Source organism: Candidatus Polarisedimenticolia bacterium (genome assembly GCA_036004685.1).
Classification (GTDB): Bacteria; Acidobacteriota; Polarisedimenticolia; order Gp22-AA2; family AA152; genus DASYRE01.
Genome location: DASYRE010000016.1, coordinates 1 through 57,155, shown reverse-complemented (window position 1 = coordinate 57,155; position 57,155 = coordinate 1). Strand labels below are relative to the sequence as shown.

General features: G+C 68.0%; 51 protein-coding genes and 1 pseudogene (1 of these 52 running past the window's edge). 23 read left to right on the top strand and 29 right to left on the bottom strand.

Annotated elements, in window-relative coordinates; genetic code table 11:
* Together VGR67_03820 and VGR67_03815 are read right to left on the bottom strand one after the other, a co-directional pair.
* Positions 1–1,073: the 5' portion of a CRTAC1 family protein gene (locus VGR67_03820; GenBank protein ID HEV8335524.1), read on the bottom strand. 655 nt of this gene lie to the left of the window's left edge; 1,073 of the gene's 1,728 nt are visible here — the first part of the coding sequence; its start codon is at positions 1,071–1,073; the stop codon falls past the left edge of the window.
* Complete coding sequence (locus VGR67_03815; protein ID HEV8335523.1) at positions 1,070–2,290, bottom strand: tetratricopeptide repeat protein; 1,221 nt, start codon at positions 2,288–2,290, stop codon at positions 1,070–1,072. Before VGR67_03815 ends, VGR67_03820 begins: the two co-directional genes overlap by 4 nt.
* Positions 2,291–2,357: 67 nt before the next feature.
* Here VGR67_03815 and VGR67_03810 point away from each other — a divergent pair, with 67 nt between their 5' ends.
* The 5 genes from VGR67_03810 (at position 2,358) to smc (ending at position 9,121) form a co-directional block, all read left to right on the top strand.
* The gene (locus VGR67_03810; GenBank protein ID HEV8335522.1) at positions 2,358–3,050 is read left to right on the top strand and encodes an outer membrane lipoprotein carrier protein LolA; all 693 of its coding nucleotides are present in this window, start codon (positions 2,358–2,360) and stop codon (positions 3,048–3,050) included.
* A 61-nt stretch (positions 3,051–3,111) separates the two neighbouring features.
* On the top strand, positions 3,112–3,603 hold the full coding sequence (locus VGR67_03805; GenBank protein ID HEV8335521.1) for a YajQ family cyclic di-GMP-binding protein: 492 nt from the start codon (positions 3,112–3,114) through the stop codon (positions 3,601–3,603).
* A gap of 13 nt (positions 3,604–3,616) precedes the next feature.
* A complete protein-coding gene (locus VGR67_03800; GenBank protein HEV8335520.1) occupies positions 3,617–4,276 on the top strand; it encodes a carboxypeptidase-like regulatory domain-containing protein in 660 nt (219 codons plus the stop codon).
* A 31-nt stretch (positions 4,277–4,307) separates the two neighbouring features.
* On the top strand, positions 4,308–5,315 hold the full coding sequence (locus VGR67_03795) for a polyprenyl synthetase family protein (protein ID HEV8335519.1): 1,008 nt from the start codon (positions 4,308–4,310) through the stop codon (positions 5,313–5,315).
* Between the two features lie 257 nt (positions 5,316–5,572).
* Complete coding sequence (gene smc / locus VGR67_03790; protein HEV8335518.1) at positions 5,573–9,121, top strand: chromosome segregation protein SMC; 3,549 nt, start codon at positions 5,573–5,575, stop codon at positions 9,119–9,121.
* 92 nt (positions 9,122–9,213) lie between these two features.
* Here the strand turns inward: smc and VGR67_03785 are convergent, their stop codons facing one another.
* The 4 genes from VGR67_03785 to pyrF form a co-directional block, all read right to left on the bottom strand.
* On the bottom strand, positions 9,214–10,350 hold the full coding sequence (locus VGR67_03785) for a patatin-like phospholipase family protein (protein ID HEV8335517.1): 1,137 nt from the start codon (positions 10,348–10,350) through the stop codon (positions 9,214–9,216).
* A complete protein-coding gene (locus tag VGR67_03780; GenBank protein HEV8335516.1) occupies positions 10,347–11,204 on the bottom strand; it encodes a hypothetical protein in 858 nt (285 codons plus the stop codon). The genes VGR67_03785 and VGR67_03780 overlap by 4 nt, the downstream gene beginning before the upstream one ends.
* Positions 11,205–11,963, bottom strand: coding sequence for an MBL fold metallo-hydrolase (locus VGR67_03775; GenBank protein HEV8335515.1), 759 nt, complete (start codon positions 11,961–11,963; stop codon positions 11,205–11,207).
* A gap of 101 nt (positions 11,964–12,064) precedes the next feature.
* Positions 12,065–12,781, bottom strand: coding sequence for an orotidine-5'-phosphate decarboxylase (gene pyrF, locus VGR67_03770; protein HEV8335514.1), 717 nt, complete (start codon positions 12,779–12,781; stop codon positions 12,065–12,067).
* Positions 12,782–12,893: 112 nt separating this feature from the next.
* Between pyrF and VGR67_03765 the strand changes: the two genes are divergently transcribed.
* A complete protein-coding gene (locus tag VGR67_03765; protein ID HEV8335513.1) occupies positions 12,894–13,349 on the top strand; it encodes a thioredoxin family protein in 456 nt (151 codons plus the stop codon).
* 95 nt (positions 13,350–13,444) lie between these two features.
* On the opposite strand, the pseudogene VGR67_03760 reads toward VGR67_03765, so the two are convergent.
* The 3 genes and pseudogenes from VGR67_03760 to VGR67_03750 all read right to left on the bottom strand — a co-directional run bounded on the left by VGR67_03760 (position 13,445) and on the right by VGR67_03750 (position 15,680).
* A pseudogene (locus VGR67_03760) lies at positions 13,445–13,777 on the bottom strand (septal ring lytic transglycosylase RlpA family protein).
* Positions 13,778–13,875: 98 nt separating this feature from the next.
* On the bottom strand, positions 13,876–14,823 hold the full coding sequence (locus VGR67_03755) for a dihydroorotate dehydrogenase (protein ID HEV8335512.1): 948 nt from the start codon (positions 14,821–14,823) through the stop codon (positions 13,876–13,878).
* Entirely contained in the window at positions 14,820–15,680 is an 861-nt protein-coding gene (locus VGR67_03750) for a dihydroorotate dehydrogenase electron transfer subunit (GenBank protein ID HEV8335511.1), read from the bottom strand. Before VGR67_03750 ends, VGR67_03755 begins: the two co-directional genes overlap by 4 nt.
* Before the next feature lie 54 nt (positions 15,681–15,734).
* On the opposite strand from VGR67_03750, the gene VGR67_03745 reads away from it, so the two are divergent.
* The 9 genes from VGR67_03745 (at position 15,735) to VGR67_03705 (ending at position 27,302) form a co-directional block, all read left to right on the top strand.
* Entirely contained in the window at positions 15,735–17,405 is a 1,671-nt protein-coding gene (locus VGR67_03745; protein ID HEV8335510.1) for an alkaline phosphatase family protein, read from the top strand.
* Positions 17,406–17,562: 157 nt separating this feature from the next.
* Entirely contained in the window at positions 17,563–18,147 is a 585-nt protein-coding gene (pyrR, locus tag VGR67_03740; protein ID HEV8335509.1) for a bifunctional pyr operon transcriptional regulator/uracil phosphoribosyltransferase PyrR, read from the top strand.
* Positions 18,148–19,104, top strand: a complete 957-nt coding sequence (locus VGR67_03735) for an aspartate carbamoyltransferase catalytic subunit (protein ID HEV8335508.1) — start codon at positions 18,148–18,150, stop codon at positions 19,102–19,104.
* Positions 19,105–19,147: 43 nt separating this feature from the next.
* The gene (locus VGR67_03730; protein ID HEV8335507.1) at positions 19,148–20,374 is read left to right on the top strand and encodes a dihydroorotase; all 1,227 of its coding nucleotides are present in this window, start codon (positions 19,148–19,150) and stop codon (positions 20,372–20,374) included.
* A complete protein-coding gene (locus VGR67_03725; GenBank protein ID HEV8335506.1) occupies positions 20,361–22,115 on the top strand; it encodes a sulfatase in 1,755 nt (584 codons plus the stop codon). Before VGR67_03730 ends, VGR67_03725 begins: the two co-directional genes overlap by 14 nt.
* On the top strand, positions 22,112–23,980 hold the full coding sequence (locus VGR67_03720) for a glycosyltransferase family 39 protein (protein ID HEV8335505.1): 1,869 nt from the start codon (positions 22,112–22,114) through the stop codon (positions 23,978–23,980). Before VGR67_03725 ends, VGR67_03720 begins: the two co-directional genes overlap by 4 nt.
* Positions 23,922–25,559 (top strand): tetratricopeptide repeat protein, encoded by a 1,638-nt coding sequence (locus VGR67_03715; GenBank protein ID HEV8335504.1) that lies wholly within the window; start codon positions 23,922–23,924, stop codon positions 25,557–25,559. The genes VGR67_03720 and VGR67_03715 overlap by 59 nt, the downstream gene beginning before the upstream one ends.
* Positions 25,560–25,625: 66 nt before the next feature.
* Positions 25,626–26,309 carry an MgtC/SapB family protein gene (locus tag VGR67_03710; GenBank protein HEV8335503.1) on the top strand — a complete coding sequence of 228 codons (684 nt, stop codon included), beginning with the start codon at positions 25,626–25,628 and terminating at the stop codon, positions 26,307–26,309.
* Positions 26,310–26,399: 90 nt separating this feature from the next.
* On the top strand, positions 26,400–27,302 hold the full coding sequence (locus VGR67_03705) for a phosphoribosylaminoimidazolesuccinocarboxamide synthase (protein ID HEV8335502.1): 903 nt from the start codon (positions 26,400–26,402) through the stop codon (positions 27,300–27,302).
* A 6-nt stretch (positions 27,303–27,308) separates the two neighbouring features.
* Here VGR67_03705 and nagZ read toward each other — a convergent pair whose 3' ends face one another.
* Positions 27,309–28,403 (bottom strand): beta-N-acetylhexosaminidase, encoded by a 1,095-nt coding sequence (nagZ, locus tag VGR67_03700; GenBank protein ID HEV8335501.1) that lies wholly within the window; start codon positions 28,401–28,403, stop codon positions 27,309–27,311.
* 332 nt (positions 28,404–28,735) lie between these two features.
* Here nagZ and VGR67_03695 point away from each other — a divergent pair, with 332 nt between their 5' ends.
* The 3 genes from VGR67_03695 to guaB all read left to right on the top strand — a co-directional run bounded on the left by VGR67_03695 (position 28,736) and on the right by guaB (position 33,923).
* On the top strand, positions 28,736–29,635 hold the full coding sequence (locus tag VGR67_03695; protein ID HEV8335500.1) for a M23 family metallopeptidase: 900 nt from the start codon (positions 28,736–28,738) through the stop codon (positions 29,633–29,635).
* A gap of 118 nt (positions 29,636–29,753) precedes the next feature.
* Entirely contained in the window at positions 29,754–32,438 is a 2,685-nt protein-coding gene (gene secA, locus VGR67_03690) for a preprotein translocase subunit SecA (protein ID HEV8335499.1), read from the top strand.
* Between the two features lie 15 nt (positions 32,439–32,453).
* Complete coding sequence (guaB, locus tag VGR67_03685) at positions 32,454–33,923, top strand: IMP dehydrogenase (protein HEV8335498.1); 1,470 nt, start codon at positions 32,454–32,456, stop codon at positions 33,921–33,923.
* 36 nt (positions 33,924–33,959) lie between these two features.
* Here the strand turns inward: guaB and tsaE are convergent, their stop codons facing one another.
* Together tsaE and VGR67_03675 are read right to left on the bottom strand one after the other, a co-directional pair.
* On the bottom strand, positions 33,960–34,412 hold the full coding sequence (gene tsaE, locus VGR67_03680) for a tRNA (adenosine(37)-N6)-threonylcarbamoyltransferase complex ATPase subunit type 1 TsaE (GenBank protein ID HEV8335497.1): 453 nt from the start codon (positions 34,410–34,412) through the stop codon (positions 33,960–33,962).
* Positions 34,409–35,977, bottom strand: coding sequence for an NAD(P)H-hydrate dehydratase (locus VGR67_03675; protein HEV8335496.1), 1,569 nt, complete (start codon positions 35,975–35,977; stop codon positions 34,409–34,411). Before VGR67_03675 ends, tsaE begins: the two co-directional genes overlap by 4 nt.
* A gap of 133 nt (positions 35,978–36,110) precedes the next feature.
* Between VGR67_03675 and aroC the strand changes: the two genes are divergently transcribed.
* A complete protein-coding gene (aroC, locus tag VGR67_03670; protein HEV8335495.1) occupies positions 36,111–37,277 on the top strand; it encodes a chorismate synthase in 1,167 nt (388 codons plus the stop codon).
* Here aroC and VGR67_03665 read toward each other — a convergent pair.
* On the bottom strand, positions 37,264–38,271 hold the full coding sequence (locus tag VGR67_03665; protein ID HEV8335494.1) for a P1 family peptidase: 1,008 nt from the start codon (positions 38,269–38,271) through the stop codon (positions 37,264–37,266). The two genes, aroC and VGR67_03665, sit on opposite strands and share 14 nt — an antisense overlap.
* Before the next feature lie 160 nt (positions 38,272–38,431).
* Between VGR67_03665 and VGR67_03660 the strand changes: the two genes are divergently transcribed.
* Positions 38,432–39,451 (top strand): dihydrodipicolinate reductase, encoded by a 1,020-nt coding sequence (locus tag VGR67_03660; protein HEV8335493.1) that lies wholly within the window; start codon positions 38,432–38,434, stop codon positions 39,449–39,451.
* A 26-nt stretch (positions 39,452–39,477) separates the two neighbouring features.
* Here the strand turns inward: VGR67_03660 and VGR67_03655 are convergent, their stop codons facing one another.
* The 13 genes from VGR67_03655 to VGR67_03595 form a co-directional block, all read right to left on the bottom strand.
* The gene (locus tag VGR67_03655; protein ID HEV8335492.1) at positions 39,478–40,809 is read right to left on the bottom strand and encodes an ATP-binding protein; all 1,332 of its coding nucleotides are present in this window, start codon (positions 40,807–40,809) and stop codon (positions 39,478–39,480) included.
* Positions 40,806–41,156 (bottom strand): DUF192 domain-containing protein, encoded by a 351-nt coding sequence (locus tag VGR67_03650; GenBank protein ID HEV8335491.1) that lies wholly within the window; start codon positions 41,154–41,156, stop codon positions 40,806–40,808. The genes VGR67_03655 and VGR67_03650 overlap by 4 nt, the downstream gene beginning before the upstream one ends.
* 23 nt (positions 41,157–41,179) lie before the next feature.
* Positions 41,180–42,118, bottom strand: a complete 939-nt coding sequence (locus VGR67_03645; GenBank protein ID HEV8335490.1) for a type II secretion system F family protein — start codon at positions 42,116–42,118, stop codon at positions 41,180–41,182.
* Between the two features lie 7 nt (positions 42,119–42,125).
* On the bottom strand, positions 42,126–43,097 hold the full coding sequence (locus VGR67_03640; protein HEV8335489.1) for a type II secretion system F family protein: 972 nt from the start codon (positions 43,095–43,097) through the stop codon (positions 42,126–42,128).
* 3 nt (positions 43,098–43,100) lie between these two features.
* Positions 43,101–44,429, bottom strand: a complete 1,329-nt coding sequence (locus tag VGR67_03635; GenBank protein HEV8335488.1) for a CpaF family protein — start codon at positions 44,427–44,429, stop codon at positions 43,101–43,103.
* Between the two features lie 19 nt (positions 44,430–44,448).
* Positions 44,449–45,693: an AAA family ATPase gene (locus VGR67_03630; GenBank protein ID HEV8335487.1), complete on the bottom strand. Its 1,245-nt coding sequence runs from the start codon at positions 45,691–45,693 to the stop codon at positions 44,449–44,451.
* A complete protein-coding gene (locus VGR67_03625) occupies positions 45,690–46,826 on the bottom strand; it encodes a pilus assembly protein TadG-related protein (GenBank protein ID HEV8335486.1) in 1,137 nt (378 codons plus the stop codon). The genes VGR67_03630 and VGR67_03625 overlap by 4 nt, the downstream gene beginning before the upstream one ends.
* A gap of 3 nt (positions 46,827–46,829) precedes the next feature.
* Complete coding sequence (locus VGR67_03620; protein HEV8335485.1) at positions 46,830–48,671, bottom strand: type II and III secretion system protein family protein; 1,842 nt, start codon at positions 48,669–48,671, stop codon at positions 46,830–46,832.
* Position 48,672: 1 nt separating this feature from the next.
* On the bottom strand, positions 48,673–49,506 hold the full coding sequence (gene cpaB / locus VGR67_03615; protein ID HEV8335484.1) for a Flp pilus assembly protein CpaB: 834 nt from the start codon (positions 49,504–49,506) through the stop codon (positions 48,673–48,675).
* Between the two features lie 55 nt (positions 49,507–49,561).
* Complete coding sequence (locus VGR67_03610; protein ID HEV8335483.1) at positions 49,562–50,014, bottom strand: TadE family protein; 453 nt, start codon at positions 50,012–50,014, stop codon at positions 49,562–49,564.
* Complete coding sequence (locus VGR67_03605; GenBank protein ID HEV8335482.1) at positions 50,011–50,532, bottom strand: A24 family peptidase; 522 nt, start codon at positions 50,530–50,532, stop codon at positions 50,011–50,013. Before VGR67_03605 ends, VGR67_03610 begins: the two co-directional genes overlap by 4 nt.
* A gap of 32 nt (positions 50,533–50,564) precedes the next feature.
* On the bottom strand, positions 50,565–50,777 hold the full coding sequence (locus tag VGR67_03600) for a Flp family type IVb pilin (GenBank protein HEV8335481.1): 213 nt from the start codon (positions 50,775–50,777) through the stop codon (positions 50,565–50,567).
* Between the two features lie 115 nt (positions 50,778–50,892).
* The gene (locus VGR67_03595) at positions 50,893–51,060 is read right to left on the bottom strand and encodes a Flp family type IVb pilin (protein HEV8335480.1); all 168 of its coding nucleotides are present in this window, start codon (positions 51,058–51,060) and stop codon (positions 50,893–50,895) included.
* A 516-nt stretch (positions 51,061–51,576) separates the two neighbouring features.
* Here VGR67_03595 and VGR67_03590 point away from each other — a divergent pair.
* Complete coding sequence (locus VGR67_03590; GenBank protein ID HEV8335479.1) at positions 51,577–52,626, top strand: GAF domain-containing protein; 1,050 nt, start codon at positions 51,577–51,579, stop codon at positions 52,624–52,626.
* 10 nt (positions 52,627–52,636) lie between these two features.
* On the opposite strand, the gene VGR67_03585 is transcribed toward VGR67_03590, so the two are convergent.
* The 3 genes from VGR67_03585 to tmk all read right to left on the bottom strand — a co-directional run bounded on the left by VGR67_03585 (position 52,637) and on the right by tmk (position 55,720).
* Positions 52,637–53,746, bottom strand: coding sequence for a sigma 54-interacting transcriptional regulator (locus tag VGR67_03585; protein HEV8335478.1), 1,110 nt, complete (start codon positions 53,744–53,746; stop codon positions 52,637–52,639).
* A gap of 220 nt (positions 53,747–53,966) precedes the next feature.
* The gene (locus tag VGR67_03580) at positions 53,967–55,073 is read right to left on the bottom strand and encodes a hypothetical protein (GenBank protein ID HEV8335477.1); all 1,107 of its coding nucleotides are present in this window, start codon (positions 55,071–55,073) and stop codon (positions 53,967–53,969) included.
* Positions 55,070–55,720 carry a dTMP kinase gene (gene tmk / locus VGR67_03575; protein ID HEV8335476.1) on the bottom strand — a complete coding sequence of 217 codons (651 nt, stop codon included), beginning with the start codon at positions 55,718–55,720 and terminating at the stop codon, positions 55,070–55,072. Before tmk ends, VGR67_03580 begins: the two co-directional genes overlap by 4 nt.
* 120 nt (positions 55,721–55,840) lie before the next feature.
* Here tmk and VGR67_03570 point away from each other — a divergent pair, with 120 nt between their 5' ends.
* Both VGR67_03570 and VGR67_03565 read left to right on the top strand, forming a co-directional pair.
* A complete protein-coding gene (locus VGR67_03570) occupies positions 55,841–56,131 on the top strand; it encodes a hypothetical protein (GenBank protein ID HEV8335475.1) in 291 nt (96 codons plus the stop codon).
* Entirely contained in the window at positions 56,107–57,015 is a 909-nt protein-coding gene (locus tag VGR67_03565; GenBank protein ID HEV8335474.1) for a 3-hydroxyacyl-CoA dehydrogenase family protein, read from the top strand. The genes VGR67_03570 and VGR67_03565 overlap by 25 nt, the downstream gene beginning before the upstream one ends.
* Positions 57,016–57,155: the final 140 nt, after the last annotated feature.

Here is a 57,155-nt window from a genome sequence, read left to right as displayed (position 1 = left end):
CTCTCGTCGAAGGTGCCGTCGCCGTTGTTCCGATAGAGGGCCGAGGCCTGGAAGGAAAGGTTGGCGACGAACAGGTCCGGCCGGCCGTCGCCGTCGAAATCGCCGTAATCGACGCCCATGCCGGCCTGGGTCTTGCCCTCTTCGCTCAGCGCCACTCCCGCGAGCAATCCCACTTCGTGGAAGCGTCCGCGGCCGTCGTTGCGGTAGAGAAAATTGGCCATGCCGTCGTTGGCGACGTAGAGATCCTGGTCGCCGTCGGCATCGTAGTCGAACGCCACCACTCCGAGGCCCCGGCCTTCGGGATCGGCCACGCCGGCGCTCTGGGACACGTCGGTGAAGCGGCCGCCGTCGTTGCGATAGAGGACGTCCGCCCGGCCCGGGTAGCTCTCGGGCCCGCAATAGGCGCGAAACCCGGGCTTCAGCTCTCCGCAGTACTTGTTGTCCGCGAGGCGGTAGGTCATGTAGTTGACCACGTAGAGATCGAGGTCGCCGTCGTTGTCGATGTCCACGAACGTGGCTCCGGTGGAAAAGGAGGGATCGCCCGTTCCGGTCGACTCGGTGACGTTCTCGAACGTGCCGTCGCCGCGATTCCGGTACAGGACGTTCGGCCCGAAGTTGGTCACGTAGAGATCGGGACGGCCGTCGGAGTCGAAATCGCCGACCGCGCAGCCGAGACCGTATCCCGGCGCGCCGGTCCCCGAAGCGGCCGTGACGTCCTCGAACGTCCCATCGCCGCGGTTCCGATAGAGACGGTTCCGGGAGACCCCGCCGCCGGAAGGGGGCGGAAGCTCCGAGCCGCTCACGAAATAGATGTCGGGACGGCGATCGGAGTCGAAATCGAGGACGCAGACGCCGGACCCGATCGTCTCGGGAAGGTACTTCTCTCCGGTGGCCCCCGTCGTGTGGCGGAACGAGATGCCGGAGCGCTCGGTGACGTCCTCGAACAGCGCCGCCCCGGCGGCCGCGCGCGGCCCGGCCGGGGCGGAGGTGGCGGGGGGCTCGCGCCGGCAGCCCGCCAGCGCCAGGGCCAGGACGGCGGTCCCTAGCCAGCGCGGCGGACGGCCCCGGATCAAGGCGTCGGCCCGGCAAGGGGCGGCACGCCCGCGCCCTTCTCAAGATCCGCGGCCAGGGCCGCTTCCTCTTCGGCCTCGGGGCGGTTGAGCACGCCATAGGTTTTCGCCAGGGAGCGATGAACGGCGGGATCGCCCGGATCGAGGCGGGCCGCCTCCAACAAGTCGGCGAGGGAGGCCTCCGCCTTGCCGAGCTCGAGCAGCACCTCGCCGCGGGCGCGACGCACCGCCGGCCGGTACGGCTCCAGCTTGACGGCTCGATCGAGGTACTCCTCGGCGACCGCGGGGATTCCCGCCTTGAGCGCCGTCTCCCCCGCCTCGAGAAGGAGGTCCACGTTCTCGGGATCGTGCGACAGCGCGTCCTGATAGCTTTTCAGGGCCTGGGACGGATTGCCGCGATCGAGAGCCTGAATCGCCGCCACGCGATGGTAGCTGGCTTCCAGGCGCCGGCGGGAAACTTCGCGCTCGCGGCGCTCCAGGCGGGCGACCTCGCGCGAGGTCTCCTCGGCGAGGGCCGGCTGCCCGGCTTCGGAGTAGGCCTTGGCCAGCTCCTGACGGGACGGCAGATCGGCGGGATCGAGGGCGACGGCGCGCTTCAGAACCTCCACGGCGCCCGACGGGTCGCCGCGCTTGCGCTGGACCGCCCCGAGAATTCGCAGCGGCTCGGCGGCGTCGGGAGCGAGCTGCGACCAGCGCCGCGCGTCGGCGGCCGCGCCGTTCAGGTCGCCCGTACGGAGCCGGATCCGGCTGCGGAGGGCGCGGGCCTCGGCGTGATCGGGTGAGCGCGCCAGAATCCAGTCGAGCTGCTCCCTGGCCGGGCCGTAGCGGGCCTCGAGAAACGCGATGCGGGCCAGGCGCATCGACGCGGGGAGGTCGTCCGGCCGGGAGGCGAGAACTCTTCGAAAGGCCTTCTCGGCCCGGGCGTAGCGCCCGCTGCGCAGTGCCGCCTCGCCGAGCAGAAACGCGATGTCCGGATCCTTAGGGTCGGAATACCGCGACAAGAGCTCCATCGCGCCGCGCGGATCGCCGCGTCGCAGCAGGTTTTCGGCCTGCGCCCGGACCGATGGTCCGCCGGGCGCCGCCGTCGAAGAGGGGGAGGGCGGGGAGCCCGCGCCCCTGCCGCACGCCGCGAGCCACGGCAGGAGGAGAAGGAAGACGGCGAGAGCCGGACGCCGGAAGAAGCCTGGATGGCAAGGCACCATGCGGCGATTATAGAGCACTCGCGGGGCGGCGCTCCAACCGGTCCCGGAAAGGGGGCGAGCCTCCATCGGGTGCTAGAATAATGGGATGACGGGTCGTGCTACCGGCCGAATTGGAGTCCTGCTGCTCGCCGCGACGGCGGCGGCCGGACTCCGCGCCGACGAGGCGGGGGCTCTGAGGGTGCTGGCGCGCATGCAGTCGTTTTATCGCGACACGCCCGGGATCACGGCGCAGTTCGTGCAGACGCTCGACGCCAAGGCCTTGGGCCGGCCTCAGCAGGAATCGGGAACCGTCTGGCTCAAGCCTCCCGGAAGGATGCGCTGGGAATACCGCAAGCCGGCCGGCAAGATCGCCGTTCTGGACGGCCGCCACGCCTATCTGTACCTGCCGGAGGACCGGCAGGTCGTGGTCGGGAAAATGGGCGATCTCGAGGCGGGGGCGGTGACGACGCGGCTCCTCCTCGGGAACAGCCCGATCGCCGCCGACTTCCGGATCGAGGGAGAGCCTTCGCCGGTCCGTCCCGGCGCATGGCTCCTCAAGCTCTCCCCGAAGGCCGCCGACTTTCCGTACGACTCGGTGGCGCTCGAAGTCGAGGAGGCGACGGGAGTGATCCGCTCGATCAAGCTCGTGGACCCTCTCGGCAACCGGATGGAGTACCGCTTCGAGAACGTCCAGCCGGTCCGGAACCTGTCCGATCGCCTCTTCACCTACAAGATTCCGCGCGGCGTCGACATCCAGACGATGGGCGACGAGGCCATCCCCGGTTTCCCGTCGCCTTGATCTGTCCGAGAGGCCGGTGCTACAATCCGCGCCTCGATTTCACCCGGAGAATCAATCGGATATGGCGCAGGAGAGCTCCTTCGACATCGTATGCAAGATCGACTTGCAGGAGGTGGACAACGCCATCCAGCAGGTCATGAAGGAAATCCGCACGCGTTACGATTTCAAGGGAAGCAAGAGCGACGTCCGCCGGGAGAGCCACGAGATCCTGCTTCTCGCGGACGACGAGTACAAGCGGAAGAGCATCATGGACATGCTCAGCCAGCGCTTGGCGGCGCGCAAAGTCTCCTTGAAGGGGCTGACCTTCTCCAAGCCCGAGGAGGCGGCCGGCGGCGCCTTGCGGCAGAAGATCGCGCTCCAGCAGGGGATCCCGACCGAGCAGGCGAAGGAAATCGTCAAGATCATCAAGAACACGGGCCGCAAGGTGCAGGCGGCCATCCAGGGCGATCTGGTCCGGGTCCGCGGCAAGAGCAAGGACGACCTTCAGGGAATCATGCAGGTCTTGCGTGGCAGCTCGCTGGCGATCGACATGCAGTTCGAGAACTATCGCTAGACAAGGAGGCAGGATGGGCTTCCAGGCGGCCGTCAAGGCGTTCCGGATCGCGGCCGTCCTGTGCGCCGCGTGCCTTCTCGCCGGACGGGCGGAGGCCGTGGAGGCTCCCGCCGAAGTGGTGATTCGCGGCGAGGTCAAGGACCAGGCGGGCGCGCCGCTCGCCGGCTACCCCGTCCGGCTGATCAAAACGAAGACGACGCTCAGCCTGCTCCACTTCAGCACCGGCTCCAAGCAGATCGAGGAGGCCCGGGCCCAGACCGACGCGTCGGGCCGCTTCGAGCTGAGAGTCCTTCCGGATCGCAAATCGGACTACTTCTACCTTCGCTTCTATGATCCCAAGACATTCGACCCAGTCCGTTACGCCGTCCCGGGAGACGTCGACATCACCCGGCCGATCAAGACGAAGACCGAGCTCGTCGTCGACAAGGTGGTGCCCGATCACCCCGACTGGAGGCAGGTGGAGGAGCTCCTCCACGAGTTCGGAGCGCAGTCGAACCGCGGCCGGATCCTGCGCTCGCTGGGACTGCCGGAGCGCCGGGAGACGTTCTCGGATTTGCCGGGACGCGAGAACTGGTGGTATTACGCCAAGGGAATCTGCTACCAGTTTCTCTCCGACGAGCTCCTGAAGGTGCGTCGTTACGATCCCGTTCTCCCCCCGGGGCGCGCGAGCTGAGAGCGGAGAACCGCTTCATGAGGGAGCACCGGTGACCGACTTGGCACGGCCCGCCGCGGGCGCGCTCGTCCTTTCCGACATCCTGGGGCTCGTCGGGGAGAAGCTCAAGGCGGTGGAGGAAGAGGTCGGCCGCAACCTCCGCTCCGACATCGGCGTCATCGACGAGCTCGGCTCGTACCTGGCGAATGGCGGGGGCAAGCGCATCCGCCCGCTTCTTCTGCTCCTCTCGGCGCAGGCGGCCGGCTATCGCGGCGAGCGCGACGTCCTTCTCGCCTCCGTCTTCGAGTTCATCCACACCGCCACGCTGGTCCACGACGACGTGATCGACGGAGCCTCGCTCCGCCGCGGCCGGTCCTCGCTGAACGCCACGTGGGGAAACAGCCTCACCGTCCTGCTCGGCGACTATCTCTACATTAAATCGATGTCGATGGCCCTCACCGCCGACGATCTGCGGATCATCAAGATCCTCGCCGACATCACCCTGCGCATGATCGAGGGGGAGCTGATTCAGTCACGCCGGGTGGGCGACCTGCACGTCACCGCCGAGGAGCAGCTCGAAATCGTGCGCCGGAAAACCGCCTACCTTTTTTCGGGATGCGGCCACGTGGCCGGCGTGCTGGCGGGCGCGGGCCCGGAGCGTGAGGAAGCGCTGCGCAACTACGGCATGAACCTCGGGATGTCGTTTCAGATCGTCGACGACATGCTCGACTTCACCGCCGACGAGAAGACGCTCGGCAAGCCGGTCGCGTCCGATCTGCGGGAGGGGAAGCTCACCCTGCCGCTCATCTACCTTCTCGAGCGGGGGGACGCCGCGCACCTCTCCAAGGTCCGGGCGGTCCTGGAGGACCGCGATTTCTCGCGCGTCGGCAGCGCCGAGATCGTCGCGCTGGTGCGCGAAAACGGAACCCTCGAAAGGACCCGTGAGATCGCGCGGCTCTATGGGGAGCGGGCCCGCCGGGAGCTGACCGGCTTCCCCGACTCCCTGGCCCGCCGCGCCTTGGAATGCTTGCCCGACTTAATCCTGTCCCGCGATCGCTGAAGCGATCCTTCACCTCCGAATTAAGAAGCTCGCGCCAACCCAGGGAATTCGCTCGGAACGGCCCTGGGCGGAGCGGCAGGGCCTTCCCGAAGCGCCCCCGGCGCGGGGCAGGCTTCCCCACCACGAATAGGGAAGCGGACCGATTCCCCCACCAGATCCTGCGCTTCGATCTTTACACCCCTTGCTCTTTCCGTTAGAATCCGCCCCGACCACGAGCGGATGCCCCGCTCCGAAGCCGCCATCTCCCCGGGGAGCCGATGTTCACTCTCGACCGAATGGAAGTGCATGGATTCAAATCGTTTTATGGCCGGACTCAGTTCGAGTTCCGGCACGGCATCACGGCGGTCGTGGGGCCGAATGGATGCGGGAAAAGCAACATCGGCGACGCGATTTCCTGGGTTCTCGGGGATCAGAGCCCGAAGTCGCTGCGGGCGGAGCGGATGGCCGACGTGATCTTCAACGGGAGCGAAGCCCGCAAGCCGCTGGGGATGGCGGAAGTGACGCTGCGCTTCCTGGGACCGAATGGCGGTCCCGAGAAACCCGAGGAGTTTCTCGTCTCGCGGCGTCTGTATCGCAGCGGGGAGAGCGAGTACCTCCTCAACGGCTCGCGCTGCCGCCTCAAGGACATCCAGGAGACCCTCTCCCGCTCGAACGTGGGCTCGCGCCTCTATTCGGTGATCGAGCAGGGGAAGGTGGATCTGATCCTCGCCTCGAAGCCGAAGGACCGGCGGGGCCTCTTCGAAGAGGCGGCGGGGATCCTCGGGTACAAGGCCAAGCGGCGGGTGGCCTTGGGAAAGCTCGAGGCCACCCAGGCGAATCTGCTGCGGATCCACGACATTCTCTCCGAGGTCCAGAAGCAGGCGGGCTCGCTGCGCCGGCAGGTAGCCCGCGCCCGCCGCTACCAGCGCCTGCAGGACGCGATCCGATCGCGCCGCGGCGTGCTGCTGCGCACGCGACTGAACGATCTGGATCTCGAGGAAGGCCGCGGGGCGGCCGCGCGCCGGGAGCTTGCCGATCGCGAGGCGGAGGCCTCGGCCCGCCTGTCGCGCTCGGAATCTCAAGTCGAATCTCTGCGCCGCCGCTTCGAGGAAACCGAGCTCGAAGCGCGCGCCGGCCGGGATCGGCTGAACGATCTCGATCGGGAGATGGATCGAAACCGCCTCCTGCTGCAGCAGGCGGGCGAGCAGCGGGAGGAGGCGCGGCGGGCGATTGCGCGCTGGGCGGGCGAGGTCGAAGGCATCCGCGGGAAGCTGGCGGACCGGGCGGCGCGGCTGCGGGAGCGCCGCGCGGCGATCGAAGAGAGCCGGAACGCCGCACGGGCGCTGGAAGCCGAGCTCAACGGTAAGGAGGAGGAGCAGCGCCGGCGGGTGGATAGCCTCGGGAACGCCGAGCGCGCGTCGGAGGAATGCCGCGCCGCGCTTCTGACGGCGCTCGACCGCCTGGCCGAGGCGCGCGGTCTTGCCGACCGGCTCGAGCAGGCGGTGCGCAGCCACACGGAGCGATCGCGGACCCTGCTGCAGGAAATCGAATCGGCCCGCGAGGATCTCGAGAAGCGCCGGGTGGAGCTGGACGAAGCCGCGGTTCTCGGGGCGGCCCTCGGCTCGGAAGCGGAGAGGCTGCGGGGCGCGCGGGAAGGGGCCGAGGAGGCGCTCGCCCAGGAGGACAAGTCGCTGGCGGGGATCGCCGCCCGCCGCGAGGATCTCGCGGCAACCACGGCCCAGATCGAGGAGCGGCGCCGCGCCTTGGAGGAAGACCCCGGCGGCTCGGCGGGAAGCGGGCGAGGGATCGCCGCCGTCCTGACCGGGGCGCGGGAAGGGAGGCTGCGGATTCAGGGCCGCGTGTCCGACGCTCTGGACGTGGACCCCGCCTGGACGGCGGCGGCAGAAGCGGCGCTCAAGGAAGTCCTGCGGGCGGTGGTGGTGGAGGCGCCCGCGGAAGCGCTGCGCGCGGTCGAGTTCCTGCGCGAGGGGAGCGGCGGGCGGTGCGCCTTCCTGCCGATCGGGGAAGGTTCCCGGGAGCCGGCGGATCTGCCCGCGGAGCTGGCCTCCCATCCGCGCTGCGCCGGACGCCTGCTGGAGAAAATCCGCTCGGGGGGCCTGGAGCGATCGTTGCGGGCTCTCCTGCAGAAGACGGTGCTCGTCTCCGATCTGGAGTCCGCGCTCGATCTCGCCACGCGGCATCCGGAATGGACTTTCGTCACCCGCGAAGGGGATCTTCTCCAGGCCGGAGGGCTCATCCAGGGCGGAGCGCCCGAGTCGGAGCAGGAGGGCATCCTCCTGCGGCGCCGCTCTCGGGAGGAGCAGGGCCGGCTGATGGAGGCGGCGAGAAAGGAGCGCGATCGGCTGGAATCCGAGCAGGAGGAGCGCGCCGCCGCCCGCAAGGCGATCCTGGATCGCATCGCGGCGCTGGAGGAGAAGATCCGCGACAAGGAGCGGGAGAAGATGGAGGCGGCGCTCCGACTGGATCAGCGGCAGGAAGAGGCGGCGCGAGTGCGGAGGACCCTCGATCTGGCCGCGGCGGAGAGACAGCGCCTGGAGACTGAAACCGGGGACCTCCTCTCCGAGCGGCAGCGGGTCACGGCCACCTTGTCGGAAGCGGAGGGCCAGCGCGCCGATCTCGAGACGCAAATCGCCGAGGCGGCGCGCCGGGTCGTTGAGGCGCGCGCGGCGACGGCGGCCGGCGGCGATCTGCTGGCCTCCTTCCGCTCCCGGGTCGCGGTGGAGCGGGAGAAGATCCGCGCCGGTGACGAGGAGATCGCTGCCGCGGAGCGGGAGGTCGCGGAGGAAGAGGAGCGCATGCGCCGGGCCGAGGGGGAGGGACAGGCGGCTTCGGAGCAGGTGGGGAATCTCGAATCGGCCGCCGCCGGCCTGGAGGAGAGCTTGCGCGGCGGTCAGGCCGCGCGCACGGAGGCGGCGGCGCGGCTGGAAGGCCGCGAGAAGGATCTCGCCGCCGTCCGGAGCGGGCTTCTCGAGGCGGAGCAGACGGAGAAGATCGATCGGTCCCTGGTGGGCGAGGTGAAGACGAAGATTTCCGAGGCGGACGTCGCCGCGGCCCGGATCGCGGTCGAGCTCAAGCACCTGGAGTCGAGCTGCCTGGAGGAGCTGGCCATGACCCTGGGAGGCGTCCGCGGCCTCCCCCTTCCGGAGCAGGAGATCTCCTCGGCGCAGCTCGAGCAGGAGGTGGCGGAGCTCAAGGCCCGCCTCGAGACCCTCGGCGCGGTGAACCTCGCGGCGCTCGAGCAGTTCCGCGAGATGGAGGAACGTCACGCGTTCCTCGCGAAGCAGAAGAAAGACCTGGAGGATTCCATCGAATCGCTCCACGACACGATCCGCAAGATCAACCGGACTTCGCGCGAAAAATTCCTGGAGGCCTTCGAGAGGATCCAGGAAGGCTTCAATCAAACCTTCCACACGCTCTTCGGGGGAGGCAAGGCGGAGCTGAGGCTCATGGAAGACGAGGACGTGCTCGAGTGCGGGATCGAGATCACCGCCTCGCCCCCCGGCAAGCGGCTGCAGAGCATCACTCTGCTGTCGGGCGGGGAGAAGGCAATGACGGCCGTCGCCTTGCTGTTCGCCCTGTTCCGCTATCGCCCCTCGCCCTTCTGCGTGCTGGACGAAGTGGATGCTCCTCTGGACGAGGCGAACGTGGGGCGCTTCACGCGAATGCTCCGCGACTTGACCCCGGAGACGCAGTTCATCGTCATCACGCACAACCGGCGCTCGATGGAGGCCGCCGATCTGCTCTACGGGATCACGATGGAAGAGCCCGGAATCTCGAAGGTCGTGTCGATGAGGTTGGAGAACTAGCCTCGCCGCGCCAAAATCCTGTCCGCCCAGCGTCTCGCCGGCCTCGAGGTTGACCTAGTTTCGTAGGCACCTCGCGGCGCCGCTCGGACGCTTCAGCCGCGATCGGCGAGCGACGCGTCGAGGCGGGTCGCGGCGGTCTCGGGGGCGGGCGCGAAGATCTCCCGCATCTCCTCCCCCCGCTCCCGCAGGAAGGATCGCGTCGATCGGTAGCCGTAGTCCAGGACCTGGATGCGCGAGGCGTAGCTGAGGATGTGCTGCGCGAAGAGGACGGTGTCGGACCCGGTCGGCTCGATGAGGACGATCTTGGCCCAGGGATGGGAGACGCGGAGCCGCGCGATCACCATCTCGAGCTTTTCATGGCTGTTGATGCGCGAGGCCTGGTCCCAGACGTACGAGATGCCCTTTTCCGCGATGCGCGCGCAGCCTCCCGCGAAGGAGGGGATGCAGACGCGGGCCTGATCGTTCTGGATCGGTACGATCGGGTTCAGGACCAGGATCCGGTCCGCACCCTTGTTGATGGCCACGTCGACGTGGGCGAGCTGCGCCGTGCCTCCGTCGACGTAATCGGCTCCGTCGATCGACACCGGCTCGAAATAGAAGGGGAGCGCCGAAGAGGCGGCGATCGCTTTCGGGATGGGGACGTCGCGGGAGCCTTCGTCGCCGAACACGGTCCGCATGGCGCGATCCAGGTTGATCGCCGGAATGTAGAGCTCCTTGCTTAGCTCCCGGAAGGAGGCGCAGAGTCCCATCTGGCGGAGGAGCCCGTCGAGGTACCGGATGTAGTCCCGCATCGAGAAGATGCCCGACGGGAGATTCTCCTGGATCAGTCCAAGCAGGCTCTGGAGGGAGAACGGCGTCCGGTGCCTCCGGTAATAGCGATAGACGGCCGGCAGCATGAGCAGCGTCCGCCGCAGGCTGCGCCGGAAGTTGAACCAGTCGAACCGGAAGATGTCCTCGTGCCGGAAATTCAGCGGGTGCTTCTGGCTCGTGGCGATCACGTCCATGATGAAGCCGGGGCTGACGCGGTTCGCCAGGAGCGTCGCGACGACGGCGCCGGCGCTCGTTCCGATGTAGATATCGAAGTCGATCGAGGCGAACGATCCTTCGAAGAAATCGTCGAAGGCCCTCAAGCATCCGAACTCGTACATCGCGCCCGTGATGCCCCCCCCGACGAGGACCAGCGCCCGCTTGCCGCGCTCCGGGGCGGCGGGCGGCAAGACCGGTGTCATGGCTTCCCTCCCGGCGGCCCCACCTCCACGATCGTGACCCCCTGCTCTTCCTTGAAGCCCTTCATCGCCGACCCGGCGAGCCTTCCCTTTGCCCCGACCACGATCCGCGTCGTCCGGCCCGAGACGATCGGGACGTCGCGCCGCTCGGCGCTGGCGACCGGCCTCCAGTCGGGGCCGATCTTGGCCGCCACGCCGATCACGAGGAAGTGGGTCCCCTCGGGAACCGCCAGCTCGAGCGCCTCCGGAAGCACCAGGGCGAGCATCTCGAACCCTTTCACTTTTTCGGCGCGGCTCCCCGGCAGGAAGCGCAGCATCTCGTGGCGCCGGAGCTCATGGACGGGCGAGCGGTCCTGCCAGTGATCCGGCACGTGCTCCGGCGTCGCGCAAGCGACGAACCAAGCAAGATCCTCCACCTCGGCCTTCTCTTCCATGCCCATCCGTTGCACCGCCCAACGGGGAATCTTCTTCACCATCCGGAAGGAAGGCGCTCCCTTTCCGCCCGGATCATCGAGAGGGACGAAGCTCAGCGCAAGCGTCCCGCGCGGCGGCTCCGGCCGCGCCGGAAGGGGTGCCTGAGGACGGGCGCCGGCGACCGCCTGCCGCTCCCGCATGGCCGCCAGGATGGTCTCGGAGAGGCCGGCGCGGCGCAGCTCCTCGAGCATGTCCCGCTCCAGATCGAAGTCGACCGCGGAAGCGGCGATGACGCCCAGGATCTCGGGCTCGGAGCGGCCGGAAGCCGCCATCCGCACCACATCTTCGTTGGTGAGCGGCGGATCGCCCGCCGGCGGCGCGGCCGAAACGGCCGTCCCGGCGAGCAGGAGGAGTAGCGCGGCGAGGGTGCGGGGCCTTTTCAATCAGATCTCGAGAACGAGGCCGTCGTAGGCCAGTTTCACCGAAGCCGGCAGCGTCCGCTCGGTCTCGGCGTGCTCCAGGTCATGACCCATGTGGATCAGGTAGGCGCGGCGAGGCCGGAGAAGATCGAGCATCGCGAGAGTCTCGGGCAGGGAGAAGTGCGTCGGGTGAGGGGTAGGGCGCAAGGCGTCGAGGACGAGCACGTCCAGGGAGCCCAGGGCCGCCATCGACGGCTCCGGGATCCGATTGCAGTCGGTGCAATACGCGAACCCCCCGATGCGATAGCCCAGCACCTGCATCGCGCCGTGCGCCAGCGGCACCGGCTCGATCCGCGCTCCGAAGAGATCGAACGGGCGCTCCACCGGCAGCAGGTCGAGACGCGGCTTCCCGCCGCCTTCCTGCGTCTCGGTGAAGACGTACCAGAACGTGCGGCGGATCTCCTCGAGCGTTCCGGGGCTCCCGTAGACCGGCAGGTGGGCGCGCTGCCGGAAGTTGTAGATGCGCAGATCGTCCAGGCCCATCACGTGATCGGCGTGGCTGTGCGTGTACAGGACGGCGTCCAGACGGTCGATCTGGTGATGCAGGGCCTGTTGGCGGAAATCGCTCGATGAGTCGATCAGGACCTTGCGGCCGTCCCACTCGAGAAGGATCGAAGGCCGCAGCCGCCGGTTGCGGGGATCTTCCGAGGTGCAGACGCGGCAGCGACATCCGATCACCGGCACCCCCGTGGAGGTTCCGGTTCCGAGAAAGGTGATCTTCATGGCCTGGACCCCGGCGGGCTCCGGGGTCAGCGGCGCGCCCCCGGTGGCGCGGCCATTCTATCAGAATCGTCCTCGGCCCCCGCGTCCCCCGGGGCCGGGAATCATCGCAGCCGGAGGGTCTGCTGGATCGCGCGGGTCGCGGCGGCGGGGTCCTCGGCGCCGGTGATGGGGCGCCCGACAACGAGGTAGTCGGCCCCCGCCTCGGCCGCCTCCCGCGGCGTCAGCGTGCGAGCCTGATCGTTCGCGGCGGCGCCCGCCGGTCGGATTCCCGGCACGACGAGAAGCCAGTCCTCCCCGAAGCGCCGGCGCAGCGCGTCCAGCTCGCTTCCCGCGGTCACCACGCCGTCGAGCCCGGCTCGCCGGGCGATTTCCGCGAGCAGGAGAACCTGCTCGACGGGGGAGCGCCCGATGCCCAGCGCTGCCAGGTCGGCGGCCTCGAGACTGGTCAAGACGGTGACTCCGAGCAAGGCCGGACGGCGGATGCCGTGGAGGCCGCAGTAGGCGCCGAGCTCGTCGACCGCGCGCCGGATCATCGTCTCGCCTCCCGAGAGATGGAGATCGATCATCGCGGCGCCCAGACGGGCGGCCTCGCAGGCGGCCCGGGCGACGGTGTGGGGAATGTCGTGGAATTTCAGATCGAGGAAGATCTCGACTCCGAGTCCCTTGATCTCCTTCACGACGGCGGGCCCCGCGGCGGTGAAGAGCTCCAGGCCGACTTTGAAGAGCGCCACCTGCCCCCGCAGGATGCGCACCAGCTCCAGGGCGCGATCCCGTGACGGCGTGTCCAGCGCGACGATGATCTCCGCTTTTCCCTTCATGGCGTCAGGATTCTCTCCGAAAGCGCGATTCGGTTCAAGAAGACGCCGGCTGCGGCTCCTTGACGGAGCCCGTTCCGGCCCCGATAATCGCAGGCATCGACGAGGAGCCGGGGTGAGGAAACGCGCCGGGTGGATTCCGATTCTGTTGGCGGGCGCCGCGGCCGTGGCGGCCGGGACGGGGGCGTACCGCCTGCTCGCCCGGGGAGGAGGCGGCGCGGACGTCGCGCCGGGGGCCGATGTCCGGGTGATTTCCAAAGGGGAGCCGGTCAACCTGCGCGATTACCTCGTCCCGGGGAAGTACACTCTCTTCGATTACTATGCCGACTGGTGTCCGCCCTGCCGGGAGCTCTCGCCGCAGCTCGTCGAGCTGGCGCGCCGGCGCCCCGATCTCGCCGTCCGGAAAATCGACATCGTCGACTGGAGTCACCCGGTCGCGGCGCAGCAAGGAGTCCAGGATCTTCCCTTTCTGAGGCTCTTCGGGCCCGACGGGGCGATGATCCGGGAGGGCGAGGCGACGTACGGCGATCTCCAGCGCCTGTTCGGCTTCGGATCGGCGCCGGCCCCGTGAATCGAGCGGGCGACCCGGCTCGCTCGATCGCCCGGGCCGCGGATTCGTTCCCTTCCAAGTCCTGGCCGTGAGTCGCCGCCGGAGCCCAGCCCAAGTCACGGCCGAACCGCCTTCCCGACGACCTCGATCCGAACGCGAATCACCCCGGGACCATTGGCGCCGAGGGCCCGCGCCGCGGTGTAGGAGAGATCCAGGATCCTGCCCTTCAAAAAGGGGCCGCGATCGTTGATCCGGACCACGGTGCTGAACCCGTTTTGGAGATTGGTGACGCGCACCAGGGTGTTGAAGGGAAGCGTCCGGTGCGCCGCGGTCATCTCGAGCATGTTGTAGCGCTCGCCGTTGGCGGTCGTCTTGCCGTGAAACGTGGGGCCGTACCAGGAGGCTTCTCCCACCTGGCGGAAAACGGTGAGCTGCGCGGGCGAGACCGGCGGGCGGCCGCAGGCGCTCCATAGGAGCAGGATCGGAGCGGCCGCCAGCGGAACGAAGCGGCGGCCCGCGGCTCTCACCCTTCACCTCCGGAGGATGATCAAGTCGAGAATTCCGCCCTGGGGGATCGGCTCTCGAGCGCCCCCACCAGGTCGTTGACGTCGGGGATGCCCCGCACGGCGAGGAACTCGCCGATCCCGTCCAGGATCTTGATCGAGGCGGCGGGATCGAGGAAGTTCGCGGTGCCCACCTGGATCGCCCCCGCCCCGACCAGCAGGAACTCCAGGGCGTCGCGGGCCGTCAGGATCCCTCCCATGCCGATCACCGGCACGTTCATGGCGCTGCAGACCCGGTGCACCAGGTAGAGCGCCTGGGGCTTGATCGCGGGCCCCGAGACCCCGCCCACGCCGTTGGCGAGGACGAGCCGGCGGCGATCCAGATCGACGGCGATCCCGAGGAAGGTGTTCACGAGCGACAAGATGTCCGCCCCGCTGTCCACGGCGACGCGCGCGATGGCGACGATGTCGGTCACGTTGGGAGTCAGCTTGACGATCAGGGGAAGGGGGCATACCTTCCGGACCGCCGCCACGGCGCGGCGGGTGCCGTCGGGATCGCACCCGAAGACGCGGCCGCCGCGCTCGGTGTTCGGGCAGGAGATGTTCAGCTCCACCGCCGCCATCCCCGGCGCGGCGGAGACGATGCGGGCCACCTCGGCGTATTCCTCCACCGTTTCCCCGAAGATGTTGGCGATCACCGCCGTGTCGAAGGCGCGGAGGGGCGGGAGCTTGTGCGTCACGAACTCCTCCACCCCGACGTTCGCCAAACCGATGGCGTTGAGCATTCCGGCGGGAGTCTCGCAGGTGCGCGGCGGCGGGTTGCCCAGGCGCGGCGCGAGCGACAGCCCCTTGACGCAGATTCCCCCGAGCCTTCCGAGATCCAGGTAGGGAAGGAACTCGGTCCCGTAGCCGAACGTCCCCGAGGCGGTGATCACCGGGTTCTTCAGCCGGAGAGGACCGAGCTGCACCGCGAGGGAGGGGAGAGAGCTCATTCCCAGATCACCTCCGTCGCCATGAAGGTGGGCCCCTCCACGCAGATCCGGGCGTAAGCCTGGCCCTCCGCGCGACGCACCGGGACGACGCATCCGAGACAGACGCCGAAGCCGCATCCCATCGCCGATTCCAGCGACAGCTGGCAGGGAACGGCGGCGGCATTGGCGAGGCGGCTCACCGCCCGGAGCATCGGGTCGGGGCCGCACGCGTAGATCATGCCCGCGCCGGCGAGCCTCTCCTCGAGGAGCGCGGTCACCCGGCCGCGGGTTCCGTGCGAGCCGTCTTCCGTCGCGGTGAGCACCTCGACGCCGTGGCGGGAAAAGGCGTCCCGGGTCACGAGATCCGGCGCGCTCCGGGCGCCGAACAGAAGGATCGGTTTCCACCCTCCCGCAAGCAGGGCCGGGACCAGAAAGGGGAAGAGGGCGATCCCGACGCCTCCCGCGACCATCAAGGCGCGATCCGATCCGCCCGGCGAGGGGATCTCGAACGGCCGGCCCAGAGGCCCGAGGAGGTGGAGGCTTTGGCCTGGAGCCAACGACGCGAGGAGGGAAGTCCCCTTCCCGACCACCTTGTGAAGGATCCGGATTCTACCGGGAAGGCTCTCTTCGGGGGGCAGGGCTTCGTGGAGGCTCATCGGACGGGCGAGCAGCGGATCGAGACGATCCGGCAAGCGCACCATCACGAATTGGCCGGGCCGGGCCGCCGCGGCGATCGAAGGGGAAGCCAGGGTCAGGAGGAAGTGATCGGCGCCAAGGGGACGATTCTCAAGGACCGGCGCGATCGGATCGAGGAGCGAGCTCGTGGGAGGAATGTTGGCTTCCCGGAGAAGGCTGCCGTGCGCGATTTCGCGGCGCATCCTACCAGATGCCTCTCGAAATGTAAATCGCGCCCTATGCTACCATGCCGCGGCATGGCGTTCCTCCGGTTAATCCCGCCTGCGCTGCTCGCCGGAATCTACGCCGCCCTCTTCCTCGCGCTGCTGGCCCTGCTGCTGAATCCGGGTCTGCCGTCGCGTCCTCGGGTCTTCGCCGGCTTCGTCCCGATGATCCTCGTGCTGGCGCTTGAGGCCGGGATCGGCCTCCCGGTGGCCTATCGGTTCCTGCGCCTGTTCGCGCGGCGTCCGCTCCGGCTCCGGGGGCTTCCCTTCAAAGTGCTCTACGGCTTCGTCGCGGCCGATCTGGCGATCGTGGCCGGCATTTACTGGTTCAACGGCAGCCTGCTCTCGGCGATGGTTCCTCCGCAGGCGCTGTTCCGGGTGAGAGCGGCGGCCGCCCTTGTTTCGCTGGTCGCCGTCTGGCTGGCGATCGCTGCCGCGTTCCCCGGAATCCGGCGGCTCCGCGCGGCGCGCGCCTGCTGTCACTTCTGTCTGGTGGCCCTCCCCGTCGGCGTGTTGCTTCTCCGGCCGGCCGCCATGGGGGCCTGGGTTCCGTCGACCGCTGAAGCGTTCCGGGCCCCGGAAGGGACGCCGCGAATCCTGATCGTGGGAATCGGCGGGGCGACGCTCGACCAGGTGCTTCCCCTGGTCGCCCAGGGAAAGCTCCCCTGGTTCTCCCGCCTTCTGCGGCAGGGGGCACACGGCAGGCTCTCCCCCTTCAAGCCCTGCGTCGTGCCCGCCGTCTGGCAAAGCCTGTGGACCGGAAAGCTCCCGGAAAAGCACGGAATCCTGGGGGTCGATCGATACCGGCTGCCGGGGGGAGGAGGCGAAATCCGCCTGGCCCCGCGAGGGTTCGGATTCCACCGCCTGTCGCGCGCCTTCGGGATGCGGCGCGCGCCGCAAGGCTCCGGCGAATCGAGGGCCCTGTCGCTGGCGCAGATCATGCGAGGCGCCGGCCGATCGATCGACGAGGCGGGCGGCGCCGGCGCGGCGCCGCCGGCGGGAAGATTGCCCGACATCCGCCTCGATCGGTTCCTCGATCCGGAGATGGCCGCACCGCCGGGGACGGGCGTCCTGGCGCGACAATTGCGCCGCGCGCTGCGCCAGGACCAGGACGTCGCCGCCGCCGGCCTGGCGCTCTGGCAGGGCCGCCCGTCCCAGTCGGTCATCGTGGTCCTGCCGGGCCTGGATCGCGTCTCCCACTTATTCCTGCGCTACAGCATGCCCTCCGGATTCGGCAACGTCCCGGCCGAAGAGGTGGAGCGCTACGGCGCCGTCCTCGAGCGCTACTATCGATTCCTGGATGACTGGCTCGGGCTTTTTCTGGGGGAGGAGCTGGCGAGCGAGCCGAAGCCGGGACAGGCGGTCGTCCTGGTAATCTCGCCCCACGGGATCGAGCCGCCGACCCTGCCGCGCCGGCTGAGCGGGTGGCTGGAGGGAAGCCGCCTCGAGCGCGGGGTCCACGCCCGCGGCCCCGACGGGTTGATCCTCGCCGTGGGGCCGGGCATCCGGCACGGGCTCCCCTTGGGGAAGGCGTCGGTCCTGGACCTCGTCCCGACCCTCCTGTACCTCCAGAGGCTTCCGATCGCCATGGACATGGACGGCCACGTCCTGACGCGTCTCTTCGAGCGCGCCTTCACGGCCGACAACCCGATTCTTCTGATCCCCTCCTACGAGGGCGGCGCGGGCGCCGGATTTGATCCTTGACAGATCCCGCGCCGATGCTAGAATAGCGGACGATTCACCTTCAAACTGATCCCGAGAGGTCAGAAAGGGAAGCGAACATGAGCCTGGACCCGAAGACCCCCTAGCCGCGGCTGGAGGGTTTTTTTTTGCCCGCGCGCGGCGCGGCGGAAAGAGCGACATGCCCTCCTCCGAGGACGCCCTGATCATGGATGCGCCGAAGATCGACCGTACCCTGAGCCGCATAGCCCACGAGATCCTGGAGAAGAACCGGGACCTCGAGGACCTGGTGCTCGTGGGAATCCGGACGAGAGGGGTGCATCTCTCCGAAAGGCTCGCCCGGAAGATTCAGGAAATCGAGAAGGCCGACGTGCCGGTGGGGATCCTCGACATCACCCTCTACCGGGACGACGCCACCACGATCGGACCGCACGCGCTGCTGAAGGCGACTCTGATCCATTTCCCGATCGACGGCAAGAAGATCATCCTGGTCGACGACGTCCTGTTCACCGGACGGACGATTCGCGCGGCGCTCGACGGCATCATGGACTTCGGCCGCCCCCGGTCGATCCAGCTGGCCGTTCTGATCGACCGGGGCCATCGCGAGCTTCCGATCCGCGCCGACTACGTCGGCAAGAACCTGCCGACCTCGCTCGACGAGCGCGTCAACGTGAGCCTCGTCGAGGAAGACGGCGAGGACGCGGTGCACGTGATCCGTCCGGCGGGGGCCGCCCGGGAATCCGAAGGGAAGAAGGAGAGGGTCTAGATGACGCCGGAGGCGGGATTCCAGATGCGCCATAAGCACCTCCTGGGGATTGAGCCTCTGGACGCGGACGAGATCCGGCTCATCCTGGACACCGCCGAGTCGTTCCTGGAAGTCTCGCGCCGCCCGATCAAGAAGGTCCCGACCCTGCGGGGCCGCACCATCGTCAATCTCTTCATGGAGCCGTCGACGCGCACCCGCTCGTCCTTCGAGATCGCGGAGAAGCGGCTCTCCGCCGATTCGCTGAACTTCTCCGCCGCCGGGAGCAGCGTCGCGAAAGGGGAGAGCCTGATCGACACGGCGAGGAATCTGGAGGCGATGGCTCCGGATATGATCGTCATCCGTCACTCCGCCGCCGGCGCTCCGCATCTCCTGGCGAAGGTGTGCCATTCCTCCATCGTGAACGCCGGCGACGGCGCCCACGAGCATCCGACCCAGGCGCTCCTGGACGCCTTCACGATGCGGCAGAAGAAAGGGAAGATCGCGGGCCTCCGGATCGCCATCATCGGGGACATCCTGAACAGCCGGGTGGTGCGCTCGAACGTCTTCCTGCTGAAGAAGCTGGGAGCCAGCGTGGTGATCTCGGGCCCCCCCACGCTCCTGCCGCCCGGCATGGAGCGCCTGGGCGTGGAGGTCGAGGCGCGGATGGAGCGCGCCCTGGAGGGATGCGACGTGGTGATGATGCTGCGGGTGCAGCGGGAGAGGATGGCGCGCGGTGCCTTTCCCTCCCTGCGGGAGTATTTCAATCTCTACGGTCTCACCCAGGAGCGCGTGCGCCAGGCGAAGCCGGACGTGATCATCATGCATCCGGGGCCCATCAATCGCGGGGTGGAGATCGCCCACGAGGTGGCCGACGGACGCTACTCTGTGATCCTGGACCAGGTCACGAACGGCGTGGCGGTCCGAATGGCGGTCCTGTATCTCCTGTCGGGAGGGGCGGTTGGCGAGCTGGCTGCTTAAGGGGGGGCGCGTCGTCGATCCGGCCTCGGAGACGGACCGCGTGATGGACGTGCTGGTCCGCGACGGCAAGATCGCGCGCGTGGCGGAGACCCTCGCGGCGGACAACGTCACGGTCCTCGATCTCAAGGGAAAGATCGTGGCGCCCGGGTTCATCGACATGCACGTGCACCTGCGCGAGCCCGGCCGGGAGGACGAGGAGACGATGGAGACCGGGAGCGCGGCGGCGGCCGCCGGGGGCTTCACGTCGATCGCCGTCATGCCGAACACCGATCCGTGGAACGACTCGCAGAGCGTCACGGAGTACATCGTGTCGCAGGCGCGCAGCCGGGCGGTGGTCAACGTCTTTCCCATCGGGTGCATCAGCAAGCAGGGAAAGGGGGAGGAGCTGGCGGAGATCGGCGACATGGTGAAAAGCGGCGTCGTCGCCGTTTCCGACGACGGCCACCCCGTCTCCTCCGGGCACCTCATGCGGATGGCGCTGGAGTACACGAAGATTTTCGACCTTGCGGTGATCGACCACTGCGAGGAGCGGAGCCTGTCGGCGGGCGGCGTCATGCACGAGGGGTTCACCTCGACGGTGCTGGGGCTGCGGGGGATCCCGGCGGCCGCGGAGGAGATCATGGTGGCCCGGGACGTGGTTCTGGCGGAGGCGACCGGAGGACGGATCCACATCGCGCACCTCTCCTGCCGGGGAAGCCTCGAGCTGGTGCGCCGCGCCCGCGAGCGGGGAGTGCGCGTCACCGCGGAAGTCACGCCGCACCATTTTGCCCTGACCGACGCCGACGTCGCCCGGAGCGGCTACGACACCAACACCAAGATGAACCCGCCGTTGCGCGCGGAGGAGGATCGGGACGCGATGCTTCAGGGTCTGGCGGACGGGACCCTCGACGCGATCGCCTCCGATCACGCCCCGCACAACATCGTGGAGAAGAGCGTAGAGTTCGATCAGGCCCCGTTCGGCATCGTGGGTCTCGAGACGTCGGTCCCCCTGGCGCTGGATCGGCTCGTCCGGGGGAAGGTGGTCGATCTCCGGCGGTTGATCTCGCTGTACACGACCGGTCCGGCCCGCATCCTCAATCTCGAGCGCGGCACGCTGGCGCCGGGCGCCGTGGCCGACGTGACCGTCCTCGACCTGGACAAGGAAGTGACGGTGGACTCCTCGACGCAGCGATCCAAGAGCCGCAACGCCCCGTATCAGGGGTGGAAGCTGCGGGGGGCTCCGATCCTCACGATGGTCGGCGGCCGGATCGTCTTCGATGCGCGGTCGTGAGGCCGGCGGCGCGCCGGCGCTCACGCTCCTCCTTCTCCTGCTGACCGCTCTCGGCTCGGGCTGCGGCCCGGCCCGATCCCGCCCCAGCTTCGTCCTCATCCTCGTCGACACGCTGCGCGCCGACCATCTCGGCGCCTATGGCTACCGGCGGCCGACTTCGCCGCGGATCGACGCGCTCGCCGCGCAGGGGACCCTTTTCCAGACGGCGATCACCCAGGCGCCCTGGACCCTGCCCGCCGCCATGGCGGTCGTCACGGGTCGCCTCCCCTCCAGTCATCGCGTGGAGAACGACGGGCTCCGGCTGTCGCGCTCGATTCCCACGCTCGCGGAGGTCCTCAAGCGGGAGGGGTATTCGACCTCCGCCGTCGTGAGCCATATCTACGTCGCGGCCCCGTTCGGGTTCGATCGGGGATTCGATCGCTTCGACGACTTCGGGCTGTCCCGCGCCTACCGGTTCGAAGCGGGTCTGGAGCCGCGGGCCGAAGCGGTGACCGATCACGCCCTGGCGCAGGTGCGGGCGCTCAAGCGGCGGCCCTTCTTCCTGCTGGCGCATTATTTCGATCCGCACTGGGACTACGATCCTCCCGCGCCCTACGCGGAGCGCTTCGCGCGCCCCTACTCCGGGAAGATCGACGGCCGCTATCAGAGCTTCTCGCGCTTCGCTCAGATAGGGGCCGAGCTGCCCGCCGCGGATCGGGAGCATCTGATCGATCTGTACGACGGGGAGATCGCCTACACCGACGCCCAGATCGGCAGGCTCCTCGACGGATTGCGCGGCGCGGGCGTCTCCGAGGCGGTCGTGGCGATCACCGCCGATCACGGCGAGGAGTTCAAGGAGCACGGCGGGCTCGGGCACGGCCGGACTCTTTACGATGAGGTGCTTCGGGTGCCGCTGATCGTCTCGCGGATCGGCGCGGCGGCCCCGGCGCGGCGCGTGGCCGAGCAGGTGAGGTCGATCGACCTCTTCCCGACGATTTGCGATCTGGCGGGCGCGGCGATCCCCTCCGGCGTGCAGGGGAAGAGCCTGGTCCCGTGGCTCGAAGGTCGGAAGGACGCCTCCCGAGGGGCGCTCAGCGAGACCATCCGCTTCGACGCCTATCGGAAGTCGTACCGGGAGGCCGGACGGAAGGTCATCGTCCGCCTGGAGGACAACCGCCGGGAATTCTACGATCTCGTCGCCGACCCCGGGGAGACCCGGAACGTCCTGAGCGAGCGCGCGCCGGAGGCGCTGAGGCTGGAGGAGGCCCTGTTCTCCGAGACGGACGGGCTCGCCGGGGGCTGGAACCTCAGATGGAGCTCCGACGGCTCGGCCCATCGTTTCTCGGGGACGATCGAAACCGATGGGCTCATCCTCTCACTCGTGCCGCTCTTCCCGGAGGCGGGGCGTCATCGCGTGGTGCGCGGCCGGCGTATCGACTTCGACCTCGAGGGCGTGGTGCGCGGCGGCGGCCTGTCCTTCTCGGTCGAGCCGGACGACGCGCGGGTCAACTTTTCCCTGGCGCTCGACGGCTCTCCGGGAGTCAATTTCGTGCGTATCGGAGGCGATCGCACCCCGCCGCCGTCGAACCCTTTCAGTCTCTCCTCTCCGCTGCGATCGGACGTGCTGACACGACCGGTCTTCACGCCGGGCGGGGAGACGGGATACTTCCTCTGGAGAAGCCCCTCCGGGTCCCCGTCCGACGCCGTCGAGCTGAGCGACGCGATGAAAGAGCGCCTCCGCTCGCTGGGATACCTCCGTTGAGCGCCGCCGCGCGAGGGTTCCGCCGCTTCCCCTTCTACGGCGCGGCGCTGGCCGCGGCCCTGTCGGGGCAGGGGCTGCTCCTGGCCGGCGGGATTGCCGCGGGAGCGATTCTGCATCTGGCGGCGGCCGCCCTGGTGGCCTGGGGCTCCGGGCGGCGGGGGAGCGCCGCCGCCGCGCCCGTTTCCGCCCCGCGGCGTCCCCTCGTCCTTCTGGCGCTGCTCATCGCGGCCGCCTTCGCGGTCAGGAGATACGCCATCGGATCGATCCCGTGGGGGCTGAACAACGACGAGGGAATCGAGGGGCTCATCGCCTGCCGCTTCCTGGCGGGCGAGCGGATCGCGCCCTTCTCTTCGATCGGGCTGTCGCGGGAGACTCTGTTTCACGTCCTGCTGATGCCGCTCTTCGGAGCGCTGGGCCCCGGCATCGTCCCGCTGCGCCTCCTCTCCCTGGCGATCTCCCTGGCCACGCTGCCAATCCTTTATCTTGCCGGCCGGAAGCTCTTTTCGGAGAAGACGGGATTGCTGGCGGCGGCTCTTCTGGCCGTCTCTCCCTGGCACCTGCTCTACAGCCGCACCGGACTGCGCAACATCCTGCTCCCGGCTTTCGTTCTGGCCTCGATCGCCGGATTCCGCATTGCCCTGGAGACCAGGAGAACGCGCTGGTTCGTGATCCTGGGGGCGATCCTCGGAATCGGGATGTACAGCTACACGAGCTTCCGCATCGTGCCGCCGCTGCTGGCCGCCTGGGCATTCCTGAGGCGTTTCACGACGCGGGAAAGACCCCTCGGATGGAAAGAAACGGCGGCGATCGCGATCCCTTTCGCGCTCCTCCTCGTTCCCCAGATGGCCTACGCGCGCGAGCATCCCGCCGAGATCTTCACTCGCGGCGCCTACGTTCTCGGGCAAACGCCCCAGGCCTCCCTCCCGGCCAACGTCTGGTATGCGCTCCTCATGCCGGGGTTCTATCCCGCCCGCTACGGGGTGATGCAATCGCTCTACTATTTCGGCGACGGCGTGAGCCTCGTCTACGCGGCGATCGGCCGATTCCCGGAAACCGCCGTTTCGGCCGCTCTCATGGCGTGCGGTCTGGTGCTGGTCATGACGGGGGTGATCCGCCGCCGCTCCGAGGGAGACATGGTGCTTCTCCTGTTCCTGGGAGGCACGATCGTGACGGTGGGGCTCGCCGGACCGAGCTTGACGCGCCTGATCGGCAACCTGCCGCTGTTCTGCCTGACCGGAGGGCGCTTTCTCGAGGAGCTCGAGGGCGAGATGCGGAGCCGGTTCTCGGCGCGCCTCGGACGGGGCGCCGTCGCGGCGCTCCTGACGGCGGCCGGCTTGCTCTGCGGCGAGCAGTATTTCGCGCGCGCCGGGACGAGCCGCCGGGCGATGTTCTATTTCGCGGCCACTCAAACCCTCATGGGGGGCTACGTGGCGCATCGCCCCCCGGACCACCCGATTTACGTCCTCTACAGCGAGGAGCCGGAAACGCTCCAGTTCCTGACGTTTCCGCGGCGCCGGGCGACGACGCTCTTGAGAGATCCGGCGGCGCTCGACCTGGAGCGCATCCGATCCATGCCCGGACGCAAGGAGTTCGTGGTCGAGAATCACGGACGATTCCGCGCGGTTTTCGAGGAGCTCCGGCGGACCTTTCCGGACTGCCGGAGGAGCGTCCTGTCGGATGCCCGAAGAGGGGACGGGGCCCCGGTGGCGTTCGTCCTGGAGGTCGGGGATGCCGCGCCGGGGGCAGGCGTTTCAGGCCCGGCGCGGGGCTCCGCGGCGCCGTTAACCGGCATGCTAGAATCGCCTCGTGAACTGGAGCACACTCCTGCCTCCACTGCTCGCCTTGCTAGCGCTCCGGGGCTCTGACGCCCCTCCCTCCGGGCCGGCCGCGGAGCTCGATTCCGGCATCTCCGTCACCGCGGTCGACTTCGGGCGCGTCGCCTGGGGAAGGAACTCGCTGCGCGCGCGGCTGCGGAATGACGGGGATCGGGCGGCGACCCTGAGGCTGCGCGTGCGCTCGGCGTTCCTCGATTCCGGGTCGGGAGTGCTGTGGGAAGCGGCATATCCGGCTCTCGTGCCGCCGCGCCAGGAAGGGGAAATCACGCTCGATTATTTCGTGCGCCCCGATCACGGCCGCCTGCGGGTGGACCTGAGCGCCGAGACCGCCGCCGGCCGGAAAGTCCACGAAGCGGCCAAGGAGTTCCTGTTCGAGCCCCCCTACCGCGGCGATTACGTTCTGCAGCCTTATCGCCCCGCCCGGGAAGGGGTGGCCTGGGAGGGACGGGTCCTGTCGCCGTTCCGCGTCCGCGAGAGCGAGCATTTCATTTTCTATGTGTTTCCGGGCTCCGAGGCGGCGTCCGACCTTACGAGAATCACCGAGCAAAGAGAGAAGATTCTGTCGCGCCTTTGTCGTGAGCTCTCCGTCACGCTGCGCGGTAAGGTGGTCTTCTTCCTTTATCCGGACGCCGAGCTGGCCCGCAAAATGACCGGGCACCGGGGAGATGGATGGACCTACGGGAACACCATCGTGGAAGTCTACGGAGCCCGCCGCAAAGTCGATCCGCATCACGAGCTGGTGCATCTCGTGGCGGGGCGCGTCGGCTCCCCGCCGGTTCTGTTTTCCGAGGGATTCGCCACCGCGCGGGAGAAGGACTTCGACAATGCCGGCCGGTATGCGGCCGACGTCGAGGACTGGTGCCGGGGGTTTCTGGCGGAAGGCGCGCTGCTGCCGCTTTCCGAGCTGATGGAGGTGAGGAGCCTGGGAGAGGACCTGACCCGCCCGCGGGTGGCGTACCCAGAAGCGGCCTGCTTCGTCCGCTACCTGTCGGAGCGTTACGGATGGGAGAAATTCCGGCGCGCCTACGCGGAATTGGTGGGAAGCGAGAATCCGGAGGAGCGCTCGCGCAACGGGATCCGCTTCCGGGAGATCTTCGGAGTGAGTTTCGAGGAGGCGGAAGCCGATTGGAGGGAGGAGCTTTCGCGCGCCCGCAGCCGCGTCCCCGTGGAGATGATCCGGCGGGTCGTCCGCGAGGAGACCGTGCCCTATCTCGTGGCCCGGGCGAAGGTCCTGCTGACTTCGGGGTCGGCGCCGGAAGCGGAGCGGCTTCTCCGGGCGGCGGTGGAGAAGGAGCCCGCGGACGTGGACGCCCGATTCTGGCTCGGCCAGGCGCTCCACCTCCGCAAGGACTACCCGGGCGCCCTGGCGGCCTATGGGGAGGTCGCCGCGCGCGCCGATCGGACGCACCGCATGCAGCTGGCCTGGAGTCTCGTCTGGAGCGGCCAGATACTGGACATGCAGGGAAAGCGGCAGGAGGCTCTCGAAGCCTATCGCAGGGCCGAGGCGCTTCAGGAGGACAGCCCGGTGCGCGTCGGCGGGCAAGAGGCCACTTCGCTGGAGGCGGCCCGGGAGGGAATCGCCCACGCCTACCAGGCTCCCAACCCCTGAGCGGATTGCCGCGGACTGCTTCCGGCATTAGATTGTTGCCTGATGCCGGTGCTCCCAGGAGGCCCCTTGTTTCCGGAACTCTCCGTCGGATCGCATTTCCTGAACGACTTTCTCGTCAAATCGGGGGCCGCCATCCTGTGCGGCGGGCTCATCGGCATCGAGCGCGAGCTCAAGAAGAAGCCGGCGGGCTTCCGGACGAACATCTTAATCTGCCTGGGGTCGACCTACTTCATGATGGTCTCGATTCTGGTGGGAGCCAGCGGGATGGGCAAGACGGGGGATCCCGGACGCATCGCCGCCCAGGTAGTGACGGGAATCGGCTTCATCGGCGCCGGGACGATCATCCAGTCCCGGGGGCACATCGCAGGCCTGACCACGGCGGCGCTGATCTGGGTCGTCGCCTCAGTGGGGCTGTTCATCGGCGCCGGCTACATGATTCCGGCCGCGGTGGGCACCCTCCTGATTTTCCTGACGCTGACGGTTCTCGGGATGGGGGAGCGGAAGATTCTCTCGAGATGCCGGACGTTCGACTGCCTGGTGGTCTTCGCGGACGACGGCGGCAAGACGCGCAAGCAGATCACCCGGCTTCTCGCCTCCTACGAGAAATCCCTGGAGAATCTGCAGTTCAAGACGACCAACGGGAGCATCACGCTCACCCTCCAATACTGTGACAGCCACGCCGAGCATCGCAAGCTTCTGTCGGACCTCTGGATGATCGAAGGTGTCCAGGAGGTCCGCCCTCTTCGCTGAAGATCGCGCCGCTCCTCCGCGCCAGGAGGCCGTTGACTCCCCGGCGAGCGGGACGTTAGAATGCCCGGTTTTCCATACCAGGGAGGACCGATGGCAGCCGCGCCCGTCGTTCTGCGAACCGAGCTTTCCGAACTGCAGCTCCTGAACCGGGGAAAAGTCCGGGATCTTTACGCCTGCGGCGAGAGCCTGCTGATCGTCTCGACCGACCGGATCTCGGCCTTCGATTACGTCCTGGCCAATGGCATCCCGGACAAGGGGCGCGTGCTGAATCAGTTGTCGCTCTTCTGGTTCGGCAAGACGCGCGAGATCGTTCCCAACCACCTGATTACCGGCAAGGCGGCCGAGTACCCTGGCTCCCTGGGACGGCATCGCGAGCTGCTTTCCGGCCGATCGATGCTGGTGAGGAAGGCGAAGATGTTCGAGGCGGAGTGCGTGGTCCGCGGCTATCTGGCGGGCTCGGGCTGGAAGGAGTACCAGAAGATGGGGTCGGTTTCCGGAGTGCGCCTGCCCGCCGGCCTGAAGGAGTCGGAGAAACTGCCGGAGCCGATCTTCACCCCTTCCACCAAGGCGATCGACGCCCACGACGAGAACATCTCCTACGACGACCTGATGCGCCGGGTGGGGTCCGACGCCGCCCGGAAGCTGAAGGAGCTGAGCCTGGCGCTCTACCAGGCGGCGAGCCGCCACGCCGAGTCCTCGGGGGTGATCATCGCCGACACGAAATTCGAGTTTGGGACGGTGGAAGGGGAAATCGTCCTGGCCGACGAGGTCCTGACCCCCGACTCTTCACGGTTCTGGCCCGCCGACAAGTACGAGCCGGGTCGCGGGCAGGACTCCTACGACAAGCAGTACGTCCGGGACTATCTGGAGCGCATCGGCTGGAACAAGCAGCCTCCCGTCCCCGCGCTGCCGGAGGAGGTGGTGGCCGGAACCCGCGAGAAGTATCTGGAAATATTCCGGCGCTTGACGGGCCGTCCGACTTTGGAGGATTAAGGGCCGTCAGGCCGTGAGACGGCCTTCGAGGGACCCGAGGGAGCGGCAGACTTCTTCGAACGCCGCGGCGTCGAAGCCGGGAGTCTGGCGGGGGCCCGCCAGCGATTTTTTGAGCGCGAGGACGCGGGTGAGGATGCTCTCCAGGCGGGCGCGGCCGATTCTCCCCGTCTTCAGGGCCCGGGCGAGGGAGGCGTGGGCTTCCTCGACGCGCTCCCACGAGTTGCAATACATGACGAGGTCATTCCCCGCTTCGATCGCCTCCCGGACGACGTCCCCCGCCGGACGCTTCTGATCCACCGCGCCCATCTCCAAGTCGTCGGTGACCACCACTCCCGGGTATCCGATGCGGGAACGCAGGAGATCCGTCACCAGCGCGCGAGAGAGCGTGGCGGGGCCGCGGGTCGATCCCTGGAGCGCCGGGTAATAGGCGTGGCCGACCATCACCATCGGCAGCACCTCCCGGAGCCGGCGGTAAGGAGCGAGATCCTGTTTCCACAGCGCGTCGGCGGGGCGCTCGATCCTTGGCAGGTCGAGATGCGAATCGACGTTCCCTCCGCCCAGCCCGGGGAAATGCTTGCCGCATCCGAGGACCCCCGCCTCGCGCTGTCCCTCCAAGAAAGCGCGCGCCAGCGGCGCGACCGTTTCCGGGTCCTCGCCATAGGCCCGATCGCCGATGCCGTTCGGGCTGTCGGCGGCAGAGAGATCGAGGACCGGAGCAAAGTTCAGGTTGAACCCGAGAAGCGCCAGACCCCGGCCGGTCATCCGTCCATGCTCGCCGATGAGCGACCCGGCGTCCCGGGAGCGGGACATCGGAAGGTTCGCGGGAATGGGCGGAAAGATCCCCTTCAAGCGGCTGACGCGGCCCCCTTCCTGATCGATGGCGAGAAAGGGCGGAATGGCGGAAAGCCCCTGCAGAGCCCGGCAGAAGTCGGCGACTTGCGAAGCATCCTTGAGGTTCCGGCTGAAGAGGATGATCCCGCCGGGACGGATGCGGCGCAAATCCCGTTCCAGGGACGAGTTCATGACGGAGCCCTCGAACCCGACGAATAGGAGCTGCCCCGCCTGGTCCTTTTCATCCTGAGGGAAGGACTGCACGCTCATGCAAGGCATTCTTGCACGCGGCCAAGATGGCGCGCAACCGGAAGTCTCCATTTTGCTGAAACAACTGGCGTTGCTCCATCCAGATAGCACGCCGTTATGATATCTCTAGAACTAATATATTGATTAACCTCTTAAGAGATATATAATGTCAAAAGATAGGATATGAGTAATTACAATAATGTATACTGCTGAGCGGACGATGGGGGAGCCAGATCGGGAGCGGGAGTCGCAGGCAGCACGGGAAGGTCAGGGATTCCAGCGGCGCCTTTCTTGAACCATCCCTCAGGGAGTGTTAGCATTACCCGCTTTTTGCGGGCGTCGAGGGGAGCGACGTGAGCCGAAAGTTCTACACCATCATGATCGTTCCGCACGCCGCCGCGAAGTTCCGCCGGCTGCGGGTCTCCAAGAACCTTGCGATGGGAGCCGGGGTGTTTCTGGGAGCCCTTTTCCTCTCCGGCGTCCTTCTTCCCCACTTCATCATCCGCTCGACCTACCTGAGCTGGGTCTCGGCCCGCTTGGCCCGGCAGAACGCCGAGCTCAAGAAGTCGAACGAGGAAATCGATGCCGCGCTGGGCGATCTGCGCGCCAAAATGAACAATTTCGAGGCCAAGGCGAGTCAGCTCGCCCTGATGATCGGCGTGAACAATCTACCGCTGATGCACCAGCCGGCGGCCGGGGGAGGCCTGGATCTGGGGAGCCTCTCGCCCGGGGAGGGCTCGCGTTTCGTGAAAGGGGAGCTCGAGATGCTGGAGCAGAGGACGGGCGCGCTGCAGGACAGCTTCAAGGTCCTGGACGTGGCGTACGCCAAACAGGCGCTGGTGCTTTCCTCGACACCCTCCATCATGCCGGTCAAGGGACTCTACGGCAACGGTTTTGGATGGAGGCGGGATCCGTTCACCGGAGTGCGCGATTTCCACCAGGGACTCGACATCGTGGCCCCGCCGGGAAGCCGGGTCGTGGCTCCCGCTGACGGGGTGGTGACGCAGGCCGGGGTGAGCGGCGGCTTCGGCAATTCGATCTTCATCTCCCACGGATACGGGCTGGTCTCGCGCTTCGGTCATCTGCAGAGTTTCAGCGTGAAGCCGGGCCAGAAGGTGCATCGCGGCGACGTGATCGGCACCGTCGGAAGCACGGGACGGAGCACCGGTCCCCACCTGCATTACGAGGTCCTCCTGCACCAGCGCAACGTCGACCCCCTCCGCTACATCCTCGACGAATTCAACAGTTTCTAGAAACTCGCTCCCTCGGCCGCGGGGCCGCCCGGCGCGCTTTCCAAGGACGCCGGAGCCGCGGACTGTTTGACGCTCCGTCGGGCTCTGGGGTATGTTCTATTATTTAGGAAGAGGCGGGATGTTCCTCGACGCAGTCCTCCGGCAGATCATCGGCAGCAAGAACGAACGCGAGCTCCGGAAGCTCACGCCGCGGGTCCAGGCGATCAACGCGCTCGAGCCCGGGCTGCAGAACCTTTCCGACGCGGAGCTCGCCGGGAAGACGGTTGAATTCCGGCGCCGGCTGGAGGCCGGAGCCGCCCTCGACGATCTCCTGCATGAAGCCTTCGCCGTCGTCCGGGAAGCGGGACGCCGGGCCTTGGGGATGAGGCACTTCGACGTGCAGCTCATCGGAGGCATGGTGCTGCACCACGGGAAGATCGCCGAGATGAAGACCGGCGAAGGCAAGACCCTCGTGGCGACCCTTCCCGTCTATCTGAACAGCCTCCCGGGCCGGGGAGTGCACGTCGTGACGGTGAACGACTACCTGGCCCGCCGTGACGCCGAATGGATGGGCCGGCTCTACCGGTTCCTGGGGCTTTCGGTCGGCGTGATCCAGCACGATCTCGACGACGCCCAGCGCCAGGAGGCGTACGCCGCCGACGTGACCTACGGGACGAACAACGAGTTCGGCTTCGACTACCTCCGTGACAATATGAAGTACTCGCTGGACGCCTTCGTCCAGCGCGGCCACGTTTTCGCCATCGTCGACGAGGTCGACTCGATCCTCATCGACGAGGCGCGGACCCCGCTGATCATCTCCGGCCCCTCGGACGAGTCGGTCAACAAGTATTACGAGGTGGATCGCATCATTCCGCGCCTCGCCCGGGAGGAGGATTTCAAGGTCGACGAGAAGGCCCGGACCGTGAGCCTCACGGAGGGCGGCGTGGAGAAGGTCGAGAAGCTCCTGGGAGTCCCCAATCTCTACGATCCCGAAGCGATGGAAGTGAACCACTGCGTCCAGCAGGCCCTCAAAGCGCACGTGCTGTTCAAGCGGGACGTCGACTACATGGTCAAGGAAGGCCAGGTGGTGATCGTCGACGAGTTCACGGGGCGGCTGATGCCCGGAAGGCGCTGGAGCGACGGGTTGCACCAGGCGGTCGAGGCGAAGGAGAAGGTGAAGATCGAGAAGGAAAACCAGACGCTGGCGACCATCACCTTCCAGAACTACTTCCGGATGTACGAGAAGCTCGCCGGAATGACCGGGACGGCCGACACCGAGGCGGTGGAGTTCGACAAGATCTACAAACTCGAGGTCATGGTGGTCCCGACGAACCGGCCCTTGATCCGGGCGGAGAATCCGGACGTCGTGTACCGCACCGAGGAGGAGAAGGCCCGGGCCGTCATCGAGGAGATCGTGGAGCTGCACGAAAAAGGCCAGCCGGTCCTGGTCGGCACGGTCTCGATCGAGAGATCGGAGCACCTTTCGGGATTCCTCAAGAAGAAGGGGGTGCCGCACGTCGTCCTGAACGCGAAGTACCACGAGCGCGAGGCCGAGATCGTCGCCCAGGCAGGCCGCCTGGGCGCGGTCACGATCGCGACGAACATGGCGGGCCGCGGCACCGACATCCTCCTGGGAGGCAATCCGGAATACCTGGCGCGCAAGGCGGTCGCCACCGCGACGTTCGAGACGCCCCCGGCCGCCGAGGCCGCCTATTCGGGAGCGCTCGCGGAGGCCCGGTCGCGGTGCGCCGAGGAACACGACAAGGTGGTGGCGCTCGGCGGCCTGCACATCCTCGGGACGGAGCGGCACGAGGCCCGGCGCATCGACAACCAGCTGCGGGGGCGGGCCGGCCGGCAAGGCGATCCGGGCTCCTCGCGCTTCTACCTCTCGCTGGAGGACGATCTCCTGCGGATCTTCGGCTCGGACCGGCTGAAGGGGATCATGCAGAAGCTGGGGATGGAAGAGGACGTGCCGATCGTCCACGGCATGGTCACCCGCTCGATCGAGCGGGCTCAAAAGCAGGTGGAGGCCCGGAACTTCGACATCCGGAAGCATCTCCTCGAGTACGACGACGTCATGAACAAGCAGCGGGTCGAGATCTACCGCCTGCGTCGCGAGCTCCTGGAGGGGAAGGGGCAAGGGGAATACCTGATCCAGAAGATGGAGGAGATTCTCGACTGGATTCTCGAGACGCACGCGCCGGAGGAAGCGGAGCCCGAGGATTGGTCGGTGCCCGAGATCTCGACCCAGATGTTGCGCCTCTTCGGAATCGACCCGGTCCGCGAGGGGGTCGATTTCGGCAAGGTGTCGCGCCCCGAGCTGCGGGAGCGCCTCGGGAAGCTCGTCCAGGACCGCTACGCCGCCAAGGAGGCGGCGCTCGGACCCGAGATCATGCGGCAGCACGAGCGCCTGGTGATGCTGAACGTCATCGACACCCAGTGGAAGGATCATCTCCTGACGATGGACCACCTCAAGGAGGGGATCGGGCTGCGGGGCTACGGCCAGCGGGATCCCCTGACCGAATACAAGCGGGAGTCCTTCGAGATGTTCTCCGCCATGAAGGAGCGGATCGAGGACGACATCGTCCGGTTCCTGTTCCTGATGGATCCGGTGGTGAAGAGAGAGGAGGACCAGATGCGGCGCCGGCAGGAGCGCGATCTGGTCTTCACGGCGCCGGCCAAGGAGGCTCCGGAGCCGGCGCGGCGGGCCGTCGGCAAGGTGGGACGGAACGATCCGTGCCCTTGCGGCTCCGGCAAGAAATACAAGAAGTGCCACGGGGCCGCGGTGGAGGAGGGCAAGGTGGTGCATGGAGCTCGGAGCTGACGGAGGGGTGAAGGCATGATCGAATCCCCGGTGCCGGAAGGACTCACCTTCGACGACGTGCTGCTGATCCCGGCGCAGAGCGAGGTGCTGCCGAGCCGCGTCGACACCGGCACCCTGCTGACGCGGAGAATCCGGCTGAACGTCCCGCTCATTTCCGCGGCCATGGACACCGTCACCGAGTCCCGGCTCGCCATCGCCATGGCGCAGCAAGGCGGCATGGGCGTCATCCACAAGAACCTCTCCACCGAAGAGCAGGCGATGGAGGTGGACAAGGTGAAGCGCTCGGAGAGCGGCATGATCGTGGACCCGATCACCATGGGCCCTCAGAACCGGATCTTCGAGGCGCTGGAAATCATGAAGAAGTACAAGATCTCGGGGGTGCCGATCACCGATCCTTCCGGCAGGCTGCTGGGGATCCTCACGAACCGCGATCTCCGCTTTGAGACGCGCCTGGATCTGCCCCTCTCCGATCTGATGACGAAAAAGAATCTGATCACCGTCCCGGTCGGGACCACGCTCGAGGAGGCCAAGCGCCTGCTGCACCAGCACAAGATCGAGAAGCTTCTGGTCGTCGACGATCGGTACCATCTCAAAGGCCTGATCACCGTCAAGGACATCCAGAAGAACATCAAGTATCCGTTCGCCAGCAAAGATCAGCTCGGCCGGCTGCGGGTCGGCGCCGCCGTCGGGGTCGGGGAGGAGGCGATCGCCCGCGCCAAGGCGCTGGCCGAAGCGAAAGTGGACGTCCTGTTCATCGACACGGCGCACGGACATTCGAAAGCGGTGCTGGAGGCGGCGCGGGCGATGAAGAACGCCCTGCCCTCGATGGAGCTCGTGGCCGGCAACGTGGCCACCGAAGAGGGGGCGGAGGATCTGATCCGCTGCGGGGTGGACGCGGTGAAGGTCGGCATCGGCCCCGGATCGATCTGCACGACGCGGGTCGTGACCGGCGTGGGGGTCCCGCAGATCACGGCGATCGCCGCGTGCGCCCGGGCGGGAAAGCGTCACGGTGTGCCGATCATCGCCGACGGCGGCATCAAGGTTTCGGGCGACATCACCAAAGCGCTGGGCGCCGGAGCGCACAGCGTGATGATCGGCAGCCTGCTGGCGGGGACGGAGGAGGCGCCCGGGGAGACGATCCTCTACCAGGGCCGGACCTTCAAGTCGTATCGCGGCATGGGCTCCCTCGCGGCGATGAAGCGGGGGAGCGCGGACCGGTATTTTCAGGAGTACGAGTTCTCGGAGGAGAAGCTGGTCCCCGAGGGCATCGAAGGGATGGTCCCTTACAAGGGGAGCGTCACGGCGCTGGTGCCGCAGTTGGTCGGCGGGCTGCGGTCAGGAATGGGCTACTGCGGCTGTCCCGACATCGAATCGCTGCGGACCCGGGCGAAGTTCCTGCGCGTGACGGCGGCCGGCCTGAAGGAATCCCACGCCCACGACGTGGTCATCACCAAGGAAGCCCCCAACTACCGGACGGAATCGTAGCGAGCGGGCCCGGCGTCTCCCCGGCGTGGCTCGGGCTCAGGATGCCGGCCTCTCGACGGTGATCTCGCGCCGCTCCCCCCCGCCGTCCCGCAAGGTCACCTGAATCGCTCCAGCGGGGCGGTAGCGCCCCAGCCTCCCCGGCCATTCGACCAGGGCGACGCCGTCGGTGCCCAGGACATCCTCCAACCCGAGCTCCCTGAGATCCTCCGGTTTCTCGATGCGGAACAGATCGATGTGATACACCGGAAGGCGGCCGGCGTAGACGTTGACCAGCGTGAAGGTGGGGGAGTGGACGCTGCGGGGATCGACGCCGAGTCCCGCCGCCACGCCGCGTGCGAACACCGTCTTCCCGGTCCCGAGGTCCCCGTCGAGCAGCACGGTGTCGCCGGCGCGCAGGTCCGCCGACAGATCGCGTCCCGCCTGAAAGGTCTCGGCCTCCGAAACCGTCCGCATGAGGTTCGCCGGGGCAGCCGTGGCGGTCCCCCTCACTCCTCTCCGTCCAGACCCTTGAGAAGGTGCGCCATGGCGTCGGGAAGGAAGGCGATGAGATCGCGCGCCATCAGCGGGAGCTCGCCGCGCTGCTCGGCGCAGAGATCGGCCGCCAGGCCGTGGAGGTAGACCCCCAGGAGAACGGCATGGAGGATTGGGATCCCCTGGGTCACGAGCCCCGAGAGGATCCCCGTCAGGACGTCGCCGGATCCGGCCGTCGCCATCCCGGGGTTTCCCGTGGGGTTGACCCAGACGTTTCCCTCCGGATCCGCAATGAGGGTCCGATATCCCTTCAACACGAGGAAGCAGGAATGCTCGGTGGAGAATCTCTGGCAGACGGCGATGCGGTCCTTCTGGATCTCCTGCGACGAGGTCCCTAGCAGGCGGCCCATCTCGCCGGGGTGGGGAGTCAGAATGAGGGGCCGATCTTTTCCGGACAGCTGCTCGGGCGCGGCCGAATAGGCGTTCAGACCGTCGGCGTCGAGAATCAGCGGGAGCCTCGTCCCCGACACGATCTCCCGGATGAACGACTGGGTCTCCGCCGCGGTCGAAAGTCCGGGTCCCAGCGTCAGCACCCCTTTCCCGTCCAGCAGCTTGAGCACGCGCGCCGCCGCCTTGGTGGAAACCGTCCCCTCGCGCGTCTCGGGAAGCGGTTCGGTCATCATCTCCATCACCTGGGGGGCGAGGATGGGTTGCACGCTTTCCGGCGTGGCGACGGTGACGAGACCGACGCCGGCGCGGAACGCCCCTTCCGCGACCATCCGGGCGGCCCCCGGCTTTCCCTTGGAGCCGGCGACGACGAGGAGGTGCCCATAGTCGCCCTTGTGGCTCTCGACCTTCCTCGGAGGCAGGTAATGTGCCAGCTGGCCGGGCTCGACGAGATTCAGGCGGACCTCCTCCGCGTCGACCGCCTCCTCCGGAATTCCGATGTCGGCGACGTAGACCTCACCCGCCTTCTCCTCCGACGGCAGGAAGACGAGCGGGATCTTCGGGCAGGCGAAGGTCACGGTGGCGTCGGCCTGGACGCACTGTCCGGGGACTTCGTTGCTGTCGGCCGAGAGGCCCGAGGGGAGATCCACCGCGACCCGCTCCGCCGCGGCGTTGTTGACGTCCCGGATGACCTCCTCGAGGTATCCCTTGACGCCGCCCCGGGCGCCCGTGCCCAGCAGCGCGTCGAGCACCATGTCGTAGCGCGCCAGCTCAGGGAGGAACTCGTGCCAGGCGCGGACGTCGACGATCTCGCGAACCTCGACGCTCATCTTTTCCAGGATGGAGAGGTTGGTCAGCGGCTCGCCCTTGATCTCCGAGCGCCGGCCGAACAGGAGCACCTGCAGGTCGTAGCCGCGGTTGTGGAGGTGGCGCGCCGCGACCAATCCGTCCCCCCCGTTGTTCCCCTTGCCGCAGAGGATGAGGATGCCCCGATCCTCGAGGTCGTCGTAGCGCGATTCGAGGAAGTCGACGATCTGCAGCCCGGCATTCTCCATCAGCACGATCCCGGGAATGCCGTAGTCCCGGGTGGCGCGCTGATCGATGCTTTTCGTCTGGCGGCTGTCGAGAATTTTCATGGGGAGATCTCCTCGGGCGAAAAACTATACTCGAAGGGTTCCCGGCCCCGCAACCGGCGCGCCCCGGGCCGTTTTGACACCCCCGGGCTGGCGGATCATAATGGGCGCCCTTTGCATCGGGAGGCCCGTCGGCGTGCTGCGCTTCCTCACCGCCGGAGAATCGCATGGTCCGGCCCTGGTCGCCATCCTGGACGGCGTTCCGGCGGGAGTGCCGCTCCGGCCTGGCGACATCCAGTCCCAGCTGCGCCGGCGCATGGGAGGATACGGCCGGGGAGGGCGGATGAAGATCGAAACCGACGAGATCCGGATTCTCGCGGGGGTGCGCTTCGGCAAGACGCTCGGAAGCCCCATCGCCCTGCTCATCGAGAACCGCGACTTCGCCAACTGGAGCGCGGCGATGGCGCTGGAGAGCGCCCCCCGCGGGGAGCGCGCCCGGAGGGTGACGCGCCCGCGGCCCGGCCACGCCGATCTGGCGGGGGCGCTCAAGTACGGCACGCACGACGCCCGCGACGTCCTGGAAAGGGCCTCGGCCCGCGAGACGGCGGCCCGGGTGGCCGTCGGGGCGGTGTGCCGATCGTTGCTGGGGCGCTTTGGAATCGAGATCGCCAGCCACACCACGTCCGTGGGACGGGCCGCCGCCCCCGCCACGCGCGAGGCTCCGTGGTCTCGGATCGTGGCGTGCGAGCGCACGGCGCTGCGCTGCGCCGATCCCCGGCTGGAGCGGCGGATGATCCGGGAGATCGACGCGGCCCGAGCGCGCGGCGATTCGGTCGGGGGCAGCTTTCAGGTGGTCGCGCGCGGCGTGCCCGCCGGCCTCGGCGGTCACCGGCATTGGGACTTGCGCCTTTCGGGGACCCTGGCCCGCGTGCTCCTCTCGATCCCTTCGGTCAAGGGGGTCGAGATCGGCTCGGGCTTCTCCAACGCCCTGGCCCGCGGCTCCGAGGTCCATGACGAGATCTTCTACGATGCGCGGAAACGGGCCTTCCTTCGGAAAACGAACCGGGCCGGGGGACTGGAAGGGGGGATCACCAACGGCGAAGAGATCCGGGCGCGCGCCTACGTGAAGCCGCTCTCCACGCTGCCGCGCGCGCTGCGATCGGTGGATCTGGTGTCCAAGAAGAGCTTCGGAGCGGCGGTGGAAAGGACCGATGCCACGGCGATCGCCGCGGCCGGCGTGATTGGCGAGGCGATGGTCGCCTACAGCCTCGCGGAGGCTTTCCTGGAGAAATTCGGCGGCGACAGCCTGCCCGAAACGCGCCGCAACTTCACCGGGTTCCTCCGGCAGCTCAGGGCTTTCTGAGCCATCCCGGCGGGCGACGGCGATCGCGAGCCGCCGGGATCCCGCCGAGGCCGCGCGCGCGGGAGGCGCCCCGCAGGATGGCCTGCGTCAGCGTCTCCACGCCGAGAGCCTCCACCACCGATCGATCGGCCTCGAGCGTCCCCGTGGAAAGGGCGTAGACCAGGTCGCCGTCCCAGGAGGTGTGGGCCGGGAAGAGGGTCCGGGCGAGCGCCACCTGCGAAACGGCGGCAAGCCGGCAGGCCGCCGGCCGATCCAGACGGGCGTTGGTGGCCACGATCCCCAGCGTCGTGCTCTCGATCCGGGAGCCTTGCCGCCGGACCCCGGAGCGCAGCAGGCTCTCGGTGCCGGCCAGGCCGCGGCCCGAGGCGGTGCGGGCGCCCGCCACGATCCGGCCGAGCGCGGGATCGACCACGTCGCCGAAGGCGTTGACCACCGCGAGCGCCCCGACGCGCAGCCGCCCGAGCGCGCGGGAGGCGGTGCCGATTCCGCCTTTCATGGCACGGGACATGCCAAAGATTTTGCCGACCGTCGCTCCCGTTCCAGCTCCCACGCTGCCTTCCGCAAGGCCCGCCCCGCGCGCGCCACGGCAGGCGCCGTAGGCCATCGCGGCGTCGGGCCGCCGGAGGTGGCTGCCGATCGCCAGATCGAAGAGCGCGGCTCCCGTCACGATGGGCACGCGGAATGCTCTCACCGGCTCTCCGACGCCCTCTTCCTCGAGGTATTGCATCACTCCCGCCGCCGCGTCGAGGCCGAAGGCGCTGCCGCCCGTCAGGAAGACGGCGTGAACCCGCTCCACCACGTGTCCGGGCCGGGCCACGGTCGGGTTGCGGACGCTCGACGCCCCGCCCCGCAGATCGACGCCGCAAATCGCCCCGCGGTCGCACAGGACGACCGTGAAGCCAGTGACGGCGGCGAAGTCCTGGGCATGGCCGGCGCGGAGGCCCGGGACGTCGGTGATCGAGCCGGCGATCGCCGTGGAAGGGGCGCGGCGCATGGAAGCTCCTCCTCTCCGTGAAGCGCCGAGAGTAGCACATCGCCCACGCCGGCTCTGCAAGGGAAGGCAGGCGGCGAGGTTTGACAGAGGCGGCGGGCGCGCCTATCGTGGGCGGCGCGGCCGGCCCTCGGCAGCCAGCGGCCTCTCTTCGGGAGATTCCATGAGCAGCCAGAAGATTCGAGTGATCCAGTTCGGCCTGGGGCCGATCGGCCAGACCTTGGCGAAGGAGACGCTCGCGCGCCAGGATCTCGAGCTCATCGGCGGCGTCGATCGGGCACCCGGAGTCGCGGGGCGCCCCCTCGAGGAGGTGCTGGGCCCGCAGGCCCACCGGCTTCCGCGGATCGTTCCGAACCTAGGGGATCTGCCGATGCCGCAACCCTCGCGGGTCGTCCTGCACGCGACCGGATCCCGGCTTCCCTCGGTGCTCCCCCAACTGGAGGAGATCCTCTCCTCCGGATATCACTGCATCTCGACGTGCGAAGAGCTGGCCTACCCTTGGCTGCATCACGCGCTGCTTGCCCAGCGTCTGGACGCCCTGGCCCGCGAGCACCGCGTCGGTCTGGTCGGAGCGGGTGTCAATCCGGGGTTCATCCTCGATCTCGTGCCGGCGGTGCTGGCGAGCGCCTGCCGGAGGGTCGACAAGGTGCGCGCCTCGCGGATGGTGGACGTGGCCCGGCGTCGCGAGCCGCTGCGCCTGAAGGTCGGCATGGGGCTGAGCCTGGACGCCTACCGGACGAAGGGAGCCGCGCAAGGAAGCATGGGCCACGTGGGGCTGGGCGAGTCGGCCGCCCTTCTGGGCTCGGCCCTCGGATGGGCGGCGCGGCAAGTCACGGAATCCTCCGAGCCGGTGATCGCCCAACGGGAAGTGCGGGCGGGGAGCATGACGATTCCGGTGGGATCGGTGCTGGGCACGCGCACCCGGGCGGCGCTGTTCACCGAGGATCTCGAGCGGGTGTCTCTCGAAGTCACGATCGCCGCGGGGGTCGAGGTGGAGGAGGATCGGGTCCAGATCGAGGGAGACCCTCCTCTGAAGCTGATCATTCCTGGAGGAATCCCGGGCGACTCGGCCACGGCGTCGATCGTGGTCAACGCCATCCGGCGGATCGTCGCGGTGCCTCCGGGGCTGCACACGATGCTGACGCTGCCAGTGGTTCCCCACGGCCCGCCGCGTCTGGCCTGAACCGGGCGGGGGTCCCTTCGCCCGCCTCAGAGAATCAGATCGGCCGAATCGGTGAGGAAATAGGAGCCGCACACGCGATCGAGGGTTTCGGCGTCGAGTGACGGCGTGATCCCTTCGAACAGGGCGGCGTCGACGATCTTCTCCAGGATGTCCCGCGGATGGCAGGCGCGGGGGGGAAAGCCCTGCTTCTCGTAGTACTCGGTGAACAGGTATTCGGCGGCCCACTCCCACCCTTCGGTGATCCCCCGGCGGTCGCATTCCAACCGGAAAATCTCCCGGTATTCCCGGCGCGTCGGATCGGTCATGGCGATCTTGTAGCGGATGCGGCGCAGGAACGCCTCGTCCACCAGATCGTGCGGCCTGAGGTTGGTGGCGAAGATGACCAGCGTCCGGAAGGGGACGGGGAATTTCCGCCCCGTGTGGAGCGTCAGATAGTCCACCCCCTTCTCCAAGGGAACGATCCAGCGGTTCAGGAGGTCTCGCGGCTGCACGAGCTGCCGGCCGAAATCGTCCAGGATGAAGACGCCCCCGTTGGCTTTCATCTGCAGCGGCGCCTGGTAGAAGCCTTCGCGATCGTTGAAGATCAGGTCGAGCATCTCCAGGGTCAGCTCGCCGCCGCTGAAGACGACGGGGCGTCCGGCCCGTACCCAGCGGCGATCGGCGAGCGCTCCCGCGAGCGGCACCTCGGCGCCGGCGGGGCCGGACTCCTCGCCGTGAAAGACGGGGTCGTAGATCCGGATCACCTGCTGGTCCATCTCCACCGCGTGCGGCACGAAGATCGACCCGCCCAGAGCGCGTCCCACGGCCTCCGCCAGGACCGTCTTGCCGTTTCCCGGGGCGCCGTAGAGAAAGACCGATTTTCTCGCGGCCACCGCCGGCCCGACGCGCTCGAGCGTCCCCTCCGGGAGGACGAGGTGCGAGAAGGCCTCGCTCAGCCTTTCGGTGGGGATTCTCTCCAGCCCCTGGTTCTGGTCGATCACCTTGCGGGAATAATCTTCGAGGGAGACGGGGGCGGGTCCCACGTAGCGGCTCACCGACAACGCTTCGCGCGCCCGGTCGCGGCCCGCCGAGAGGATCAGGAACCGGTAGGAGGCCCGGCTCGGCCCCTCGGTGCCCTTGAGCTCGATCAGCTTCTCGCGCTTGAGCGACTCGAGCGTCTCCTCGACCACGTGGAACGGAAGCCGCAGGGAATCGGCGATCTCGGACCCCTTCATCTCGTTCTGGTAGTAGAGGGTCTTCAGCGTCAGGTCGAACAGGAAGGAGGCCGAGAGACCCGTCTCCGCCAGGGTCCGCGGAGCGCGCGGGGCGCCGGTAAGGGGGCAAGGTTCGGTCAGGATTTCCAAAGGCGCGCCGCTCATCGCGTTTCCTCCCGAGTTTCGAAGTCGATGTGATCCCCAATCCGCGTGGCGGATCCCCGGACGGTCCCGGCGGGCAGCTCCAGCACGGTGCGCGCCCGCCAGCGGACGGGAGCGACCCGCCCCGGGGCGAGATTCTCCTCCACGCCGAGCACCCGGCGGTCCCGGTCCAGGAACAGCACGTCGATAGGGAAGCTCATCCCGCGCGTATGGACGCCCCGGCACGGGACGATCCAGAGGGCCTCGCCGCGCGGCAGCTCCCGGCGGCCGGACAGGCCCCGCAGCCGCTTCCAGAAGCGGTCGGCTTTCTCGACGCGGCGCGCCAGCTCCGTCCCCCGGTCCCGATTCATCGCCCGCACGGCTCGAGTCCCCCTTACTTCGTCGTCTGCAGCGTGTTACTGAAGATCTGGGCCAGGTTCAGGAAAGCCGGGCCCAGGATCACCGTGAGCAGCGCCGGAAAGATGCAGAAGAGCAGCGGAAAAATCAGTTTGATCGTGGTCTTGGCCGCGGCCTCCTCGGCTCTCTGGATTCTCTCGGTCCGGAGGGAGTCGGAATGGACGCGCAGCGACCGCGCGATGCTCGTGCCGAACTTGTCGGTCTGGATCAGCATGGCGGCGAGGGAGATGATGTCGTCCACGCCGGTCCTCTCCCCGAGATTGCGCAGCGCCTCCCCCCGGGTGCGCCCGGCGCGAATCTCGAGGTTCACGAGCTTCAGCTCCTGGCTGATCTCCGGATGGGTGCGCTCCAGCTCCTCCGCCACCTTGACGATCGCCTGGTTGAGCCCCATGCCGGCCTCCACGCAGACCACCAGGAGATCGAGAGCATCGGGCAGGCTCAGGCGCAGCCGGTGCTGCCGGCGGCGGGCCAGGGCGCGCAGAACCAGCTTCGGCAGGATGAGTCCGGCGAGCGCCAGAAGGACGATCCCCAGGAAACGGTAGGCGGGGGTCATGGGGAGGTGGAGGGTGCCAATCCAGAACAGCGCCGGCAGGCCGGCGAGCGTCACGACCCTCCAGAGATTGTAGGTGGCGAGAGCCGTCCCGGATCGATAGCCGGCGTGAAACAGCGCTTTCTGGGTCGCCGAGGCGTCGGCCATCGACAGGGGGGCCTTGAAGGCCTTTTTGCGGATCGAGCGAAGGGTCTCGGGATCGGTCGGGGCCGCGACAGGTGCCGCGATCTCTTCCATCGCCTGAGGTGACGGGAGCTCCCGGAGCCGGCGGGCCGCGGCATGGCGCGGCCGCAGCGCGAGATACCCAGCCGCGGTGGCGGAGAGCATGAAGGTCAGAATCAGGCCTAGCAGCACGATGAGTTCCACGTCGCCCTCACACTTCGATGTTGACGATTTTGCGAATCCAGACCAGGCCCACGAGTTGAAGCACCGCGGCCCCGATCAGCATCCGGATCCCCCACGGATCCTGGAAGATGATCTTCATGTACTCGTAGTTCAAGGCCAAAGTCACGCCGCCCATCACCGGAGGCAGGCACATGAGGATGATGCCCGTCATCTTGGCCTGGGCCGTGTGGACTTTCAGCTGCCGGAAGATCCGGAAGCGCTCGCGGATGGTCTGGGCGATCTTGCTCAGGAGCTCCGCGAGGTTGCCGCCCGATTGCCTCTGGATCAGCACCGCCACCACGAAGAGCCTGAGATCGAGCAGCTCGACGCGCTCCAGGAGGTTGAGCAGGGCCGACTTCATCGGGAGCCCGTAGTTCTGCTCCTCGAAGACGCGCTGGAATTCCTTGCCCACCGGCTCGGGCATCTCGTCGGCGATCATTTTGACTCCGGTGTTGAAGGCGTGCCCGGCGCGGATGGCGCGCGACAGGAGATCGATCGCGTCCGGGAACTGCGCCTCGAACCTCCGGAGCCGGCGGCTGCGAATGCGCAGGACGATCAGGACCGGGATGGTTCCCGTCAGGACCCCCACCAGGACGGCGAGCGGGATGCCGAACCGGAAGAGCGTCGCGAGGAGGTAGCCGACGAGCGCGAAAACGCCGATCGACAGGACCAGGGTCCCCGTCTTCATCTTGACGTCCGCCTGCGTCAGCAGCCGGGAGAGCCAGGCTCCAATCCGCAGCTTCGCCAACGTCCGGTGCATGGGGGCGATGCCGCTCAGGGACCGATCGCGGAGGATGTTGAGCTCCTCCTCGCCCGCCCCGGCGGCGGAGAGCGCCGCGACGCCGGCGCGCGCCATCATCAGGCGCTCCACGCTCCGGCTGGGACGGCGGACGAACATGAAGGAGGCGCCGAGCACCAGCAGCGAGGTGGAGAAGAAGACCAGCAAGATCACCGCCAGCATCGGTTATCTCCAGGCCCGCGCAGGGGCATCGGCGAGGTCCTCGTCGAACATCTCCAGGGGCAGGACGATGCCGGCGATCCGCAGGCGGTCGGCGAAACGGGGACGGATTCCGGTGGGCCGGAACCGTCCGACGACCCGCCCTTCCTCGTCGATTCCCTGCTTCTCGAAGAGGAAGATCTCCTGCATCGTGATGACGTTTTCCTCCATGCCGATGATTTCCGACAGGCTCGTCACGCGGCGCGTGCCGTCGGAATTCCGCGCCACCTGGATCACCAGGTCGATGGCGGAGGCGATCTGCTCCTTCACGGCGCGCGGAGGAAGCTGGAAGCCGGCCATGGCGACCATCGTCTCGAGGCGCGCCAGGGCGTCCCGGGCGGTGTTGGCGTGGATCGTCGTGAGCGAGCCGTCATGCCCCGTGTTCATCGCCTGGAGCATGTCGATCGCCTCGCCGCCCCGGACTTCGCCGATGACAATGCGGTCGGGGCGCATCCGCAGGCTGTTGATGACGAGCTGGCGCTGCGTGACCTGGCCCTCCCCTTCGATGTTGGGCGGCCGGGTCTCGAGCCGCACGACGTGCTCCTGGCGGAGCTGGAGCTCCGCCGAGTCCTCGATCGTGACGATCCGCTCCGCAGCCGGAATGAATGACGAGAGCACGTTCAGGAGGGTGGTCTTGCCCGCGCCCGTGCCGCCGGAGATCAGCACGTTCAGCCGGGCCTTCACGCACCCCGCCATCAGCTCCAGGATCGGGGCGGTCAGCGATCCGTAGCGGATCAGGTCCTCGCCGACGAGCGCGTCCTTGCGGAACTTGCGGATGGAAAGGTGCGGGCCGTCGATCGACAGCGGCGGGATGATCGCATTGATCCGGGAGCCGTCGTGAAGCCGCGCATCCACCATCGGCGACGACTCGTCGATCCGGCGCCCGACCCGCGAAACGATCCGATCGATGATCTGCATCAGGTGGTTGTCGTCCTTGAATCCCACGGGCGACCTCTCGAGGCGGCCGTTGCGCTCGACGAAGATCTGATCGTGCGTGTTCACCAGGATGTCGTTGATCGCGGGGTCGGCCAGAAGCGGCTCCAGGGGCCCGAGGCCGAAGATCTCGTTGAGGATCTCGTCGATGATCAGCCGGCGCTCCGCGGTGCTCAGCGGCGTGATTTCCTGGTTCATCAGGTCGGTGATCAGGGAGCGTATTCCGGAGACCGCGGCCTCCCGCTCCATTTGCTGCAGCGACTCGAGGTTCAGGCGATCGAGGACGGTGCGGTGCAGCTTGGCCTTGAGCTGCTGGAACTCCGCGGTCGTCGGGACGCCCGAGTATTCGACAGCCGGCTTCATCGTAATCCTCCTGATCGGCTCATGCGGTGGCTCCTCCTTCGCTCGGGCGGGCCGAGGCCCGCGATCCGAACCAGCGGGACCGCCGCGGTGCGGCCGGGGGGCTTGCCGTCCGGCCGGCCGGGAGGAGGTTCTCGGCGTAGGACTCGAAGCTCTTCAAGATCCCGTTGCGGCTGCGGGTCACGAACGGAATCCCGTCGTTCAAGGCTTCCTGCGCGGTCTTGAGATCGAGGGGAACCGTCCAGGCGGCCTTGATGTCGAGGATCTTCTCCGCCTCTTCGAGCGAGATGTAGGGGTTCTTCTCGTAGCGGTTCACCACCAGCCGGATGACGTCCCGTGAGATGCCGAAGCGGGCCAGCCGGCGCAGCGACCACTGGGCCCGCCGCAGCGCCAGGAAGTCGAGGCACGTGACGAGGTGGATCAGGTCGGCCTGGCTCACCGCGGCCTGGGTGATCGGGTCGTCGGTTTCGCGGGTGTTCACCACCACGTGCTCGTAATGGTCCCGGCAGAACGCCAGGACTTGGCCGATTCTCGCCGGCTCGAGCGTGCGGGATCGGAGCGGGTCCTCGCCGGCCGCGAGCATCTCGACCCCGGAGACGTGCTTCACCACCATCCCGCCGAGGAGGTCGCGATCCAGGCGGTGGGCGTTCTGCACCACGTCGGCCACGGTGAAAGCGGGAGTGAGGTTGAGGAACATTGCGGCGTCTCCCCCGGTGAAGTCGAGGTCGACGAGCAGGGTGGAGCTTCCCCGGGCGGCCAGCGTCACGGCCAGGTTGGCGGAGAGCGTGGTCGTCCCGCAGCCCCCTTTGCTTCCCAGGAAGGTGAGGATCTTCCCTCGCCCGGGCGCCGCGCCCGGCGTCTCCGGAGAGAGCCGGCGCCAGAGGCGTAGGATCGCCTCCATCAGCGAGCGCCGCTCTACCGGCAGGGGAAGATATTCGGCCGCGCCGGCGCGCAGCGCCCGCAGGATCAGGTCGGGATCGCCGGCGGCCCCGGCGAGGAATACCCGGGAGCCGGGCCGGTGGTCGAAAACCGCCTGGGCCAGGAGGAGCGCCGCCGAAGCATCGCCGTGGGCGTCCACGAGAAGGATCCCGTGGCGGCGCGCATCGAGGGCCGCGAGGCAGGCGGCCAGGCTGCCGGGCCGCGGCGTGCCGTCGACCGGCGTCACGGAGATGCCCTCGGCGCCGCCGAGGGCTTGCCGGATCTCGGCGAGGAACGCCGGACGATCCGAAAGGACGAGCAGCTCGCTGAACGGGGTCTTGGGGGTCATTCGACCAGCCTCACGAACTGGAGGCCGCCCGGACTCCCGCCGGGGCTCTGCCCCGTGGCGAGCATGATCCTGGCGTGCACGACGCCGTTGCCGTCGATGCTCTCCAGGAACAGGCTCGCGATGTTCGTCACGATCACCGTGGTCTTTCCCGAAACCGGGGGCGCGTTGGGATCGAAGAAGGGAATCCGGATGATCCGGGGACTTCCCGCCGCGCCATAGGCGCTGTTGGCGATCTGCCCGGCGGCCGAGTCCCAGACGGCGTTCGGATCGAGCGCGATGAGGTCGTCGACGCCCTGCTTGGTGGGGCCGATCATGTTACCGTTCTCGGTGAAGAGGGTGTCGCCGATGTTCACCCCCGTGGTGTTGCACGAGACGATGTTGTCGCGGTAGCGATCGCCCCCGGTGTCCGGGGAGGTCGGGATCGGGAGGTCGATGGGGAAGAACTGTCCCGGAGCGATGGCCGACTGCGGGTTGGATTGCTTCACGATGATCGAGACCCCGACGTCGTTGCCGTTGTGACGGTAATCGGTGCCGTAGGAGGTGACTCCCGGGGCGTAGTACTCACCGGCGTCGAAGGCGCCGTTACCATTGGCGTCGTCGAAGGCGTCGGGAAGGGCCCACGGCTTGATGCAGTTCGCCGTCTGGGCGTTGGCGATCTCGGCGGTGGCGCACGCCGAGACGTCGGCGGAGTAGCGGTTCCAGACGCGGGCGAAATAGGTTGGCACGGGATTGCCACTCGCCGTGGTCCGCGGAACGCAAACCTTGCAGCGCTTCAAGCCCAGATTGACCGTGACGTTCGCGGGAGTGATGGTGACGGGCTGCGAGAGCACCTTGTTGAGATTGGCGTACTCCACTCCCTTGTTCTTGAGCTTGCTCACCGCCCCGGCGTTCAGGTTGTTCAGGGTCAGCATGTACCCGGCGCAGGCGAGCGCCCCCGAATCGGCGGCGTTCTGGCATTGCGTCCGCGCCGTGTAGAGCACCCCCACGTCGATGGCCAGCGCCGCGGCGCCGAGCACCACGATCATGACCAAGGCGGCCAGGATGATGATGGCGCCGCGCTCACCCCGGCGGGCTCCGGGGTTCGCAGAGCATCGCGCCCCTCGGAGATCGGCCGTGGCACCTTCGGTTTTCATGAGCTATTTCACCTCGGCGTGCGACTTGGGCGCGCCCGACTTCGACTTCGGCGTCTTGTCGAGGTCGAATGTCATGTCGAACTTCGGCAGCGCCGGCTTCTCTCCGACGGGCAACGGCTCCACCAGCTCCGGCGTGGCGATCACCAGCAGCTCGCTCTTGTTCCGGTTCAGGTTCTTGCTCTTGAACAGGTAGCCGAGCAGCGGGATGTCCCCGAGGAGCGGAATCTTCTTCTTCGTCTGCTGGAGGTCCGCCGAATAGAGTCCGGCGATGGCGAAGCTCTGGCCGTTCTTGAGCTCCACCTCGGTATTGGCGCGGCGCACCCGCAGCGAGGGGATGGAGAACCCCGCGAGCACGACGGAGTTGGCGAAGTCGAGGGACGACACCTCGGGCTCCACCTTCAGGACGATGGTCTGGTCCTCGCGAATCTCGGGGGTGAAGTCGAGGCTGATGCCGAACTTCTTGAAGATGATGGTGACGGAGGTGAAGCCGGCGCCCGCCTGGGCCACCGGGATGGGGAACTCGCCTCCCGCCAGGAACGACGCTTTCTGTCCGTCGGCCGTGATCAGCGTGGGCTCGGCGAGGACCTGGAGCAGCCCGCGCGTCTTCATCGCCGTGACGAAGGCGCCGATCTTGTCGGCGAAATTGAAGGCGTAAAGGTTGATGGCTTCGCCGAAGGGGAAGTCGGGTCCCTGGGGCCGGTTGATCCAGTTCCCCAGAGCGCCGGGCACTCCGGTGCCGCTCAATCCTTCGTGGTCGCCGCGTGGATGGTTGGGATCGACCCGGACGAGAGAAGCCGACAGCTCGGTCATCGCCTCACGGTTCACCTCGGCGAAGATCACTTTCAGCATGATCTGCCGGCGGCCGTTGGCGGGGTAGGTGAGGTTGTTCACCACCTTCGAGGAATAATCGGCCGCGACCTTGACGGCCTTCTCCCCGATCTCCGGCTTGGTGACCGTACCGTAGAGGACCAGCGTGTCCTTGGAAGCGGCGACCGATATCTGCTGATCGGGGAAGATGTCACGCAGCCTGCCCGACAGCGTCTCGGTGTCCATGGCGACCGACAGGTTGTAGTTCCGTGACTCGCCGGAGCGCGTCCACACCAGCAGGCTGGTGCTTCCCGGCGCGATGCCGTTGATCAGGATCTGCTGGGGCGAAATGACGACCGCGTCCGCGATGGCCGGGTTCGTCACGGAGACGCGCGTGGCGGGGGAGGACAGATCGAGCGTCCGCGATTTTCCCGCCGCGACCGTCAGATCCATTGGACCGGGGGCGGGTGACGCGGCGGCAACCGGCGCCGCGCTGCGCAGCTCGGCCGGACGGTAGCCGCGCGTCTCGGCGACGGGAACGGGAGGCGCAACCGGCGCGGGAGAAGCAGGCTGGACCGCCGCCGGCTGCCCTCCGGCGAGTTCCACGATCAGGCTGTTCCCCCTCACGACCACGCGGCGGCTGTCGGCGGAGCCGCCCTGGAACTCCAGGCGGGTGGCCGGCCCGCCGGCGGCGTCGGAAAGCGAGCGGACGACGATGCGGTCGACCTGCGGCGTGCCCACCGGCAGCTCGCCGCCGACCTTCCCGGGATCGACGTTGTTCAGGGTCAGGTACCAGGGCTTCTCCCAGGGGGCGGCCAGCGAATAGCTCAGAGGGAGGTTCCCCTGCATGGTGACGCGGGTGCCGGACCCGTCCCGCGACCCTTCGGCGGCGAGCGAGGCGAGGACGTTGGGCGGGCTCGGCAGCGCGGCGGCCGGGGGCGCGGCGGCCCGGGGGCCGGTCGTCCCGTCCGCCAGGAGCGCCGCGAGGAGGATCGCGACCAGGAATCGACGCATCGGGAATCGCTGGATGTTTTTCATGTCAGAAGCTCTCCGTGGTCCGCTTGCTGCCCCGGATCACTTCCACGGTCGGAGCGGCCGGAGGCCGCGGCCCCGGCGCTTCGGTGCGGATGCGAACCGGCTCGCGGCGCGTCCCCTGGACCATCGCCGAGAGATTCGCTCCTCCCGTCGTGACGGAGTCGAGATCGAGGCTGTTCCGGAGAGCCAGCTGCAGCTCGCCTTCGTGGCTGGCGAGCGTGAGCTTCTCGGCCTCCTCGGGATTGACCAAGAGCGTGATGACGTTCACCGTCTCTGGCTTGCCCTCGGCGTCCTGCTCGATCTTCTGGCCCGCCGCCAGGACCTCGACGTTCTGGAGGATCATCTTGCTGGCGCTGCGCCCCTTCTCCCCGCCCGGGTTGACGCTCACCAGAACGTCCACCCGCGTCCGGGGCAGGACGAAGCCCGCCACCCCGATGATCTCGTTGACGCGCACGCTCACCGCCCGCTTCCCCTTGGGAATGACGCTGGCCAGGCCGCCGCCGGCATCCCGGGGCGCCAGGCGTCCCTCGAGAACGGGCTCGCCGGGAACGACCCCCTCGGTGATGGCGCGGCCGAGCACCGCCTGCGGATCCGAGAACGATCCCTCAGGGCGCACGGTGGAGGCCCATTCCATCGTCTTCACGTGCTCCGCCTGGAGCACCGTTCCATACGGAAGCTTCACGGCCGCCACCACCATCGGGAAGGTGGGGGCGGGCTTCGGGCCGCCGGCGAGATCGCTCATCTGCCGGTTCTTGAGAATCCGGTAGGTGAGGATGCTGGCGGCGCCGCCCGAGCCGATCGCCAGAATCAGGATGCTGATCACGAAAATCCTTCTCACGATGCGAACCTCCTTGGGCTCGGGACGTTCATGGGCCCGGCCGGAAAACGGTCTTTCATTCGTTGCGCATCACGCTTTGCGCCTGGATAGTCACGTCGGCCCCGGCCGTCGCACCCGGATTGATCAGACGGACGATGGGGCCGACGAAAAGGAACGTGTACGGATAGGTCAACGTGACCGAGACCTGGGTGCCCGTGCCGCCGTCGACACCCGCGCCGCCGATGGCGATCGTCGTCTTTCCCGGCGGGACGTTGCCGGTCGCCAGGTAGTTCTGAACGGTGGTCCTCACGGCGGCCGCGCTCGTGAAGCCGTTGGGGAGGGCGGCGAGCCGCGCCCCTTCCCGGCTGGCGTTGGCGAGAATCTGATATAGATTCCACGCCCTGCCGAACTCCACGATTCCCACGACGAGCAGGAGGAACATCACGACGACCAAGGCGAACTCGACCAGACTCTGACCCGAGCCTTCCCGTCGCAGGGAGCTTTTGAGGCGGCGCCGGGTGGTCCTCACGGCGCGCTCCATCGAGCCAGAACCATCAGCCAGGCGCCTACCGCGACGGGAACTGCGTAAGGAATCTTCAGAGTCCCGGGGTTATCAAGACTCCATTCATAGGCGGGTCGCAGCCCGCCGGAAATCCAAAACGAGAGCAGGCCGCCGACGGCGCGAAACGTCGCACCCAGCCGGCGCTGCCAGGCGGCGGCCGCCAGGGCGAGGAGGCCGCCGGCCAGCGCCGCGGCCAGGGCCACCCGCAGCAGATCCAGGGGACCGAGGAGCGCCCCGAGAGCCGCCAGAAGCTTCACGTCTCCGGCCCCCATCCCGCCGAGCGCGAAGAAGGGGAGGAACAGAAGGAGTCCCAGCGCGGCGCCGAGAAGACTCTGTCCCAGACCCGGCAGGCCGCCGGCCCAGGCGTTCAGGGCGAAACCGAGACACAGGCCGGAGAGGACCATCAGATTCGGAATGCGGCGCCACCTCAGATCGGTGACGCAGGCGGCCCCGGAGAGGAGGATGACGGATAGATGAAGCATCATGGGGTGTTCCTCTCCGACTCTGAAAAGGGTTCCTAGGGAAGCGCCCCGAACGCCGAGGTGATGGTCGACCAGAGCGCCGTGAGCGTGCTGCCGACCGCCGCGATGGCTACAATGGCGACCACAGCGATGAGCGCTGCCAGCATGCCGTACTCCGCCAGGTCCTGGGCCCGCCGATCCCGCAGAAGAGAGCGGACCAGCTCCCTCCAGAATCTCCGGCTCGGCTCCGCGATTCGCGGTCCGCTCATCGGGCTCTTGGATCGTCCATCCAGCGGCAGCGTGCCGCCGCCGGAAGTAGTGTCAGAGGAGGGGAGGGGACCGGCCGGGCCCCTCCCCACAAGACTTGCGACTCTGACGGGAAAACTATGGGTTCAAGCTGTTGGCGATGCTGTTGAACACGGCCTGGATCTGAGTGCCGAGCAACGTGACCGCGGCGATGACGACCAGCGCGATGAGCGCGATCAGCAACGCATACTCGGCCAAGTCCTGGCCCTCCTCGCTCCTCCAGAAACGGGTGAACATAGCCTTCATGGTCCCTCCTTAGAAAAATGGTTTGAATGGAAACAACCCGATGGAGGCGGACTATGGCAAGGCGCGTGCCAGTGTCGCTTGTCACTCTTCACAGGGCGCCAAGTCGTTGAACGACAAACCGTTCTTTCGCGGAGGGCGGGTCCCGGCGGGTCGATCGCGACGAAGCGAAGGGTCGCAAGACTTTGCATGTCGAGCGGCGCGCGGCGGAGCGCCGCGGAGGGTTAGGAGGATCGGAAAAGGAGCGCCCGGGCGCGATGAGTTGCGTAAAGCCCCGCATCGACGGAGGCTTGAGGGCGGCCGCATGGCCGGGAACCCCGGGGCGGCGGCTCCCGTGGGGAGAGTGCATCGTTTTGCACACTCATGAAAAACGGTTCACCTTGGGATGCCTGGCGGGAGGATGGGCGCTTGAAATAGAGGGAGGGAAGGGGCAGAAAGACGCGCCAGAAGGGCGATCCGCCCCCCGATTCTGGCACGGGAATCGCAGCGGGCACGCGTCGAACCCATCGGAGGATGCCGTTGAGGGAACACAATCGGGGACCCCAGGGCGAAGCGCGCGGAGGCCGACCCTTCGAAGGCTATGAGCTGAAGCGCCCGCCGGAGATCAACGCCGCGATGGCGGCGAAGCGATGGCGGGAGCTGAACAGCCTCCTGCACTCGCTCATGGTGCTGCACGGCGATCTTCACGACCGGCACGTGAGCCCGCACATCCTCAGAACGTCGCGCACCATCGTCTCGGCCTCGCACGCCCTCCTCGTCGCGCCGGACGCGCAAGGCGAATTCCGGGTGCGGGCCCACCTGGGCTTTCCCCGGGGAGGACGGGGGCGGGCGGGACAGGCGGGGAGGATGGCGGGCGCGGCGCTGCGGGCGCGCAAGCCGCTGCTGGTGTCCGATCCTGCGGAACCCGAGCTGATATCGGAGCTGCGGCTTCTCGGGGCGGCCTCCTGCCTGACGGTGCCCATCGTCCCCGGGGGATATCCCTGGGGCGCGATCCAGCTGCTGCGCCCGGAGCCGTTTCACGAAGAAGAAGCCGTCTTGATCTGGATCTACGTCATGGTCCTCGAGGAGGCGCTGTCGAAAACGCTTCTGGCGGTGCGGTTCGCCTTTTCGGGCGAGCCGGCGGGGGACGACGGCCTGCTCGACTACGGAACGTTCCTTTGCCGTCTGGAAGACGAGATCGGGCGTCTCGGCTGGTCGGGACGGCCGTTGAGCCTCCTGCGCCTCGACTGGCGCTCTCTCGCGCCGGATCCGGCCGGAGATTCGCGTCCGCTGCTCCGGGCCGCGCGCCTCGTGCACCGTTCGATCCGCCCTTCCGATCTCGTGGCCGCCGGACCGCAGGGCGAGCTGATCGTGGCGCTTCCGGGGGCGAATCCGGGACAGGCCGCGATCGTCGCCCAGACAATCCGCCGCAACCTCGTCCAGTCACGAGTCCTCGGCGCGGAAAACGGGGTGATACTCTCGCTCCGGATCTCCTCCGCCAGCCACCCCGTCGACGGCGCGAGCGGCGCGGAGCTGCTCAAGGTCCTGGCCACCGCCGGCGAAGCGGAATCGCGGCGCGCCGGGAGCTGAGAATCGGAGCTTAGATCTCGCCGGAGGGATCCGCCGGCGACGCGGTCGCGGCGGGACGAAGCGTGTAGTCCTTCATCTTGTACAACAAAGCACGATAGCTGACGCCGAGCTCGCGCGCCGCGCGCTTGCGGTTCCATGCGGTGCGGCGAAGCGCGTCGAGAATCATGCGGCATTCGGCCTGCTTCACCGCGCGCCGGGCCGCCTCGCGCAGCGACCGGGGAGGAGAGGACTCGGCGCCCGGCGTTTCCGGCCGCTCGAAGAGCTCCTCCTCGTCCACCGCGAGCGCCTCGGCCGAGAGCAGTTCGGTCCCTCCCATCAAGACCAGGCGCTTGATCAGGTTCTCGAGCTCGCGCACGTTGCCGGGCCAGGCGTGGCCGCGCAGCCGGTCCAGGAGATCCCGGGTCGGCGCCGCCAGATCGGGCCGGTTGTAGAGCGCGCCGTAACGCGACAGGAAATGGGCCGCGAGATCCTCGACGTCTTCGGGCCGCTCCCGGAGCGGAGGCACGCGAAGGGTGACGACCCCCAGGCGATAGAAAAGGTCCCGGCGGAAGATGCCGGCCCGAATGTCCTTCGTAAGATCCCGGTTCGTGGCGGCGATCACGCGGACGTCCACGTCGACGGCCTGACGGCCCCCGATCCGGTAAATCTTCTTTTCCTGCAGCACGTGCAGGAGCTTCGCCTGGAGGCGCGCCGGGATCTCCCCGATCTCGTCCAGGAAGAAGGTCCCGCCCGAGGCGGTCTCGAACTGACCGGCCCGGCTCTCGTCGGCCCCCGTGTACGAACCGCGCATGTGGCCGAACAGCTCCGATTCCAGGAGGCTCTCCGAAAGGGAGGCGCAGTTCAAATGGACGAAGGGCCGATGTTTTCGGCCGGAGTTCTCGTGGATCAGCCGCGCCAGGAGGTCCTTGCCGACGCCGGTCTCTCCGAGGATCAGAACCGACTCGGCCGACGGGGCGACGCGCAGCGCCCGCTGCTCGACCGCGTGCATCGCGGGACAGCGGGTCGGGACGTACCGCCAGGCCCCGGCGCCGTCGCGCCAAAGGGCGGCCGCGCCGGCGCCGCGCGGCGCCGCCGCGGCGGGCCTGCGGTCGCGAAGTCGATCGGGTTTTCCGGTTTCCATGCTGGAGGCCCTCGGCCGAGTGGATCTCTCGAAGTATGCCGTGAGCCGCGCGGAAAACAAGACAAATCCGCGGCCGTTGAAGTCTTCGAAAGCCTTGCGGCAGAAAGCGTCTAGAGATTTGACGCGGCGATTACGTTTCCGAAGTGGCCGCACGGATCGGCGCCGCGGGCGTCAGGGATCGGGCGGTCCCGCGGCGGCGAGGGCTGGCGGGAGGAGTCGCTCAGGCATCGGCGGCGTCGGAGAGCGAAGCGTTCGCCAGATCGAGGCAGAGAGCTTCCAGGGCGATTTGCCGGTTCACGTTGCGGCGGAGATCCTCGCGGGCCTTTTCGACCCGGGCAAGAAGGAAAGCGGCCTGGAGCGGGGGAATCGGCGGATCGGACGGGCCGGGCGGGCGCGTGAGAGGCGCGGCCGGAGCGCCCGCGCCCGCGAGCATGGCGTCTCGCAGAATGTCCATCAGGATGGAGAGATCCTCGAGCGTGCCCTCCTGCTCGGAAAGCAGAACGCCCGCCGCGGCGAGGCAAACCGCCGCGGAGGAATCGCGCCGGATTTCGGAGAGCAGGCGTGAGAGGAGATCGCGCCGCTCGAGATAGGCGTCGGAGTCGCGGGCCAGGGCGAGCGCCGATCCGATACGACCTCCCGACAGCGAGGCAATCCGCTTCGACGTCTCCGGCGACACGCCCGCCCTCTCCTGCAGGTAGCTCTCCACTGCCGCCCGGGCCAGCGGGGCGAACCGGCAAGGCTGGCAGCGCGAGCGGATCGTCGCCAGGAGGGCGGACGGGCTTTCGGTCAACAGCAGGATCACGCTCTTTCCAGGCGGCTCCTCCAGGGCCTTGAGCAGGATGTTCCCCGAGACGCTTCCCAGCCTTTCCGCGAAGAGGATCAGGAGCCCGCGGCGGCGGGCCTGCCGGGGAGAGAGATGGAGGGTCGAGAGCGCTTCCCGAGTCGAATCGGCGAGAATCTTCCAAGAGGGGTTCAGTCGAATCTCGTCCTGGAGGAGGTGAAGATCGACCGCGCCCGAGGCCGCGCCCGACTCTCCCGGTTCCTCCTTGGCTTCCGGCCGCGCCCGGCGCGGAAAGAGCAGGGCGAGATCGGGATGCGAGACCGTCTCCCCGAGAAGGCGGCGACAGGAGTCGCATGCGCCGCACGGGGCGCCTGGATTCTCGCAGAACAGCGCCTGGAGGAACGCCAGAGCGACCGAGAGCTTGCCGATTCCCGGGGGGCCGTGGAACAACAGCGCGGAGGCGACCCGTCGCGCCTCCAACGCCCGGGAAAGCGTGCCCCGAAGGGCTTCGTGTCCGCGAATGTCGTCGAACGGCGTCGGCGTCACGGACCCGGGACCAGCGCCGGGAAGACGGAGGAGATCACCGACAAGACGCGCGCCTGGACCTCGTCGCGGCGGCCCGACGCCTCGACGATCCGGATCCTCTGGGGATAGGTGCTCGCCAAGTCGAGGTATCCCTCGCGCACCCGCTTGTGGAATTCCAGGCCCTCCTGCTCGAACCGCGCCTCCTCGGGAAGCCGATCCTGCTCGCGAATCCTGGCGCGCGCGACGGCCACCGCGGGGTCCAGGTCGAACAGCAAAGTGAGATCGGGCTCCAGGGCGAGAATATCGAGCCCGTTGAGCTGCTCGAGGAGCTCGGACGGCAGCTCCCTCCCCCGGCCCTGATAGGCGCGCGTCGCGTCCTTGTAGCGATCGCAGAGGACGAGCTTGCCTTCGGCGAGGGCGGGGAAGATGATCCGCGCGAGATGCTGCGCCCGCGCCGCCTGGTAGAGGAGAAGCTCGGAGAGGGCAGTGAGATCGCGGTTGACGGGGTTCAGCAGGATGCTCCGAATTTGATTGCCGATCTCGGTGCCGCCGGGCTCGCGCGTGAGAACGTGCTCGATCTGGCGCTGATCGAGTCTCTCGGAGAGCAGCTGGATTTGGGTCGTCTTGCCGGATCCTTCGATTCCCTCGAAGGTGATGAAGGCGCGCACGGGAGGCTCCTCTCGAGTCAGCGCGACGCTACCTATCGGGCGGGGGATGATAGCACAGGGACGCGGCGCGCCGCGGGCCGCCCGGAGGCTGCGTCTGCTACAATGCGCCCGGAGGAGCGGATGCGAAGCTGTCACGCGTGCGGCACGGAATTCCAGGGTGCGGAGAAGGTCCTCCGCACGGAGGAATGCGCCGGGTGCGGCCGCGATCTTCGCTGCTGCAGGAATTGCCGTCATTTCCACCCCGGCGCGCACAACCAATGCCTGGAGGTCGTCGCGGAATGGGTCGCCGACAAGGAGCGCGCCAATTTCTGCGATTACTTCAGCTTAGCCGGCTCCTCCCCCTCGCCCGCGAAGCCAAAATCGGCCGAGGAGGAAGCCCGGAAGAAATGGAGGCGCCTGTTCAAATCCTGACGCCGGAAGATTTGACGCGCGGCGAGACGGGAGAGCCGCCGAGCGTCGCGGCGGTGATCGGCAGCGGCGCCATGGGGCACGGCATCGCCCAGGTCTTTGCGACGGCGGGATGGAGGGTGCGCCTGGTCGACGCCCGGCCGGGAGCCGCGGCGGCGGGACTCGCGCGCATCGGGGAGAGCCTCGCCACCGCGGTCGCCAAGGGGAAGGCGGGCGCGGCGGATCGCGACGCCGCCCTGAGCCGCATCGAGCTTCCGGGCGATCTCCGGCAGGCCGTTTCGCGGGCGGCCTGGGTCGTCGAGGCGATTCCCGAGGACCTGGAGTCGAAGCGCGAGCTTTTCCGCAGGCTCGGTGAGGAAGCCGCGCCCGAAGCCGTTCTCGCGACCAATACCTCCTCGCTGAGCGTGACGAAGATCGCCGAGGCCGCCCGGCGCCCCGAGCGCGTCCTGGGACTCCACTTCTTCAACCCGCCCCCGGTCATGAAGCTCCTCGAAATCATCCGGGCCGCCCGGACGGCGCCGGAGATCCTGGAGGCAGCCCGAGTCCTGGCGCGGCAGCTCGGAAAGACGGCCATCGTGGTGAAGGACTCCCCGGGCTTCGCCACCTCCCGCCTCGGGGTGGCTCTGGGTCTGGAAGCGATGCGCATGCTGGAAGAGGGAGTGGCCGGTGCCGAGGACATCGATCGGGCGATGGAACTCGGCTACGGTCACGCGATGGGGCCGCTGCGCGTCTCGGATCTGGTCGGGCTCGATGTCCGGCTGGCCATTGCCGAGACCCTCCGGCGGGAGCTGCAAGACGACCGTTTCGAGCCGCCGGAGATCCTCCGGGAGAAGGTGCGCGCCGGGAAGCTCGGCAAGAAGACGGGCGAAGGCTTCCACCGCTGGTAGGCCTAGTGTCGCGTCTCAAAAATCATGTTACATTCGGCCCCCGATCCATCCCGGCTCGCCGCGTTGCGCCTCGCTTGCGTACCGCCTTGGGTACGCGACGCTCTGGCGCGCCTTGCGATCCGGGCGCCTCGGCGACCTCG

Bases quoted from the DNA above. Each gene is read 5' to 3' on its own strand.
- VGR67_03810 (HEV8335522.1), top strand. From the start codon at position 2,358: ATGACGGGTCGTGCTACCGGCCGAATTGGAGTCCTGCTGCTCGCCGCG.
- VGR67_03805 (HEV8335521.1), top strand. From the start codon at position 3,112: ATGGCGCAGGAGAGCTCCTTCGACATCGTATGCAAGATCGACTTGCAG.
- VGR67_03800 (HEV8335520.1), top strand. From the start codon at position 3,617: ATGGGCTTCCAGGCGGCCGTCAAGGCGTTCCGGATCGCGGCCGTCCTG.
- smc (HEV8335518.1), top strand. From the start codon at position 5,573: ATGTTCACTCTCGACCGAATGGAAGTGCATGGATTCAAATCGTTTTAT.
- VGR67_03785 (HEV8335517.1), bottom strand. From the start codon at position 10,350: ATGACACCGGTCTTGCCGCCCGCCGCCCCGGAGCGCGGCAAGCGGGCG.
- VGR67_03775 (HEV8335515.1), bottom strand. From the start codon at position 11,963: ATGAAGATCACCTTTCTCGGAACCGGAACCTCCACGGGGGTGCCGGTG.
- pyrF (HEV8335514.1), bottom strand. From the start codon at position 12,781: ATGAAGGGAAAAGCGGAGATCATCGTCGCGCTGGACACGCCGTCACGG.
- VGR67_03755 (HEV8335512.1), bottom strand. From the start codon at position 14,823: ATGAGCTCTCTCCCCTCCCTCGCGGTGCAGCTCGGTCCTCTCCGGCTG.
- VGR67_03750 (HEV8335511.1), bottom strand. From the start codon at position 15,680: ATGCGCCGCGAAATCGCGCACGGCAGCCTTCTCCGGGAAGCCAACATT.
- VGR67_03745 (HEV8335510.1), top strand. From the start codon at position 15,735: ATGGCGTTCCTCCGGTTAATCCCGCCTGCGCTGCTCGCCGGAATCTAC.
- pyrR (HEV8335509.1), top strand. From the start codon at position 17,563: ATGCCCTCCTCCGAGGACGCCCTGATCATGGATGCGCCGAAGATCGAC.
- VGR67_03735 (HEV8335508.1), top strand. From the start codon at position 18,148: ATGACGCCGGAGGCGGGATTCCAGATGCGCCATAAGCACCTCCTGGGG.
- VGR67_03730 (HEV8335507.1), top strand. From the start codon at position 19,148: ATGGACGTGCTGGTCCGCGACGGCAAGATCGCGCGCGTGGCGGAGACC.
- VGR67_03725 (HEV8335506.1), top strand. From the start codon at position 20,361: ATGCGCGGTCGTGAGGCCGGCGGCGCGCCGGCGCTCACGCTCCTCCTT.
- VGR67_03705 (HEV8335502.1), top strand. From the start codon at position 26,400: ATGGCAGCCGCGCCCGTCGTTCTGCGAACCGAGCTTTCCGAACTGCAG.
- nagZ (HEV8335501.1), bottom strand. From the start codon at position 28,403: ATGAGCGTGCAGTCCTTCCCTCAGGATGAAAAGGACCAGGCGGGGCAG.
- secA (HEV8335499.1), top strand. From the start codon at position 29,754: ATGTTCCTCGACGCAGTCCTCCGGCAGATCATCGGCAGCAAGAACGAA.
- guaB (HEV8335498.1), top strand. From the start codon at position 32,454: ATGATCGAATCCCCGGTGCCGGAAGGACTCACCTTCGACGACGTGCTG.
- VGR67_03675 (HEV8335496.1), bottom strand. From the start codon at position 35,977: ATGAAAATTCTCGACAGCCGCCAGACGAAAAGCATCGATCAGCGCGCC.
- VGR67_03665 (HEV8335494.1), bottom strand. From the start codon at position 38,271: ATGCGCCGCGCCCCTTCCACGGCGATCGCCGGCTCGATCACCGACGTC.
- VGR67_03660 (HEV8335493.1), top strand. From the start codon at position 38,432: ATGAGCAGCCAGAAGATTCGAGTGATCCAGTTCGGCCTGGGGCCGATC.
- VGR67_03655 (HEV8335492.1), bottom strand. From the start codon at position 40,809: ATGAGCGGCGCGCCTTTGGAAATCCTGACCGAACCTTGCCCCCTTACC.
- VGR67_03650 (HEV8335491.1), bottom strand. From the start codon at position 41,156: ATGAATCGGGACCGGGGGACGGAGCTGGCGCGCCGCGTCGAGAAAGCC.
- VGR67_03640 (HEV8335489.1), bottom strand. From the start codon at position 43,097: ATGCTGGCGGTGATCTTGCTGGTCTTCTTCTCCACCTCGCTGCTGGTG.
- VGR67_03635 (HEV8335488.1), bottom strand. From the start codon at position 44,429: ATGAAGCCGGCTGTCGAATACTCGGGCGTCCCGACGACCGCGGAGTTC.
- VGR67_03630 (HEV8335487.1), bottom strand. From the start codon at position 45,693: ATGACCCCCAAGACCCCGTTCAGCGAGCTGCTCGTCCTTTCGGATCGT.
- VGR67_03625 (HEV8335486.1), bottom strand. From the start codon at position 46,826: ATGAAAACCGAAGGTGCCACGGCCGATCTCCGAGGGGCGCGATGCTCT.
- VGR67_03620 (HEV8335485.1), bottom strand. From the start codon at position 48,671: ATGAAAAACATCCAGCGATTCCCGATGCGTCGATTCCTGGTCGCGATC.
- VGR67_03605 (HEV8335482.1), bottom strand. From the start codon at position 50,532: ATGATGCTTCATCTATCCGTCATCCTCCTCTCCGGGGCCGCCTGCGTC.
- VGR67_03600 (HEV8335481.1), bottom strand. From the start codon at position 50,777: ATGAGCGGACCGCGAATCGCGGAGCCGAGCCGGAGATTCTGGAGGGAG.
- VGR67_03595 (HEV8335480.1), bottom strand. From the start codon at position 51,060: ATGAAGGCTATGTTCACCCGTTTCTGGAGGAGCGAGGAGGGCCAGGAC.
- VGR67_03585 (HEV8335478.1), bottom strand. From the start codon at position 53,746: ATGGAAACCGGAAAACCCGATCGACTTCGCGACCGCAGGCCCGCCGCG.
- VGR67_03570 (HEV8335475.1), top strand. From the start codon at position 55,841: ATGCGAAGCTGTCACGCGTGCGGCACGGAATTCCAGGGTGCGGAGAAG.
- VGR67_03565 (HEV8335474.1), top strand. From the start codon at position 56,107: ATGGAGGCGCCTGTTCAAATCCTGACGCCGGAAGATTTGACGCGCGGC.